This window comes from Aquimarina sp. AD10 (assembly GCF_003443715.1).
Lineage (GTDB): Bacteria > Bacteroidota > Bacteroidia > Flavobacteriales > Flavobacteriaceae > Aquimarina > Aquimarina aggregata.
Window position 1 is genome coordinate 2,766,857 of record NZ_CP031965.1, and the last position, 57,671, is coordinate 2,824,527.

The following is a 57,671-nucleotide window of genomic DNA, read 5'->3' on the forward strand; positions in this document are numbered from 1 at the left end:
ATATTCTATTAAGCGTATTTCTGCTTGTTCATTTCCAAGAATATTAGGATATAGCATTGCTTTTATCATTAAATTGCTTTCATGATCACAATTATTGATTTGGGTATCGTTAATATGGTTTCTAAAAAATGTATTATACGAACCATTTGGACCCCAATGATGATCGGCAAATATTCGATCGATACTATTACCTTCAAAAAGATTAGCATAAGGATAAGTTCCATGCAAGTTCAAATCCCCAAGAGCATGACAATAGAATCGATCTTCTGTATCTGTTTGTTCTCTAGAATAGTTATAACCAAAAACATTATTATTTGAACCGTCCTGTGCTATCATTGCATGGCGTAACTTTCTAAAAACATTGTTTTCAACCTTACAATGTATACTTCTTGAGCTCACAGAAACGCCATAAGCACGACCTCCTCCACCATATCCATATGCCTCATGTAAATAACTATTTCTAACTTCGATAAACTCAGACTCTCCAATCTCAATACCACTAGAATATACTTTTTCTATTTCAACGTTATCCACCCAGCAATTTCGGGCATTGTTAATAGAGATAATTGCAGAAGCTTTAGTTTTTTTGATTGAATTTTCAAAATTATCACTGTATCTAAGAGAAAGGTCGGCTATGCCAATTTCTTCTACAGCAGTGAAATAATAGACTTTTGCAGCATTGGTTTGATCTTTAAACTTTTCCCATGCAAGACTAAAATCTTTTTTAAGCTTATAGGTTGTATTGGATACTGGAATAACAGAAGAAATTAGACCTGTATATTCATTTGGCTGGATTGAGTCCGAATCTACATTTGGTTGTTCATGCCATTTTCCATTGGTGAATAATATTTCCATTAAATGTTTTTCCCCGTCGGGAATACTAGATGGTTTGTCAAGAGTAATTTCATTAGCCTCCCTTTTATAATCTATAACAATTGGTGGTATTTCTCCTGGGCCATTAGGGGATTTTTTTAAACCTCTAATATTTATGAAATGATTTGCATATTTCGAATATTCAGGATCAATATTAAAAACAAGCTCTGTATATTTTCCATTCAGGTGATTTTCAGATTTAATACCTTGACCTTGAATTACAATCCAAGAATGGTTATCATTTTTATAATCCAAAACTATTTGTTGATTAAAAGGTAACTGATATGATCCTGCTTGAAATTGAATGACAATATGTTCGTTCGGAAAGGTTGTTTTTAATGCAACTGCTTCGCTTAACTTTGTTTCAAAATTCGCATAATTTGTTTCTGGGTTATCACTTGGTGGGGGCATTTGAACAAAATGGTTAAAAGAATTTGGAACCGACTCTCCACCTCTATATCCAGCATTGTTCCAATCTACAATTCTGTTTAAAGGGATAGTACCTCTAAAGTTTAAGGGAGAATGTAATTTATATGTGAATACATTACCTTCATTTTGATAACTCCAAATATCTTGAGTGTTATTGGTAGCAATAAGATCATCTTTGTTAGTACCATCGAGATCACCAAACAATAGTTTTCTGTTAGTACCATCAGTTAGAGTTGTGGTAATTTCATAATGAAATCTTTCTCCGTCGGATAAAAACATCCAGATTTTTTTACCTTCAGTTGTATTTCCGCTTAGGGCAAGATCAAGACGATTATCTTCTTCAGAATTTGAATTTACAAAATGAACCTCTTTTCCGGCATCAGAAGCTAGGAGGGTATATTTAAGGTATTCAAATGTTGAGCCCTTTGATTTGAATGTCCAAATACGTTTATCATTTCCATAATCTTGAGATAATATTAAATCATCTTTACCATCCCCAGTAATATCTGCAAAATGTTCTTCTTTGGGATTTCCGGTAGTTGCAAAAGCATCTATTTGAATGAAATCAGAACCATTGTATTTAAAAGTATTAATATGTTTAAAAGAACCTTCATCTTTAACCAGAATGAGTTCATGTAAGGAATCTCCATCGATATCAGCAAAATATTGCTTAGTTCCGGCATAATTGGGTAACAATGTATGTCCCAAATATTTAATTTCATTAGCTTCTATGGTATAATACCATATGTTTTTATCATCATTACTATCTGCAAAAGCTATGAAATTTGATCTACCATTTCCATCAATATCTGCAACTGTATAATTTTCAAAAATGTCACCAGCTGTAAAGTCGAATTCATTTAAATAATCAAATTTGTAAGTTTTGTGTCCAGAATAGAACTGTTTGATTTTAAAATCTTTTCTGTTTTCTGTAAAAACAGATAGAATATCAGCTTTTTTATCTCCATTGATATCTTCAAGAAATAAATCTTGGCATTTTATACTATTAATGGACAATAGACTTATAATAAAATAGATTATTTGCTTCATATTTTTTAATATATATTCTTGTAATTATTAATTTTAAAATGCTTTTACGTTTTCTAAAATTTTGTATAACATAATTATTTAGTTATTTATAACTCGAACATTTAAAAACAATCGAGGCTTTGTTTGAGTTGGTATTGATATTTTAAACTACTTGAATTTTAAAAGATCAATCATAAAATTTCGTTATTTCAGAAATTAAATTAGGCATTTTTTGTTGCCATTATAAAAGTTTATGTTTCAGCGGTTATAAATGTTACCCAAAAAATTAATATTATATTTATATATCCAACAAAAAAGCCAGACAAAATTGTCTAGCTTTGGTAAAAATTGTCTCATTTGTGACCGTGGAGGAATTAACTATCACTGATCCCATTATGCTCACTACTGCAAATACAAAACTAGCAAAGCTATCGCTTTACAGTTTTTATTATTCTTCAAAGATTTGAAGCTTTTGGCTTCAATCTTTTCCAAATAACAAAACCTGCAATTTCATTGCAGGTTTTGTGCTTGATGTGACCGTGGAGGGATTCAAACCCCCAACCCTCAGAGCCGAAATCTGATGCGCTATTCAGTTGCGCCACACGGCCGGTATATCAAATACTTATGATAATTTACTTTTTACTATTGTAGAAATCGTCTTGCCATCTGCTTTACCCGTTAATGCACTATTAGCCATCCCCATTACTTTGCCCATATCCTTCATCCCTTCTGCTCCGGTCTTAGCAATAATATCTACTATCACTTTTTCTATTTCTTCTTCACTTAATTGTTCAGGTAAAAACTGTTCTATCACCTTAGCTTGTGCCAATTCTGGCTCTGCTAAATCATTACGCCCTTGCTCTGTAAAAATAGCTGCACTATATTTACGTTGCTTAACTTGTTTTTGTAATAATTTTAATTCTTGTTCTTCAGAAAGTTCTTCTTTAACTCCACTTTCTGTTTTAGCCAATAAAATAGCCGATTTTACAGCACGTAATGATGTTAATGCATTCGTATCTTTAGCTTTCATAGCTTCTTTCATTGCGGTCATTACCTTTTGCTCTAAACTCATGATGATAAATTTTAATCTTGTGGATTGCGAATATAAAAAATAAACCGATAATCTATAGTGAGATTATCGGTTATCTATAACTTTTTTATTGATTCTAGTCGATATCTAAAAAGACAAAACCGAATCTAAAATAAAACTGAAGTTAATCTACATTATCATGAAGAAAAGAGTTGTTTTTTCTTAATTGAATATCATCATTACTATCGGTTCCTAATGATGTTCTTGACAATCCTGAATCTTCAGGTTTTGCATCTACATCGATACCAGCTCTTTTATATGCCGGTTCTTTTTCTATATCATCAATTTTGTTTGCACTATTCCTGAATTTATAGTTAAATTCTTTCATTTTCTCACGACGTTCTGCCGCTCTTGCTTTTAGTGTTTCAGAAATAGGTTGATTCATTGGATCTATTTCTTCTGATGTTTCCGTTTCGGGAGCAGGAGCAACTGTTTTCTTTTCGAAAGCTACTGTTTCATCTACTACTTCTACCACTTCAGTTGGCTTAGCATCTGTAAGTCTCTTTTCTTCTTCCATATAGTCTTCAAGACTATATTTACGCCCACCATCTGCAATAGCTTCACCTACAGGTACAACCTCTATAGGTTCATTAACTTCCATATCAAGAATATCATCACTTAAATCAAATACTATAGGCTGCTCATCTTCTTCTTTTTGCTCAACAACATTTTCTGAAACATTAGGTTCTTTAAATGTCGTTTCTTCATTTCCAGTTACAGGCATATCAAATGCCAATGCAAATTGATCTTCTTTTTCTTTAGTGCTATCTTCTAACGCTACTTCTTTAGCATCGTTAACTTCTATTTCTTTAATAATATCTTGTGCATTAATAATCACAAAATCATTATCCGAAGAAAAAGCATCAACAACTTCATAACTTACATCAATGTTTTTCAGCAAATCTGTTGTTGGCAACAATAGATTATCCTCATCTTCTTCATCCTCAACCAATTCATGTTTTATTATTTTTGGTTCTTCTACCTCTTCTTTTTTAGGTAATGGAGATAAAATTGGAGTAGCATTTCCGGTAGACTTAGGTGTTAAGTCCTGCACAGCTGCTCTTTGTTCATCTTCTAGAGTATGGATGATCTTCTTTGTTTCGGTATTTACAATCTCATCCTGTTGTTCTACATTAAATCCTGTTGCAATAATAGTTACAGAAATTGCCTCTTCTAATGATTCATCTTCACCAACACCCATGATAATATTAGCACCATGACCTGCTTCTTGTTGTATATGGTCATTAATCTCACCGATTTCGTCGATAGTAATTTCTTCTTTACCCGATACGATAAGTAATAACACATTCTTTGCTCCTGCAATCTTATTATCATTCAATAACGGAGAATCTAATGCTTTTACAATAGCATCATGAGCACGTTTATTACCTGAGGCATTAGCAGACCCCATAATTGCCGTACCACTATTACTAAGTACCGTCTTAGCATCACGTAAATCAATATTTTGTGTATAATGATGTGTAATAACTTCTGCAATACCACGAGACGCAGTAGCTAATACTTCATCGGCTTTAGAGAAACCAGCTTTAAACCCTAAATTACCATAAACTTCTCTAAGTTTATTATTATTTATAACAATTAAAGAATCCACATGCGCACGTAATCGCTCTACTCCTAAATGAGCTTGTTCATTACGCATTTTTCCTTCAAATTGGAATGGAATAGTAACAATTCCAACAGTAAGAATATCCAATTCTCTAGCCATCTTGGCAATAATCGGAGCTGCACCAGTACCGGTTCCTCCTCCCATTCCTGCGGTAATAAAAATCATTTTGGTATTCGTGTCCAGCATTCTTTTTATTTCCTCATAACTCTCTAAAGCAGACTGTTCTCCTACTTCAGGGTTTGCTCCTGCTCCTAATCCTTCTGTTAACGAAACACCTAATTGGATTTTGTTTGGGATAGGACTATTTTCTAACGCCTGGGCATCTGTATTGCATATCACAAAATCCACTCCTTTGATCCCCTGCTGGAACATGTGATTGATGGCATTGCTACCACCTCCACCTACACCAATTACTTTAATGGTATTAGATTGATTTTTAGGTAAATCAAATGAGATGTTTTCAAACTCTTCGTTGTTACTCATAATTGCTAATTTTCTGGTTCTCCTACTATTTTTTTTATATTTTCATTGCTCAAAACATGAACATTCTTATCCGCTTTCACTATGCATTATTCTATTATCGTTCTAGAATAATTTCTTTATTACCAACCCCTCAACGCTGGCCTCTCACTAAAATCATCCTCAGGATGATTTCTTAACCTGCCAACCCCTCAACGCTGGCCTCTCACTAAAATCATCCTCAGGATGATTTCTTAACGTTCGATCCTATTCTGCGTTATCAAGAAATTCTTTAAATTTCTCGGTCCACTTTTCTAGAATATTTTTTCTTGGTTTAAGATCAACTCTAGGTGTCGTATTTTCTTCTACAACTGTTTCCTCTGTCGCTGTTTCGACAGGTTCTTTTATTTGTACATTTTCTACCACCTCATTTTTAGCGGTCTTTTTTTGTTTCTGAATGTACACGAGGCTATCCATTACTAGTCCAACTGCTGTAGCATACATCGGACTTGTAGTTTCTGAATCACTATTACCGGCAAGATGCTCATTAGGGTATCCTATTCTGGTATCCATACCTGTAATATATTCTGCTAATTGCTTAAGATGTTTTAATTGAGATCCACCTCCTGTTAAAACCACACCTGCAATTAATTTTTTCTTAGGTGACTCATGCCCATAGTTCTTGATTTCTAAAAACACTTGTTCTATAATTTCAACTACACGTGCGTGAATTATTTTAGAAAGGTTTTTTAATGTAATCTCTTTTGGCTCTCTTCCTCTTAATCCAGGGATCGAAACAATCTCATTATCTTTATTTTCTCCAGGCCAAGCAGATCCAAATTTAATTTTCAATAACTCTGCCTGTTTCTCTATAATCGAACAACCTTCTTTAATATCTTCGGTAATTACATTTCCTCCAAATGGGATTACTGCTGTATGACGAATAATACCATCTTTAAAAATTGCTAAATCAGTTGTACCACCACCTATATCGATAAGTGCTACACCAGCTTCTTTTTCTTCCTGACTCAATACCGCATTTGCCGAAGCCAAAGGTTCTAATGTAACATCTGATAATTCTAATCCTGAACTCTTCACACATCTACCGATATTACGGATCGAAGTTACTTGCCCAACGACAACATGAAAATTGGCTTCTAGTCGGCCCCCATACATTCCTATAGGTTCCTTTATTTCGGCTTGCCCATCTACTTTATATTCTTGAGGTAGTACATGAAGAATTTCTTCTCCTGGCAACATCACCAATTTGTGTACCTGATTGCATAACTTATCAATATCATTATCATCAATTACCGCATCAGGATTTGATCTGGTGATATAATCGCTATGTTGTAAGCTACGAATATGTTGACCTGCGATACCAACAGTTACATCTTTAATTTTTACTCCTGAAACGCTCTCTGCTTCTTGTACAGCTTGCTGAATGGATTGAATGGTTTGCGTTATATTATTAACCACACCTCGATGTACCCCTAAACTTTTGGATTTACCAACTCCAAGGACCTCCATCTTACCATATTCATTGTACTTTCCGACCATGGCAACTATCTTAGTTGTTCCTATGTCTAATCCTACCGCTATTTCATTTACTTCTCGTTCCATATTGGTATTATTTTATGGTACATACCACTTGATTACTAAATTGCAAACTGACTTGTTTATACTTTTCGAGACTTTTATCTTTTAAAGCTTTTTGGTAAAAAGCTTTAAAATTTTTAATCTTACTATTTAAATCTTCTATTCCCCCAACAATTACTCTAAAAGAGTATACGCGTAATTCTAATTCGTATTGTTTTTTCATGTTTAAATAAACACCAACAACATGCTTTTTTAAAAACTCGTCTTCCCGAATTTTTTTCAATAATGGAAAAACCTCGGTTACTTCTCGTTCCGAAACATTATGCACTAAAGGCACATGTGCCGAATAACTTTCGGACAGTGGCATCGTATTTCCTGTTACATCTACATAAAAAGGAGTGACCGCATTAACTCTTGCAATCGGAGTGCGTTGTTTAATTTTAGCCCTAAGTTCCCCATTTACAGTCAAGTACACGTCAGAATACTCAATCATCTCATGTGCGTCTAACTTTTTCTCTACAGTATTCAAAACTAAAATTTCTTTTCCCACGTTTGTCACCTTCTCCGGATTTTGTATTAACAATTTATTAACCGTGAGTTCATTTACATAAGGATCTTGTTCTTCTACGAATTCGATTAGAACTTCATTAATCTTTCGTTCCTTATTTCTTTTACTTGTAAAAGCAAAAAGAATAATGACCAAAACAATAAGGCTACAATATTTTAAATATGTCAACATCTTATTCATATCATTAATGCTTCTTTTATATCATTAACTTCTTCTCCTATGTCACCGGCTCCGATAGTTAAAACTACCTGAGCATCACTTTTTCTAATTTCATCAATTAATTTTTCTTTTGTTACTAATTTTTTATGATCTATAGTTATCATATCTAATAACCATTTTGATGTAATTCCTGAAATAGGCAGTTCTCTTGCCGGATAAATATCCAAAAGCAACACATGATCAAACTGACTTAGACTTGAAGCAAAGTCTTTAGCAAAGTCTCTTGTTCTACTATATAAATGTGGTTGAAAAACTGCCACAACCTTTTTATTAGGATGCATTTCTCTGACTGCCTGATGTAATGCATTAATCTCTGTTGGATGATGTGCATAATCATCTACATATACCAATTGATCTGTTTTGATCTGATAGGTAAAACGTCTTTTAACTCCTTTAAAAGTAAATAAAGCCTTTGCTAGGGATGTGGTCGGGGAGCCGAATAGCATCGCTATAGCAAAGGCTGTAATAGCATTTAACAAGTTGTGTTTACCTGGCAGGTTTAAATGCAAGTCATTGATATATTGATCTGGTGTTTTTAGATCAAAAATATAGGTGCCATTATCTATTCTTATATTTTGAGCACTATAATCAGAATTATCTTCGATACCATATGTGGTACCGTTAATCGGAAGTCCATTACATATTAAAAGATGATCTTTTGCTCTAGATGCAAATTCTCGAAAAGAGTTTTCAAGTGCATTAGCTTCTTCATAAATATCCAAGTGATCAGCATCCATAGAAGTTACTGCTGCAATATCAGGGTACAATTGTAAAAATGATCTATCAAATTCATCGGCCTCAACTACCACAACATCATTACCTTCTAAAATAAGATTAGAATTATAATTTTCACTTATTCCCCCAAGAAAAGCAGTTACTTTTGCACCACTCTCTTTAAGTAAATGCCCTAAAATTGCTGTTGTTGTTGTTTTTCCATGGGTTCCCGCAACAGCTAAAGTATATACTCCTTTAGTGATTATTCCTAAAACCTCGGCGCGCTTTTTTATCAAAAACCCATTACTTTGAACATAAATGAGTTCTGTATGATCTTTTGGTATTGCAGGAGTATATATAATTAATGTATTTTCTGTATCAAAAAATATTTCTGGTATCTCATCTACACTATCATTAAAATGAATATCAATCCCTAATTCGCTTAAATCAGTGGTTATTTGAGTTGATGTCTTATCATAACCAGCTACATTCTTACCAAGAAATTTAAAATATCGAGCAAGCGCACTCATACCGATACCTCCTATACCAATAAAATAAATATTCTTTATGTTCTCTAACCCTTTACTCATTTATACTTTTTACACCTTAGTGCGTTTACTTTTTTAATATTTCTTCGATTTCATCAACAATATCTGAAGTTGCATTTGGCAATGCCAACGTCTTAATTTTTCCTGAAAGCTCTTCTTGTATCGTTTTAGACACTAAAACTTCTGATAGTACATCCTGAAACTGTTCATCTAGTTCACTTTCTTTTAGCATCCTTGCTCCACCTTGATCAACGATAGCTTTTGCATTTTTAGTTTGATGATCTTCTGCCACATTAGGAGAAGGAATAAACAATACTGGTTTTCCTACAATGCACAATTCTGAAACAGAACTTGCTCCAGCTCTAGAAATAATAACATCTGCAGCAGCATATGCTAAATCCATTGTGTCCAAAAATTGATGTACTTGGATTTGATTTTGACTGTTGTACTTTTTGTATTCTTCGAAATACAGTTTACCACATTGCCACAATACCTGTACATCATTTTTTTGAAAAAAATCTAATTCTTTTTCGATAAGTTGATTTACTCTTCTAGCTCCAAGACTACCACCCAAAACTAAAATTGTTTTCTTTTGAGCATCAAGATTATATTTCAGCAATCCTTCTTCTTTTTTCCCTTCTATTGTTAGCAAATCCTGACGCACGGGATTACCCGTTTTTACAATCTTGCCTTCAGGGAAAAATCTATTCATGTTATCATAAGCAACGCATATTTTATCAGCTCCTTTTGACAACCATTTATTTGTAATTCCTGGAAAAGAGTTTTGCTCTTGGATAAGTGTTGGTATACTTTTAGCATTTGCTACTTTTAATAACGGTCCACTAGCAAACCCACCTGTACCAATAACCACATCTGGTTTAAATTTCTTGATCACTCTTTTTGACTTCCATAAACTGCTTAATAGCTTAATCGGAAACAACAAATTGCTCAGTGTTAGTTTTCTTTGAATACCACTAATCCATAGTCCAATAATTTCATATCCTGCTTGCGGTACTTTTTGCATCTCCATACGATCCTTAGCACCCACAAATAAAATAGAAACCTCAGGATATCTACTACTTAACTCATTTGCAATAGCAATCGCAGGATAGATATGTCCTCCTGTTCCTCCGCCGGATAATATGACTTTTAGTTTACTCATATATTTCTTGCAAAACCTCTAATGGATTTTCTTCTTTCTCTTTTTCTTGTTCTTCTTTTACCGCCGCCACATCTCTTTTACTACTCACACTTAAAACAATCCCAATAGCAAGACATGTCATCCAAATGGATGTACCCCCACTACTTATAAGCGGAAGTGTTTGTCCTGTAACAGGAAATAACTCTACTGCTACAGCCATATTAATTAATGCTTGAAACACTATGGGTAGACCAACTCCCATAACTAATAATTTGCCAAAAATATCTGTACTCTTATGCGCTACAATAACTAGTCTAAACAATAACAACAGATACAGCAACATTAAAAAAACACCTCCCACAAAACCCCATTCTTCGATAATGATTGCATATATAAAATCTGATGATGATTGTGGTAAAAAATTTCTTTGAACACTTTTTCCTGGTCCAGTACCAATAACTCCTCCTCTTGCTATTGCTATTTTTGCTCTTTCTATCTGATAATCTTCTTGAGTATCCTTATTATCAGTGAAATTTTCTATCCTGCTTACCCAAGTATCAACTCTATTTGGGAACATTCCTGGAAATGCTTTTGCAAAAAGAACAAAGAAAACCAACACAATAAAACCTGTACCTAGGATCACTGAAATATACTTTAGTGGATATCCACCAAGAAAAACTAACATTATTACAGTTGAAAATATGATCGCAGCAGTTGAAAAGTTTGCGGGTAAGATCAACATTAAAATTAAAAATACGGGTAACCACAACGGAAGCAATGTCTCTTTAAACGATACTGCTTCATTTTTAATTTTTGAAAGATATCTTGCCACATATGCCATTAATACCACCGCTGCCAGCGTTGATGTTTGAAATGTTACGCCTACAAATGGTACTCGAATCCATCTACTTGCATTTGCTCCACCAATAGTTGTGTTTTGAGCCATCGTGATTAATAATAATATTAAAACGACAGGAATCATAATAATAGAAAGGCCTTTGAAATAATGATGTGGAATTTTATGAACTCCATACATAATCAAAAAACCTAGCACAAGGTGTGCAAAATGCTTTATTAAAAAAATGAAAGTATCTCCGTCGCCATAGAGATATGCCAAATTACTACTAGCACTATACACAGGTAAAAAAGAGAATAATGCCAACAAGGCAGCTACTGCCCAGATCACTCTATCACCTTTTATATTTGCTAATATTTTAGTCATCTCTATAGTTAAGTATTACTTATTACATTCTTTATTTTATAGCTCCCTAACTGCTTCTTTAAACTGTCTTCCTCTTTCCTCATAGTTTTTAAACAAATCAAAACTTGCACAGGCTGGAGACAACAATACACTCTCATTTCTTTCTGCTATTTTGTACGCCATATTTACGGCCTCTTTCATAGATTGCGTTTCTACAATATTGTCTACACAATTACCAAAAGCATTAATAATTTTAGAATTATCAACACCTAAACAAATAATTGCTTTTACTTTTTCATTAACCAGAGGAAACAACTCTGTATAATCATTCCCTTTATCTACACCTCCAACGATCCATACGGTAGCCGATTTCATAGCATCTAAAGCATAAAATGTAGCATTAACATTTGTTGCTTTGGAATCATTAATGTATTGCACATTGTTTATTTTTAGTACACTCTCTAACCTATGCTCTACACCATGAAAGTTTTCTAAACATTCACGGATTGTTGTTTTTCTAATCTTAAGTAATTGTGATACTGTGGCTGCGGCCATAGCATTCTTTACATTGTGATTTCCTTTTAATGATAAATCTGTTGTTGGCATAATGATTTCGTTGTTGTCTATTATTATTTTTATATTATTATCTTCTAAATATGCTCCGTTTTCTATTTTTTTTGTCAGCGAAAAAGGAAGTAATCTTGATCGAATAGGGTTTTTCTGTATATACTGAGTGATCACCTCATCATCTGCATCATAAATAAAATAATCATCCTCATTCTGATTCATTACTATTCTAAATTTTGATGCGATATAATTCTCAAACTTGTAATCATATCGATCCAAATGATCAGGGGTGATATTGGTTAAAATAGCAATATGAGGAACAAAATCTTTTATTCCATCTAGCTGAAAACTACTAAGCTCTAACACATAATATGGCGCATCATTTTCTGCTACTTGTTTAGCAAAACTATCTCCGATATTTCCTGCCATATTCACATTCAATCCTCCTTGTTTAAGTATGTGATGTGTAAGCATTGTTGTTGTAGTCTTACCATTACTACCTGTAATACCAATGAACATAGCAGACGTATGGTTTGCCGCAAACTCAATTTCTGAGATTACTGGGATTTCTCTTTCTCGCAGACGTTTTACTAATGCTACAGTGTCAGGAATACCCGGGCTCTTCATTACTACATCAGCGTCTAAAACTTTAGCTTCTGTATGCTTTTGTTCTTCCCATTCGATTTCAAAATTTCTAAGAACTTCTTTATACTTCTCTGTGATCACTCCCTTATCGGAAACGAACACATCAAATCCTTCTTTTTTACCTAAAATAGCAGTTCCAACACCACTCTCTCCTCCTCCCAGAACTACTAGTTTTTTCATAACTACCTAACTTTAAGAGTAATTACAGCTATTATTGCCATAAAAATCCCTACAATCCAGAATCTTGCAACAATTTTACTTTCGTGTATTCCCTTTTTTTGATAATGATGATGCAAGGGAGACATTAAAAACACTCTTCTTCCCTCTCCATACTTTTTCCTTGTATACTTAAACCAGCTTACCTGAATCATTACTGATAGTGTTTCGATAAAAAAGATTCCACAAAGGATCGGTATCAAAAATTCTTTACGAATAGCTATGGCAATTACGGCTATAATTCCACCAATTGTAAGACTACCGGTATCTCCCATAAATACTTGAGCTGGGTAGGTATTGTACCATAAAAAACCTACCAAAGCACCTGCAAATGCGGCAATAAAAATTGTCATCTCACCCGAGTTTGGTATATACATCACATTTAGATAATCAGAGAAAATTATATTACCCGATACCCAAGCAAACAATGCTAATGTCAATACTATAATCGCAGATGAACCTGCCGCTAATCCATCAATCCCATCTGTAAGATTCGCTCCGTTAGACACTGCAGTTACTATAAAAATGACTATTGGTATAAAAACTAACCATGAATATTTTGCCATCTCTGGGCTAATCCAAGTAATCAAACTAGAGTATTCGAATTCGTTATTTTTAAAGAAAGGTATAGTTGTCTTTGTTGATTTAATTGCTGGGTTAAAGTCAGATACTTTTTCTCCTTCTACGGCACTAAGTTGTTCGACATCTGATTTTACTTTCTCTTCTTTAATTGTTATATCACTATGAAAGTACATTGTACATCCCACAATGAGTCCAAGTCCTACTTGACCAATAATTTTAAACCTTCCTGCTAAACCTTCTTTATCTTTTTTCTTAATTTTTAAATAGTCGTCTGTAAAACCAATAACTCCCATCCATAAGGTTGTAATGATTAATAGGATTACATAAATATTATCAAGCTTAGCTACAAATAAAACAGGCACTAATGTTGCCAAAATAATAATAATCCCACCCATCGTTGGAGTACCCGCTTTTTCGGCCTGACCTTGTAAACCAAGTTCTCTAATACTTTCCCCCATTTGTTTTTGCCTTAAAAAGCCAATAATGCGCTTACCATAAATTGTAGAAATTAACAATGACAGTATGATTGCAATCGCGGCTCTAAAAGTGATAAATTGAAATAGTGTCGCCCCGGGGAACTGGTATTCACTTTCCAAATATTCAAACAGATAGTATAACATAGGTTGCTTTGTTACCTTTAACATGCAATTGGATGCATCTTAAAAGATTTATTTATTTAGTTTTTTTAATTCTTGTTTTACAATTTCGAAATCATTAAAATCAATACGATTCCCGTTAATTTCTTGATACGTTTCATGACCTTTACCTGCTATAAGAATGATATCATCTCTTTCAGCCAATTGGCAAGCAGTTTTAATAGCTTGTTTTCTATCGGTAATAGACAGTGTTTTCTTATAATCTTGAGGTTCTATACCTTTCTCAATATCTTCTATTATTTGAGATGGATCCTCTGTTCTTGGGTTATCACTAGTAAAAATTGCTTTATTACTTAATCGAGCCGCTATATTTCCCATAACAGGACGTTTCATTTTATCTCTATCACCACCACACCCTATAACAGTAATTAAATTTTCATTATTAGTTCTTATATCATTTATTGTTTCCAAAACATTTTTAAGAGCATCTGGGGTATGGGCATAATCTACAATTGCAGTAATCTTTTCTTCTGAGATTAGGTATTGAAATCTTCCACTTACACTTCTTAAGTCACTTAATAACTGGAGTATTTCTAATGTTTCTAGACCCAATAATTCTGCAGTACCAAAAATTGCCAATAGATTATACGCATTAAAACTTCCTATCAACTTAGCCCATACTTCATTATCATTTAATTTCAACAACAAACCTTCTAGGCTATTTTCTAAAATTTGTCCTCTATAATCTGCATATGATTTTAGCGCATAGCTATATTGTTTGGCTTTTGTATTCTGCAGCATAAATGCTCCGTTCTTATCATCTTTATTTACCAAAGCAAATGCACTTGACGACAAACCATCAAAGAACATTTTTTTAACATCTCTATACTCCTTAAATGTATTATGATAGTCTAAGTGATCGTGTGATAAATTGGTAAAAACACCTCCCGCAAAAGTTAGTCCTTCGGTACGTTTTTGATGAATGCCATGAGAACTTACTTCCATAAAACAATACTCTACCCCAGCTTCATTCATCTCTTTTAGATAATAATTAATCATCAATGAATCTGGTGTTGTATGCGTAGCTTTGTATTCTTTGGTATCCACCAGTATATTAACTGTAGAAAGCAATCCTACTTTAAAACCTGCTTTTTTAAACAATTGATACAACAAAGTTGCGATGGTAGTTTTACCATTAGTACCTGTAACGCCCACCAATTTTAAGTTTACAGAAGGTGACCCATAGTAGTTTGATGCCATAATCGCCAAGGCTGTATTAGAATCTTCTACTTCTATATACGTTACTTCTTCTATTCTATTTAAAGGTATTTTTTCACAAACAATAGCTTTTGCTCCAAGATCAATAGCTTTTTCTATAAACTTATGACCATCAGATACAGAACCACGAATAGCAACAAACACATCTTCCTGTTTAACCTTTCTAGAATCAAACTCAACCTTATTAATATTTACAGTAGTATTACCCACCACAACATTAATAGCAACCTTATATAATATGTCTTTTAATTCGATCACGATAATTCTAATCTTACTGTTTGATTGGTTTTTACTTTAACACCTGGTTCTATAGACTGTTTTTCTACTCGCCCTGATCCTTTTAGCTCTACTTTTAACCCCATATTTTCTAAAAGAGAAATCACATCCATTGCTGGCATTCCTTTTACGTTAGGCATAATAGTTTTATACTTTTGAGCATTTTGGTAATATTTATCATAACTATTTACTACCGAGTTACTCTCTACAACCGCATACGACACTTCATCTATCACCGGTATATCGTTATATATTTTTGTAGCGATAGTTTTAAAAACCGGAGCTGCAACTTCACTACCATAGTATCCTTTTTTCTTATTTGGTTTATGGATTACTACAATACACGAATAAATAGGCTTATCCGACGGAAAATACCCAGCAAAAGAAGATATATATTCTCTCTCCTTATCTTTACCATAATTACCCCAGCAGGTACCTGTTTTTCCGGCAATACCAAAACTCTCAGTATAAATATTATCAGCAGTACCTCTTTTGACCACATTTTTCATCATTTCCTGAGCTATTCTTGCTGTTTTCTTTGAACAGATTGTTGGGTTTAAAATCTCTTTATCAAATCGTTCTCTGGTCTTATCCCAGGTTTTTACTTCTTTAATGAATCTTGGCTTTACCATTTCGCCATCATTTGCTATTGCGTTATAAAAAGCTAAGGTTTGTAATGGTGTAATTGCCACACCATATCCATGAGCCATCCAGGGCAAGGTTGTACCATACCAATCATCATCACCTGGATATGGAATTTTAGGTTTACCTTCTCCTTTAATGGATAACTCTAAGGTTTCCCCCAATCCCATATTAATTAATCGGTCTACGAATTTTCTAGGATTATCTTTATAGTGTTCATCGATCATTTTTGCAAAAGCAGTATTCGAAGAAATTTCGAAAGCTTTTGCCGCAGATATCTTTCCGTACCCTCCCCAGCGAGAATCTTTAACTACTCTATCATAAAACTTTACACGGCCATTCTCGGTATCAATAACATAACTAGAATCGATCACCCTATCTTCTAAGGCTGCCACCATTGTCATTAATTTAAAAGTAGATCCAGGCTCATGAGATTCTCCTACCGCATAATTTAACTTTTCATAATATTTACCAGCTTTTGTTCGACCTAGATTAGAAATTGCTTTGATTTCCCCTGTTTTTGTCTCCATAACAACAACAGTCCCATGTTCTGCCTCAAACCTCTCTAGTTGACCCAATAACGCATGATGTGCAATATCCTGAACATTTACATCTATAGTTGAAACAACATCATATCCATCTCTTGGTTCTACTTCATTAGCATCTCCTATTGGTTTCCATTGATTTTTTGCTATTTTTTGTTTTTTACGTTTCCCTTCTTTTCCTCTTAAAAAAGGTCCATAAGCACCTTCTAGACCTACTCTTGTATAGTATCCATTTTCATCTCTTCTCTCATACCCAACCGTTCGCTCGGCAATTTTACCTATCGGATGTTCTCTAACTGTATTTTGCTCGACAATAAAACCTCCTCGATTTGCGCCTAACTCAAATAATGGAAACTCTTTAACTCGCATATATTGCGAATACCCAAGATTTCTTCGAATCAAGAGGTATCGATTTTTATTTGCTCTAGCTGTTCTAATTATTTTATCATAATATGAAATAGGCTTTCCAAATTCTTTGGATAACGCCTCGCAAAGTGGCTTAACATACTCTCTAAAATCCTTATCAGTTACGGTAAGCGCATCAAATCTTATATTATATTTGGGAACAGAGGTAGCTAGCAAATTACCTTTGCTGTCATATAGGTTTCCTCTATTAGCCGGTATATCAAATGTTTTAAAAACTCGTTCCTGAGCTTTTTTACGATACATATCGCCTTCAACAAACTGAATATTCACTAATTTCACCAAAACGGCAATGGCAAAAATGAACATACAGACTGCTATAAAATACAACCGGTTTAATATGTTTTTTTCTTTTGTAGCCAAGAGCTTAGTTTTTTACAATTATTTTTTGCGGTGGTGTAGTAGGACGTTTTAATCCTTCTTGAGTCATCTTTTTTATTATAGAAGACTCCATTTTAAGTCTCATCAATTCTGTTTTACCATCAACAAATTGTGTTCGCAACTCTCTTACTTCATCATTTAAATGCGCTATTTCATGAACTTTACTTTCTGCATTGTGTGAACTGGCAATCATTACTATTGCCAAAAAAGACAAAAACAGTAGCATTCTCCAGTTTTTCATCGCATCATCTGCAATAAGAAACTTACCTTTTAATATGTCATAAACAGTTTGTTTCATCCCAAAAACCCACTCTATTTATTTAATCAATTTATCTTTTCAATTTTTTCAGCTATTCTAAGCTTAGCGCTTCTAGCTCTATTATTCTCTTTAATCTCTTCTTCAGTTGGAACAATTAATTTTCCTACTTTTTTAAAAGGAACAGACATGTTACCATAAAGATCTTTTTCAGGCTCTCCTTCAAACATTCCATTTCTAATAAACCTTTTAACCAATCTATCCTCTAAAGAGTGATATGATATCATACTAATTCTTCCTCCCACATCTAAAAGACTTAATGTTTGCTCTAAAAACTCCTTTAGCACTTCTATCTCTTGATTTACTTCAATACGTATCGCCTGGTATATCTGAGCTAAAATTTTATGCTCTTTGTGTCTAGGCAAGAAAGGTTTCAATACCTCTTTCAACTCTACACTTGTTTTTATACCGTTTTCTTTTCTTGCTCCTACTATTGTTCTTGCTAATTTGGGAGCATTTCTTAGCTCACCATATTCAAAAAACATTTTTCTTAAATCCGCCTCATCATATTCATTAATTACATTGTATGCTGACAGGTTCTTATTTTGATTCATTCTCATATCAAGATCAGCCTCAAACCTTGTAGAAAACCCACGTTCTGCTACATCAAACTGATGTGATGAAACTCCAAAATCACCTAGAATACCATCTACTTTTTTTACACCATGAAATCGAAGAAACCTTTTTACGAATCTGAAATTTTCATTTATAAGTGTAAATCGATCATCATCAATAGTGTTATCCAAAGCATCTTGATCTTGATCAAAGGCAAACAATTTACCTTCTGGACCAAGTCTTTTTAAGATTTCTTTAGAATGCCCACCACCACCAAATGTTACATCTACATAGATTCCATCTGGTTTAATAGCAAGTCCATCTACGGTTTCTTTTAGTAAAACTGGATTATGATATTCGGTTTCTTTCATCTATTACATTCTTATAGCTTAACCAATCAAGTACATCTTATTTTTCAAGAAGCATACTGCTTAGTCAATACTTATGTCATCATCAAATCCCATTACCTCTTCGGCTAAATCAGCGAAATCAACAGCTACATCATCTATTACTTTTTCATATTGATCTTTATCCCAGACTTCAATAATATTAACAGCAGAAGACAACACTAGTTCTTTTGTAATACCTGCAAAACCAACAAGGTCTTTAGGAATTAAAAGACGACCGGCAGCATCAATTTCAACAATTTTAACACCCGCAGTAAACCTTCGGATAAAATCATTATTTTTTTTCTTAAAGCGGTTTAGCTTATTTATTTTTTGCATCATTTGGTTCCACTCAGCCATTGGATATAACTCTAAACAAGGCTGAAAAACCGACCTTTTTAACACAAAACCATCTTGTAGCACAGGCGAAAGCTGCTTTTTGAAAGCAACAGGCATCATAAGACGTCCCTTAGCGTCTGCCTTACATTCGTATGTACCAATTAGATGCACCACTTTGTTTCCCTAAACGTTTAATTAGCCAAATATATTGAAAAATTTACCACTTTTTACCACAATTTACCACATTGTTAATAAGTTATACTTAAAACGAGTCAATATTTAGCTTTTAAAACTTTAATATTTTGTCTGTCAGTACACTTACAGAAGTGCAAGAAAACAATAGGCTGTACTCATTTTGGATAGAAATTGAACATCAAAAAAAGGATTAAAAAAAATCATTCTGTAGTATTCATAAAAAATCTTAAAACTAATTATGAAAATGCTATATTTGCTTTTAGTTCTTGTAAGAGGTATTTAATGAATCACGAATTAAAAAAAGACGGAAAATTTAGTTATCTAGACATAGGAGAAGGGTCGCCGCTAATCATTTTACATGGTTTAATGGGTGGTTTAAGCAACTTTGAGGGCGTTAGTTCCTACTTTCCTGTAGAAGGTTATAAAGTATTAATTCCTGAACTTCCTGTCTATACTTTACCATTGTTAAAAACCAAGGTAAGCACCTATGCTAAATACCTTAAAGATTTTATAGATCATTTAGGATATGGAGACAAGGAAGTGATTCTTTTGGGTAATTCACTTGGGGGACATATTGCATTGCTATGTACAAAAATGTATCCTGAAAAAGTAAAAGGACTTGTAATTACTGGAAGTTCTGGATTATATGAAAGCGCAATGGGCGAAAGTTATCCTAAAAGAGGGGATTATGAATACATTAGAGCTAAAGCTGAAAGTGTATTTTATGACCCTGCAATTGCCACAAAAGAAATTGTAGATGAAGTTTATTCAACCGTTAACGACCGTAATAAATTAATTCGAACTCTTGCTATTGCAAAAAGTGCTATCCGGCATAATATGGCAAAAGACTTACCAAAAATGAATACGCCTACCTGCATTATATGGGGTAAAAATGATACTGTTACGCCACCAGAAGTAGCCGATGATTTTAACAGATTGCTTCCTGATTCTGATTTATATTGGATAGACAAATGTGGTCATGCCGCAATGATGGAACATCCGGACGAATTCAACAAAATACTACACAGTTGGTTAGTGCAACGCAATTTCTAAATCATAATAAATTTTACTATGAAAATTAGTAGCGCTGAATTTGTAATGAGTAACAGCGACGTAGCTAAATGTCCAAAAGACAAGCTGCCAGAATACGCCTTTATTGGCAGGTCAAATGTTGGTAAATCATCATTAATCAACATGTTAACAGATCGCAAAAGCTTAGCAAAAACGTCAGGAAAACCTGGTAAAACTCAGTTAATCAATCACTTTATCATTAACAAAAACTGGTTTTTAGTAGATTTACCTGGATATGGATATGCCAAAGTATCTAAATCTGCAAAAAGAGTATTTCAAAAATTCATAACTGCTTACTTTTCAAAACGCACACAACTGGTTAGTGCATTTGTGCTTGTTGATTGCCGACATGAACCTCAAAAAATAGACCTTGAATTCATGCAATGGCTTGGAGAAAATCAAATTCCTTTTTCTATTATTTTCACTAAAGCCGATAAACTTACTAAAACCAAGTTACCTATCCAGATAGATGTTTATATTAAAGAAATGCTGAATTACTGGGAAGAAATGCCGAATTATTTTATTACCTCTTCCTCTTCTGGTTTAGGTAAAGACGACGTTTTAAATTATATTAACGAAATTAACCAACAACTAAAGAATTCTTAACCCATGTTTAGGCATCGATAATTAACCAAACAACAATAGAAACATCCTTTCTTTGATAAAGAATGTTTCTATTATTTACCCAACTTCTCTGCTAAGCTCTTCAACCAAACTTTCAACAGATTTTAGAGTTGTCAATTTTTCTGAATCAAAAATCAATTCAAGTTTTTTTTTGTTTTCTTCAAAAATAACAGGGAAGCTATACTCGTCGAGATTAGGATATGTTTCAAGAAAATCATTTTTATACATAAAAACGAATTCATGATCGGTATTCTCTCTAAAAATTCTCCACTCTTCTTTTTCAGAAAAGTTTCCATGAGTAAGACTACATAGACCACAAGCATATGTACTTGGGCTTATAATCTTATGAACCAAATCTATATATTTACTGAAAATATCAGACTTTGCATTGTACACAAAAATTATTTTTTTCTTCAATCTTCTAATTTATGTACTTAGTCTAGAATACTATAAAAACCTATCAATTATTGTTGTTTCAGTTCTAGTTTTTCTGCGAAATAATCACAGAAATCTTTCATTGTAGCTGTCATTTTTTCATCCTGAGTAGCTCTATGAAATGTATCACTCATTGCTACCAGTGTTTGATGAAAGAAAATTTTCATTTCGTCTACTGGCATATCTTTAGTCCATAAATCAATACGCAGGCTTTCTTTATTTTTACTATCCCAAACCGACAACAGCATCGCTTTAGTTTCTTCATCTTCTACACCTCCATCCTTAGCTGTCCATTTCAATTTTTCAGGAATGCGGTTTTCATCTAATGCGATATCTATTTTGATTTCAGATTTATGTTCAATTGCCATTATCTTGCTGGTTTATATTTTGAAGTATTAAAAATTGTTTCGGCATCGGCCAATAATAATTGTCGCAAAGATACATTGTTATTTTGCATATATGAAGTCACAATTCTCCAACCGATAAATTGCCCTACTCGATCTGGTGCTTCTTTATCAATTTCTTCTAAATAAAACTTTGAAAATGGCGCAGGATATAAAAATCTAGGCATTAATTCACTATCTGTGCTATACAAAAGTTGCTTATCTATAAAATACCTCCAGATTTGCTCTTCATTAGCCATAACCCACTCATATTGTTCTTCTGTATATCCCATTTTTCTAGCTGCATCAGCTTTTGGCAATAGTAAATTCTTTAAATACAACTCTTTTCCAAAAGATATCAGGTTTCCTAAAAACGATCTATCTCTTATAGGTCCCACAAGGTTTTTAGCATAAGCCGAGGCTACATCGGGTACTATTTGATCTCTTTCAAAATTTTGTTTTAAATATTTTTGTATTGCCTCATAAAAATGATGATCCTTGCCCAAGTATGTATCTAAAGAGATAATCAATAGTCCTTTCGAAACTACTATTTTATTGCGATAATCTACATCTGAAGCTATTGTAATTATTCTTGGATCTTTTATTTCGGGAAAATAATATTTAAGATGCTGAAAAAGTGAATACAGCTCTTCTTTTTCCTTAGAAAGATCCGAAAATTTAGCACTTAATTCTTTATTAACTTCTAATTGAATAGTATCTTTTGTTCTATTAAGCCATATACTATCAGCATACTTTTCTGAAAACAAAAAAGGATATTCTTTCTTTAAATCGGGTAAATTCTCTTGCGTTAACCCGGCAAACAATTCATCAAAACGTTCAATTTCTAATTCGACTGGGATTTTAGCAATTTTCTTTTCAATTTCATTTTCTTTACCACATGAGTAGAAAACACAAAAAAGTATAATAAATTTTAATAATCTAGCACTATTCATTCTTAAAATATAATATGTCTCTAAATAATTTTTACATTTATAAAACGGCATCTTTTTTTATTAATTTTATAATTACAAAGATACTATATCGAGTTACGAATTACGAATTACAAATTGTCAATTACAAAACCACGAAGTAAATAATCTATTACAATATAAATCAATACATTAATAGAGATTCTTAAATTTCAAATCAGATACATTTGTCTTTTACTTTAGATAAAGAAATATTAAAAAATACAATATGCAGGTAGAAAAAACAGTCGATCATATCACCAATTGGTTAAAAGAATACGCAAACAATGCCAATATAGATGGTTTTGTTGTTGGTGTAAGTGGCGGAATTGATAGTGCAGTCACTTCTTCATTATGTGCAAATACAGGTTTAAAAGTACTTTGTGTAGAAATGCCAATACACCAGGCTCAAAGTCAAGTTAACAGAGCACAAGAACATATTGCGCAATTAAAACAGCGCTTTCCTAATGTTTCAGATGTTAGAGTAGATCTTACGTCTGTTTTTGAAGAATTCAAAAGTGTTGTTCCTAAAGTAGATTCGAGTGCACAACTTGATTTATCATTAGCCAATACCAGAGCCAGATTAAGGATGTCTACCCTATATTATTTTGCAGGTTTACATAAATATTTAGTTGCAGGTACTGGTAATAAAGTCGAAGATTTCGGGGTAGGTTTTTATACTAAATATGGAGATGGTGGTGTAGACTTAAGTCCAATTGCAGATTTATTGAAAAGTGAAGTATACGCTTTAGGAAAATCCCTTAACGTTCCCGAATCGATACAAGTTGCTGCACCAACAGATGGTTTGTTTGGTGATAGTCGAAGTGATGAAGATCAAATTGGTGCCAGTTATGATGAATTAGAATGGGCCATGAAAATGAAGGATAAAGGAAAAAATAGCAATGACTTTACAGGAAGAGAACAAGAAGTATTTAAAATTTTTATTCGTTTAAATACCGTAAATCAGCATAAAATGGAACCCATACCTGTCTGTAAAATACCCGTTGATCTATTATAATCAACATTTTATCGAGAAATTAATAAAAAAAAGTTTACAAGGATTAGTTCTTAGTAATTTTGCAGCAAGATTTAAAAATTACCCCTAACCGAGAAATGTTAAAACAAAAAAAGAAAAACTAACATTAACAATCGTAAACAAGAATGACAACCGTATTAATCGCTGATCATCATCCAATTACTAGGAAGGGGATCGTTTCTTTATTTCGCCACTCAGAAGATTATGAGATTACTGGTAAAGTAAGTAACGGTAACGAGATGTATGACATCTTAAAAGATAATACTCCAGATGTACTTATTATGGAGTTAGATCTGCCCCAAATTAATGGGATCATGGCATTAAGAACCATCAAAAAGGAATTTGCAGGAATAAAAGTTATTATTTTTAGTTCTCATCCAGAAGAAATGTACGCATTAAGTGCTATTAAAGCCGGTGCATCTGCATATTTATCTAAAACTGTCCCAACAAAAACGTTAAAAAAAGCAATAGAGCGTGTTGCTCGAGGAGGAATTTATTTAAATGACAATCTTACTCAACAATTAGCAAATGGTAATGCTAATGAAAATAATATGGTTGTTAAATACAAAAAATTATCCTCTAGAGAAATCGAAGTATTAAACCTTTTATCCTCTGGAAAGAGAAATAAGGATATTGCTACCACATTGTCAATTAACGAAAAGACGGTAAGTACATACAAGACAAGATTACTAAAAAAATTAAAAGTGGACAATCTTGCTGATTTAATCCATCAATCTAGATTATTGCATATTAGCTAGATCACTCGATTTAGTTTCCTGTATAGTAACTTTTTAAGAATTTGATAATCACGAATATCTTCTAAGACATTCATGTTATTTTCAATATTTTGAGCTTTCACTTCTTGTGAAAGCTCTTGTATTTTTTGATCGATTAGAAATCCTCTTAGGCTCAATATTGTAGTATTTACATATTCTGCTATAGTTTCTGTCTTTTGCTTTACATGTATTTCCATGTCTGCCCATCTATGCAACTCATAGCGTTCTTCATTCATCATAATTTCAGTAATCTCAGAAGCTATTTCTGGTGGGATTTTATTTATAAAATTCTCAACTTTAAATTCGTCAACTTGATTTAATTCTTCGATCAAAATAGCATAAACATCTTTAAAAACTTGATCTGTAAACTCAACTTCATCATCCTGCAAGTCAAGATAGATTTTTTCAAAAACCTTTATCTTATGGATTTCAGGTTCTAAGACAAGTTCTCCTTCTTCATTTTCTTTCATTATCAGATCTTCAAACTCTTCTTCTTGAACACCGTACATTAATAAAGCCTTAATTAAGTGACGTTCTAAAACGTATTGCCTGTTTACTTTAGGTTGTTTTGGAGTTTCAGTTTTTACAACCTCAAGAGATTTTTGTTCCTTTTTTTGTTGTTTTCGCTGATCTTTTTCGCCTACATTACGTATTTGTGCTAAAGTATCAAATAGCACATCTTCAGAAATATCCATAATACGAGAACATTCTCGTACATAAATTTCTCGTTTAATAACATCTGGAATTTTTGAAATACTAGTCACCATATCCCTAATCAATTCGGCTTTCTTGATTGGGTCATTTTTTGATTCTTTCTGTAACAAGGATGCCTTAAAACTTATAAAATCTTGACTATGTTCTTCTAAATATGATGTTAATTCTTCTAATGTATTTTGTTTTGCAAAACTATCAGGGTCTTCTCCTTCAGGAAAGCTACATACTTTTACATTCATACCCTGTTCTAGAATGAGATCTATCCCACGAATAGATGCTCTCATACCAGCGGCATCACTATCAAAAAGTACTGTAATATTTTTTGTAAGTCTGTTGATTAATCGAATTTGATCACTTGTAAGTGCTGTACCCGAAGATGAAACTACATTGCTTACTCCCGTTTGATTAAACTGAATTACATCTGTATATCCTTCTACCAAAAAGCAATTATCTTCTTTAGCAATTGCTTGCTTGGCATGATAAATACCGTACAAAACTTTACTTTTATGATAGATATCGCTCTCTGGAGAGTTAAGATATTTTGCTGCTTTTTTTTCATTGGTTAAAATCCTACCACCAAAACCGAGCACACGCCCCGACATAGATTGTATTGGAAACATGACTCTACCCTTAAAACGATCGAACTGTTTTTCTTCTTTTACAATAGTCAATCCCGTTTTTTCCAGATATTCTAACTTATATCCTTTTTTAATAGCTTCTGCCGTAAATGCATCCCATACGTCTGGTGAATATCCTAATCCAAACTTTTTAATAGTTTCATCTGTAAAACCACGTTCTTTAAAATAGGTCAGTCCAATAGCTTTACCTTTTTCTGTTTTATGTAAAGAGTTTTGAAAAAACGTATTTGCAAACTCGCTAACCAAATACATACTCTCACGCTCATCGGCTTGTTGTTTCTGTTCATCGGTCTGCTCTGTTTCTTCAATTTCAATATTATATTTCTTAGCTAAATATTTAATTGCTTCTGGATAAGTAAAGTGCTCATGTTCCATCAAAAATGCTACAGCATTACCACCTTTTCCACTAGAAAAATCTTTCCATATTTGTTTTACAGGAGATACCATAAAAGAAGGAGTTCTTTCTTCACTAAATGGACTTAATCCTTTAAAATTACTTCCTGATTTCTTTAACTGAACAAAATCACCTATTACCTCTTCTAATCGAACAGCCTCAAAAACAGCATCTATTGTAGATTTATGAATCATTTTCCAGTTACCTTTTTTATTCTTTTACCACCTTTAAAGGTTTTACTTGTATACTTCCAAATCAATTTTAAGATTAAGATTAAATTTTTATTCCTACTCTAAAACGAGTAAAATTATCATCTCTTAAAAAAGCATTTCATATGCGTTCTCAATACAAAAGTAGCATAATCAATAATAGTAGGCTAAACTACAATTTTCAATCAAAAAACACCTCATTTATGTATTGATAAGATTCACTTTTATCACTTTTTCATAGAAACAACTAATTATCATCAAAATAGAACAAAACCAAACATACTGTGGGATTCTTTACTATTTGATCGAAAAAATCTCACGAATTTGAAGTCGAAATATTCCTCTTTAAAGCCTTTTTTTCCTCTTCACATAGATTTAATTTAAAAACACGGTTTCCTGTCTTTTATTTGCTCAAAAATTAATCATATAAACATTAAACATAAAAAAATTGTTATGAAAAAGTTGAATTATTTATTTGTACTGGCTCTTATATTTATTGGGTGTAGTGAAGATGACTATAACTCTGACACTCCTTCAGAACCAAATCCTATAGCGAATGCTATTCAGTTAAAAAATGACGCTACCTTTGGGAGCATCATTACCGATAAAGATGGTAATTCTTTATATTTCTTCTCTCAAGACACTAAAAGTACTTCGAACTGTAGTGGTGGATGTATTAACGCATGGCCAGTTTTTTATACTGAAACCGTAACTCTAGATAGTGGATTGGACGCTGCTGACTTTGGAGAGATTACTCGTGAAGATGGTGCAAAACAAACAACTTATAAAGGTTGGCCACTATACTTTTTTGCAAATGACAATGCCGCTGGCGATACGAATGGAGATGGAGTCGGAAGCAATTGGTACATTGCAAAACCAGATTATTCTCTTATGATCGCTCAAGCTCAATTAGTGGGGAGAGATGCTGCAGGAAACACAACAAATCTTACAAGTGATTTTACACCTGGAGACGAATTGACCTTTTACATCACAGACTCAAGAGGGAATACATTATATAAATTTGCAAATGACACAAGAGACAATAACAATTTCACCGCTGATGATTTTTCTAACAATGGTGTATGGCCAATATATAATACTGATCTAAATAGATTACCAAGTATTTTAAATGCTAGTGATTTTGGAACTATCGATGTCTTCGGAAGAACACAAATGACATTTAGAGGATCTCCTTTGTATAAATTTGGACAAGATGCTCAAAGAGGTGATAACTTTGGAGTAGGGTTTCCATCTGCTGGTGTATGGCCAACTGTAAATCAAAATACAGAACCTGCTCCAGAACCAGTTGCAAACGCAATCCAATTAGCAGAAGACGCTACTTTTGGAAAAATACTTACTGATAAAGATGGTAATTCTTTATATTTCTTTTCACAAGATGCTAAAGGTACTTCTAACTGTAGTGGTGGATGTATCACAGCGTGGCCAGTTTTTTATACTGAAGATGTAACCCTTGATAGTGGATTAGATGCCGCAGATTTCGCAGTAATTACTCGCGAAGATGGAGCAAAACAAACTACTTACAAAGGTTGGCCACTTTACTTTTTTGCAAATGATGCTACTGCAGGAGACACTAATGGAGATGGTGTTGGAAACAACTGGTACATCGCAAAACCAGATTACTCTCTTATGATTGCTCAAGCTCAATTAGTGGGGAGAGATGCAGCTGGAAATACAACAAATCTTACAAGTGATTTTACTCCTGGAGATGGATTAACATTTTATATCACAGATTCAAGAGGAAATACTTTATATAAGTTTTCAAATGATACAAGAGATACCAATAACTTCACTGCAAATGATTTTTCTAACAATGGTGTATGGCCAATATACAATACTGAATTAGTTAAATTACCAAGTATTTTAAATGCCAGCGATTTTGGAACTATTGATGTATTTGGGAGAACGCAAATGACATTTAAAGGATTCCCTTTATATAAATTTGGCCAAGATGAAAATAGAGGTGATAACTTTGGAGTAGGGTTTCCGTCTGCTGGTGTATGGCCAACAGTTAATCAAGACACAGAACCTGCTCCTGCAGCAGGTCTAAGTACAGATACTTATACAGGATATTAATAAACATCGTCGAGATTATTTTACCTGATTATTTTTTATGTTAAGTTAACATAAAAAGAAGAGGCTGTCTTAAAAAAGACGGCCTCTTCATATACTAATTAATATATACTATTTTAATTATTTACTCTTTACTAAACATTCTAGTTACAAAAGTCTCATCTTTTCCTGTAATTCTTGCAAAATATGTTCCTGTTGGGAAGGAACTAACATTAATTTGTGCTTCAGCTCCCTCATATACACGTTGACCATACATAGAGAAAATTTCTACATTTTGAATAGATTTCTTACCTACAGAAATATTTAATATATTCTTAGCTGGAACAGGATATATCTTAAAGGCATTATTCCCCGCATCAAGATCACTTAATGCATATGTTTCTAATCTCACTGTAGACGCTTCTACACAAAATGATGTAGCTTCGCTAGTAGTAAATTCACCACCAGAAACAATTTCTCCAGCACTGCTTGATAATGTATAAGATCCATTACCAAATGAGCAACAAATACCATCTCCAAAAGAATCAGAAATTGTAAATGTATAAGTTCCTGCTGCTAAACCAGAAATAGTTTCAGACACTGTAGATCCATCAGGATTAGCTGTAGAATAGCTTTCAGATGCTACTGTTGTTCCTCCTGCATCAGTTACTGCCCAAGAAGTTTCTTGAGGGTAATTATCAAAAGTAACACTTAATGTTAAATCTCCTGAAGCACAATCTGATCCACCTGGTCCTCCAGCAGCCGTAAGAGAGATATTATCTATTGCCGCATCAGCTCGCCATGTGTTCCCGGTTACTCGATTAAATCGTAATTGAATTCCTGATCCTACATAAGCAGCTAAATCAACAGTACCTGTTTGCCATGAATTTCCTTGATTTCCATTTCTAGTCCAAAGACTTGTCCAAGTAGCACCTTCATCATTACTAACTTCAACATCTAATGAACCAAAGTTTCCTGCTCCAAACATATGATATCTAAAAGAGAAAACAGCCGTAGTAGCACTATTAAGATCAAAACATGGAGAAGTAAGAATTGCACGTTTATTAGGGAATCCTGTACCATTTCCTGATGCTTCTACATAAACATATGTTGATCCATCATCGGCACTTGACGGTCCGGTATTGTTTGATGGAGTACCATTTGCATCTCTGGTCCAATCAAGATCATCACCTGTATCTTGAGTCCAACCTCCAAAGTCTGCTTCAAAACTTTCACTATATGGAAGTTCTGCCCCATTTAAACAGCCTGGTCCATTATCTAATGTAGTGATACGAATACTATCACTAGCTGCAGATGTATTTCCTGCCGCATCTTTTGCTGCAACGGTAAAAGTATATGTAGTTTGTGGAGACAATCCAGTAATCGTTGCTGTTGTTTCTGTTACGGTTGCTACAACTACACCGTCTTGAGACACATCATACTCTGCAACACCTACATTGTCTGTAGAAGCATCCCAACTTAATATGGTTTGTGTATTTGTAGTACCTGAAGCAGCCAAGTTAGCTGGAATTGATGGTGCTGTTGTATCTGGAGCATCAGTAGTAACGTTAATAGAATTACTTGCTGCCGACTCATTTCCTGCAGCATCTTTTGCTACCACAGAAAATGCATACGTAGTTTCTGCGGTTAACCCTGTTATTGTAGCTGTTGTTGTTGCTACGGTTGCTACCACAACACCATCCTGAGAAACATCGTATGCAGTAACACCTATATTATCTGTAGATGCATCCCATGTTAACGTAGTTTCCATATCTGTAGTACCAGATGCAACTAAGTTTGCTGGTGCAGTTGGCGCTTCAGTATCTGGAGTATCAGGCATTAATTTAAAAGCCACTACATGACTTTTTCTTACGCCAGCTCCACCACTTCTCATATACTCACCTATGTGCCAGAAAGTCATATCATCTAACGGATCTATTGTCATTTGAGCATAATCTCCAAAACGATTACCAGGTACTTGACTATCGCCATTTACAGAAACTTTCTCAGCAAGAGTCATCGTTCCTAATGGATCATTTGCCAATCGCCCAGTATATCTAATTGAAGCAAATACACTAGTACTAACTACATTATACGCAAGTCCAATATTACCTTGAGCATCTTGAGCAATACTACCACAAAAGGCGCTTAACCCATCTGGTTGCGCATAAGTTCCTTCTTGATAGATTGTCCAAGGTTGTCCATCACCAGTTTGTCGTAATTCGTACCAACGAATTCCAGCCAAATCATCATTTCCATCAAGATCTACTACAAAATTCATTACTACAGAGTTATGTGTACCAAAACGTCTGTAATTAGTCATATACATCACTGTAGCCTGTAATGCATCTATGTCTTGTCCACCTCCTGGTTGTGATAAATTAGAAAAACTTCCATTATCAAATACACTATCAAAAGGAGTTGTAGGAATCTCTATAGGTTGTGAAATTGTAGAACTACCTGGGTTTGCCCAATTAATATTGGTATTCCACATTTTTAAATGATCATTAGAAACTCCTGCCCAAGCATCATCCTGTAGGTAAATAATAGAATTCGAAGTTCCCACTGGAGGTAAAGTAGCCCCAGTAGAGTTAAAACTTGCAGGGCTATAGAAACCACTTGATGCAGCTCCAGCAAGTTGAAATCCAACAAATCCCGCATTAGGATCCCCTGTAAGCATCTTATCTCTTTCGGCAACATAAACTGTTTCTAAAGTTCCTAAACCACCACTTGGTGCTTTATTAGTTGTAAGATAATATCCATCACTCCATATAGAAAGTTTTTCATAATCAGGAAATTCATTAGTATTAAATCTATATGTGAACCATCCATCATTTACAGGATCTGGTCCTTGCCCCACAGCAATAAGGATACTGTTAGGAGTATTACTGAACTCCATGATAATAAAACGATCAGCATAATTATCATATACCACTATCGGGTCTCCAAGGTCTTCACCGGGAAATATCGTAGTTAGAGACGCTTCTGGTAATAATACATTACCTGCTCTATCTAAAATTCCGAATCCACGGTTAAATGCATATACATAATGATTCGGTCCTATAGCTCCCGTAGGGTCATTTAAAGGAGACCCCCCGAGGTGTGCATCAAAAGAAGCAACTTCTTCACTAAGTGTTGCTCTTATGGTATTATTTTTTTGTTTCGCCATTAAAGGATCACTCTGACCTGCAGCTGGCAAACCTTTACCTGGTATTACAGTATTACGACCGCTTCTTCTTACTGGTGCTGGTTGGTGTGCCATATTTTTGGCTGATAAAATATTATCCATCTGCGATAATGGAGGAATATTTTTAACATAAGCCGCCTTAGAAACTAAACTAGCTTTTTGAGGTGCTTTTTGAGCAATAAGCCCAAAACTACAAAACGTAAGTAGTGTTAAATAAATGAGTTTTGTTTTCATTTTGTGTGAAATTTTGGTTAATAGATTCTATTGTTTATATATAATTAGTATTAAGTTTAGTCTAGCTATTATTTTGTAGTAAAACACATGAATATTTTTACTTAATCTACAGGAAAGAACTACATTTATACAATAGACTAAATATAGAGCATTTGATCTGAAAATAAAAGTTCAAAATTCCTACAAATCATTAAAAACCAAATGATTACGTCTTAACCATAAAATTATTATGGATTTTTTATTCACCTATATATCTAACGGTAATTGATTTTTTGTAAAGTATTTAACAAGATTACGTTATACCCGTATTAAGTATATCGTATTTATAGGGTACTCATTATAATGCAAGGAAATCGCAATAATCATTAAAAAAAATGAAGTTATTTTCGAACCAAAAAGAGCTGCATATGTATGCAGCTCTCTTGGCTAAAATAAAAAAATAACACCTAATAATTGTATTGAAAACAGTTATATTAATTTTTTGTTAAAATTAACATCTTTGCTAATTCAGAGATCATCATAAGTCAAAACGTAGTCCAAGTGACACATTATTTTGTTCTATTATTGCATTTCTAAAAATTGGAGATAAATCATATTTGGCATATAATGTCATATCACCAAAACCTACATACGAACTTAAACCATAAATTAAGTCACTTGTATTATAATCTCTCTTAATTTTGTCTTTAATACGATTACCGTTTTCTTTAAATTTCAATTTCTGACGAGTACTTATGTTTACTCCTAAATAACCTCCAAATCCAATTCTAAATTTACGTGAAGTATCATATCTGATACTATTCTCTGTCTTTCTAACTTTTGATGCACCTAACTCTAAATGAACAGGGATAACCAAATTATCCATTCTAAACTTTGATTTATCTAACTCTACTCCAAATGTTTCTAAATTCGTTTGGTCTCCGTTTTCGACAAAGTATCGATTCTCGGTAGGTTTTAGTCCGTTTGATGTATATGAAATCCCATATTTAAACCGTAGAAGATTAGAGTTCTTAAACACTCTGGTTTTCCAAGCCCAGCCAAGTTCAAAAAATCTACTACCCCCAATTTTGTAATCCGAATCGTCTAATGACTGCCCCTCTACTATTGCGTTATTAAGTCCTACAGCTAGCACAATATTTGAAGTAGTTCTTTTATCATATTTTATCTTTCTCTCTTTTCCTGTATTTATTTTTAATCCAAGAAGAACATCTGCATTATCTTCTTCTGTAGTAAGCCCAATTACTATTCTTGGATCTTCAGTATTTATATTTTCTACACCATTACGTTCTAATAAAGCGATCTTATTATCTATTATCGCCAACCTATTTTCTATATTTAAAGCATGATTTTGAGCAGAAGCTTCTTTACGTTTTTGAGCCTCTTCTATTGTAATTTGATTTGCAGCTAATTTTTCATTTATTATTTCTACTTCTTTTTTCAATGCTTCTTTTTCGGTTGTAATTATACGTTCTTTTTGCCCTTTTAGTTTTTCAACTGCTCGATTAGTATCTTGTTCCTGAGCATTTAACAATTGGGCAATACATGTCATGGCCACAAATGCAGCAATTTTTGCTAATAACTTCATGTTTTTTTGATTTTTATTTGCAACCTTCCTCCTTTTTTGGAGGAAAATTGCAAGTGATGATTGATTGATGAATATTTTTAATTATCTCTTTCTACTACAGCTGTTCTAACTTTTTGGAAACCTTTTTTAAGTGCATCGAATACTCGTTGTTTAAAGCTTTCATCAAGTTCATTTTCGACATCTTGCAAGAGAGCCGAAGCACTTACTGCGCTAGATTTTATTATTTTACTGGTCGCTATTTCGCGTTGTGCATTCATTAATAGTTGATCAATCTCTGCATCAGTTACTTTTATATTATTTTTTTCCAGATCCTTAATTTGCGCTACTACAGTTGCTATCTTATCCTGAATTATTAAAGAATCAATTGGTAATACATTATCTGCTATACTTATAATGTCTTTATCATCTTGTCGTATTACTTCTTTTAATCGTACCTGATCATCGAGGGCGCTATTAATAGCTGTGTTACTTGAAGCCACATCACTAGAAGGTCTTACACTCTTAGAGTTAGTTATTTCTTTATGTTTTTCTTTTGAAACGGTACTAGTTTTATTATCCTTGACTTGATTTGATAGCGTTGGTTTTTTTTCTTTTAGCAAATTTTCTTGAATACTTTCATTAACAATCCCGTTAATGTTTTCATTTTTAATTAACTCTTCATTATTCTCTACTATTTGCAGTTCGGGCTGCACTAATCCTATGGGTCTTTGATTTATAAATATAGAGGTTAGTAAGATTCCCACAAAAATAGCTGCAGCGCTGTATAGCCAAATCTTTTTACTTTGTTTTTTTTTGTGTTGAACGTTATCTAGCTCATTTGCTAAACGATCCCACGAATCTTTAGAAGGTATTATAGCGCGTTGCTCTAGCTTTTCCTTCATCTTATCTTCAAATTTCAATGGCGCCATTATTTATATTATTTTGTTCGTTTAATTTTTGTTGCAATAATTTTCTAGCTTTAAATAGTTGCGATTTTGATGTGCTTTCCGAAATCCCAAATGTTTTAGCTATCTCGCTATGTTTGTATCCTTCTATTGCATATAACACAAACACCATTCTATATCCTTCTGGTAAACTATCGATTAACATCTGAATTTGATCTACTTCTAATTCTGTGTTAATATTATTCCACGATGCTTCTTGATAACCTGATATATCTTCTGTAAAAAAGATTTGTTTTTCTTTTCTTAAAAAAGAAATCGATTCATTGACCATAATCCTGCGTACCCATCCTTCAAAACTTCCTTCAAACTTAAAATTCTTTAAATTCGTAAAGACTTTTAAAAACCCACTAAGCATCACTTCTTCTGCAAAATGCACATCTTTAATATACCTTCTACATACACCTAGCATTTTTGGTGCATATGTAGTATACAACTGTTGTTGTGCTTCTCGATGTTGCTTTGCCGCCTTTTTAATGAGTTGCGTTTCGCTTTTATAAAATTGAATAACTTTCAATATAAATAATTAAGTGATTAGATCTTCTATTAGCATAGACGATATAAAAAACAAAATAGTTGCCTAGAGGTTAAAAAAAATAAAGTTTTTATCTTTTTATCCAGTGATTACTATTATTTCTTTCTATCAATTACATAGTCGACCATCATTGTTAATGAAGATTTATAGTCTGAATCTGGGTATTCTGACAAAATTGATAGTGCTTCGTTTTTGAATTGATGCATAACGGTAATAGCGTAGTCTAGTCCTCCACTATTTTTTACAAATGCTATTACTTCTTTAACCCTCTTTTTATCTTTATTGTGGTTTTTTACAGAATTAATAAGCCATTTTCTTTTATCTTTAGATGCATGATTTAAGGTATAGATCAAAGGAAGTGTCATTTTTTGTTCTTTAATATCTATTCCTGTCGGTTTGCCTATTGCAGTGTCACCGTAGTCAAAAAGGTCATCTTTGATCTGAAATGCCATTCCGATTAATTCTCCAAATTTTCTCATTTTATGAACATCGTCTGAATCGGGTGAAACAGAACAGGCTCCTAAACTACAACAGGCTGCAATTAAAGTTGCTGTTTTTTGACGAATAATTTCGTAGTAAACATCTTCAGTTATATCAAGGTTTCTAGCCTTTTCTATTTGTAAAAGCTCACCTTCGCTCATCTCTCTTACTGCAACAGAAATGATTTTTAAAAGATCAAAATCACCATGATCAATAGATAGTAATAAGCCTTTGGATAGTAAATAATCTCCAACCAATACTGCAATTTTATTTTTCCACAATGCATTGATTGAGAAAAAACCTCTTCGCCTATTAGAATCATCTACTACATCATCATGAACTAGGGTTGCTGTATGTATTAGTTCTATTACTGAAGCTCCTCTGTAGGTTCTTTCGTTTACCTCACCACCTGAAACCATTTTAGAAACTAAAAACACAAACATAGGTCGCATTTGCTTCCCTTTTCTGTTTACTATATAATGTGTAATTCTATTTAGCAAGGCCACCTTAGAAGACATTGATTGTGAGAACTTTTGTTCAAAAAGTTCCATCTCATCAACAATAGGTAGCTTTATTTGCTCAACGACTTTCAATACGCGATACTAATTCTGATTTCTTACTAGGTGCGAAGATACTATAAATTGTTTTTTTGTAGGCGGTTATCCTAGAATTATAGAAGATGAAAAAACGTTTTGGTGTACTATCATGATTTATTTGCCAATTGGCCACAAGCTGCATCAATATCCTTTCCTCTACTTCGGCGAACATTGACAACGATACCTCTTGCTTCTAATCCATTAATATAACTATTTATAGCTGCATCAGAAGCTTGCTGAAAATCTTTATCTCCAATAGCATTATATTCGATCAAATTTACTTTACATGGCACATAAGAACAAAATCTAATAAGTGCATCAATATCTTCTTGACTATCATTAATTCCTTTCCACACTACATATTCATACGTGATTTTACTTTTTGTTTTCAGGTACCAGTATTCTAATGCTTCTTTAAGGTCTTGTAAGGGAAATGTCTCATTAAAAGGCATGATAGATGTTCTTGTATCTTCTATGGCTGAATGTAACGAGACCGCTAGCTTAAACTTAACTTCATCGTCTGCCATCTTTTTTATCATTTTGGGTACACCCGATGTAGACACCGTGATTCTTTTCGGTGACATTCCTAACCCTTCAGAAGAGGTTATTTTATCAATAGCTTTAAGCACGTTATTATAATTCATCAGCGGTTCTCCCATACCCATAAATACGATATTGGATAAGGGCCTATTATGATACAACCTACTTTCTTTATCAATAGCTACCACCTGATCATAAATTTCATCCGGATTTAGGTTTCTCATTCTTTTTAAACGAGCCGTCGCACAAAACTTACAATCAAGACTACAGCCTACCTGTGACGATACACAAGCAGTTGTTCTTGTTGGAGTTGGAATTAATACAGACTCTACGATTAATCCATCGTGTAATCTTACAGCATTTTTTATAGTGCCATCTTTACTTTTTTGCATTTGATCAACCCGAATATGATTAATCACGAAATGTTCTTCGAGCACTTTTCTGGTAGTTAAAGAGATATTTGTCATATCTTCAAAATTATGAGCTCCTTTACTCCAAAGCCATTCATAAACTTGATTACCTCTAAATGCTTTATCTCCTATTTCTTCAAAAAAGGAACGCAATTGTTCTTTGGTTAATGTCCTTATATCTTTTTTCTTAACTTCCATGCTTTTACAAAAGTATAAAGATAATATGGTTCTTCACTGTCCATATACTCTCTTTATAAAAAATTAAAAACCCTGACATGATTATCAGGGTTTTCTTTATCAAGTTAATGACAATATTTTATTATATAAACTATTGTTTATTTCTTTATTCTTTTCCATTGTTGTGTTCCTCCGCTACCTTTATACTTCACATTAAGTATGTCTCGGTTATCAGGATCAATCCACATTTGACAATCAGAAACTTTACCATCTCTTATATTCGTAAATTTCCCGTTTGTATACCTGTCACCTTTTAGCTCTAATCTTTTAATAATTACAAGGCCTTCAATCTTTTTATTTTTATCATCTCCCTGGCATTCGTAACAAACAGCATCTCTTTCTGATTGACGTAACATTCTTTCTATAGCTCCAAACACTTTATTTTTTATAACATACAATTGTATTGTACTAAGAGCTACACCGGTCTTTTTATCAACCATTTTCCATTTTCCTAAGACAGGATTACCTTCGTAAGATGCTAAAAGACTTTCTTTTAATTCTGTATCGACTGGGTTTTCTCCTAACCAAATTTTAAATAGTGCATTTTTAAATTCGGTACTTGTCATTTTACCTAAAAGCTCTTTATTCTTAAATACAGAAAGATTACCTCCTTTTGTGTGTAAGATTCTAAAAATATCAAACTTATTAACTTGAGTAGGTAAAATGTTGAGGAAATCTCTAATTTGATTTTCTAAAAGATAACTATTACCATCTGTAGCTACTTCTAATCCGTTTCGCACAATATCCTTAAGTTCTTGACTAGAGATTGATGAAGTAACCTTTATAGTGATAGCCATTGTATCATCTTTTTCTGCTACTTTTAGACCATCTTCTACTCCATTAACTTCAAAATCTAAATATAATGCTACTGCATAAAGTTTATCTCTAGTTCCGGCTCCATTAAGCATTAGCTCACTTTTACCAAACATATCCACGTCATTAAAATAAACACTCCCGACTTTGGTTTGAGAAAAGGAGCTGGCAGTAATAAAAAGTGCCATGTAAAAAATAACTTTTTTCATTGTATAATATAGGTTTAGTTCTTAATATCAATTTGGTTATACAAAAAACGATCCAATCTTTCAAAATATATGCTTAGTTGCACAATTTTAGTTGATTTTATCGATAAAAAACATTATTTACCGACATGTAACGTTTTGTATCTTACGGTTTACCCGTAATTTTTTTCGAATGCGAAAATAGCACTTTTTTAGAAAAAAAATAACTTAAATGCCTAATTTTTAGAAAATTATCATAAAAATCCCATTTAACAGCTAGCTAAATAGGATTTTCATATTTATGCGGGTTTCTTTACTTAATTCTTAGATAATTAACATTGCATCACCATAAGAATAAAATTTATACTTTTCTTTAACAGCTTCTTCATATGCTTTTTTCAGAAAATCATGTCCTGCAAAAGCTGAAACCATCATTAATAAAGTAGATTTTGGTGTATGGAAATTTGTAATCATGCAATTTGCAATACTAAAATCATACGGTGGAAAAATAAACTTATTAGTCCATCCTCTAAATTCATTTAGTGTATGTTCTGAAGACACAGAACTCTCTAGGGCTCTCATAACTGTAGTACCTACAGCACATATTTTTCTCTTTTGAGTAATCCCATTGTTAATGATATTAGTTGCATGAGCAGTTATATACGCTTCTTCACTATCCATTTTATGTTTTGATAGATCTTCTACTTCTACTGGGTTGAATGTCCCTAAACCAACATGTAATGTTACTTCTGCAAAATCCACTCCTTTAATTTCCAAACGTTTCATTAAATGCTTAGAAAAATGCAATCCAGCTGTAGGGGCCGCTACTGCTCCTTCATTTTTTGCATATATTGTTTGATACCTTTCTTCATCTTCTGGCTCTGTATCTCTTTTGATATACTTAGGTAAAGGTGTTTCTCCTAAGTCGGTAAGTTTTTGTCTAAACTCATCGTATGATCCATCATACAGAAAACGTAAGGTACGACCTCTAGATGTAGTATTATCAATAACTTCTGCTACCAAGCTCTCATCATCACCGAAATAAAGCTTATTTCCAATACGGATTTTTCTGGCAGGGTCTACAAGAACATCCCATAGACGTGTTTCTGAATTTAATTCACGAAGTAAGAAAACCTCGATTCTAGCACCAGTTTTTTCTTTATTTCCATATAACCTAGCAGGAAAAACCTTCGTATTATTAACCACCATTACATCGTTGGGCTCGAAATAATCAATAAGGTCTTTAAAATATTTATGTTCAATGGTTTGCTCTTTTCTATTAAGAACCATTAAACGAGCTTCGTCTCTGTTTTCTGCAGGGTATTCTGCTAATAACTCTTGCGGAAGATCAAAATGGAAATGTGATAATTTCATTCGTGTCTGTTTTTTTGAAGGTGCAAATATACAATCTCGTGATAGGGGTTGTCAAGTAAATTGATATATAATTTCAATTCACTTCATTAAATTTCATTTGATTTCGAAACAAATTCACACAAACAAACGATTATTAACAACCTACAAAACAATAAAACAATCTTTTAATTATGATGTCGTTTGAATGCCTAATCTATTCAAATCTGCCCAAAAATCAGGATACGATTTAGAGACAACATTAGCATCTTCTACATACAACGAAGTTCTAAGTGCTAATGGCGCAAAAGCCATTGCCATACGATGATCATTATAGGTTGCAATAGAAATATCTTTCTTAATTGAATTTGCAGGCATCAACCTAAGCGTATCTTGAGTAATTACAACTTGTCCGCCCATCTTTTCAATTTCTGTTTTTAACGCTTCTAATCTATCGGTTTCCTTAATTTTCAATGTATGAAGACCTGTTAAATAACAACCTATTCCTAATCCGAAACAAGTAACAACGATTGTCTGTGCAATATCAGGAGAATTAGACAAGTCTAACACTTCTGGCAACTTACAAGTGGTGCTTTTTGTATTTTTAAGAGTAATGGTATGGTTTTTAAAAGTGGTTTGAATACCGAGGTGCTTATAAATCTCAATTAATGATGAATCGCCCTGGTAACTTTCTTCTTTATAGCTTCCTATTGTAATATCTGCATTATCAGATAATGCTGCTATACTATAGAAATAAGAGGCAGAACTCCAATCTGACTCTACGATTACATTTTTTGATAGTGCTTGAAGATTTGGTTGGATTGTAATTACGTTTTCCTCAAAAGTACCTGAGATACCAACATCTTTTAAAAGGTTTAGTGTCATATTAATATATGGTACCGAGGTAACTTTTCCTTCTAAAGTTATGATCAAACCGTCTGGTAAAGAAGCAGCAATCAGCATTAATGCAGAAATATATTGACTACTTACATTAGCTTGTAGTTTGACTTTGTTAGTATTTGGTTTTTTGCCAATAATTCGAATTGGTGGGTACCCTTCTTCTTTTTCATACGTAATTTCGCATCCTAATTGACGTAAAGCTTCTACCAGTATTTTTATAGGTCTTTCTTGCATTCTTTTACTTCCGGTAAGCACAGTTTCTCTTCCTTCTTTGACTGCAAAATAAGCGGTAAGAAATCGCATTGCGGTTCCTGCATGATGAATATCCACAATAGTTTCATTGCTATTTAATGCTTTTTGCATTAATACTGAATCATCACTATTAGAAACATTTTCGATTGTTATATTTGGATATAATGCACGGAGTATTAATAATCTATTGGTTTCACTTTTTGAACCCGTAATCTGTAAGGTAGTATTATCTATTTTAGAAATACTTGGTAATTTCAAATTCATGTTATCGATTTGATTTTCGTTTTCTTAATTCGAGGTAATACCCCATTATCATTCCATACAATAAGCCTCCAACTAGACGAGAAATTAAATATCGCACCCATTTTCCATTCTCGATTCGTTCTTCATAAAAGGTATCCAAAGATATTCCGTATTGCATCATATGTTCTATTATACTATAGACTAATATAAAACCTATACCTATAAATCCAACAGTGAGCCAATATTTTTTTGAAAAAAGTATTTCTTTGAACATCTACTTTAATTTCTCATTATTATGATGTCTATCATGGTCTCTCTTAGTTTTAACATCCAACTTCTTATCAAAAGATTCTTGTAAATCAACTCCTGTTTGATTAGCTAAACACAACACAACAAATAAAACATCTGCTAACTCTTCTCCTAAATCTTTGTCTTTATCACTTTCTTTTTCACTTTGCTCTCCATATCGTCTTGCTATGATTCTAGCGACTTCTCCTACCTCTTCGGTAAGTTGCGCCATATTGGTGAGTTCATTAAAATATCTAACTCCATGATTTTTAATCCAATCATCTACAGCTTTTTGAGCATTTTGAATATTCATCTTATATTTTCTTTAAAACTACTTGTTGATTTTCTTTTTCTACAAGTTGATTATAAAACTGCTTTAATGTTAAATAAAAATCGGGAGTAATCACTGCTTTATTAATCGTTTCATTAGCAATAATCTGAATAACTCCATTTGCAACATTGGATCTAAAAGTAAAAGCCCCCGTATCTTCTGGTAATTTAAATACTCCAGCCTCTGGTAATTCAGCTACTTGATACCCCTCTGGGATTTTAATATTTAACATATATGCATTGGTAAATCCATGTCCAAAATCAATTGGATAATCTCTTTTATCAGACTTAAATAAATTTTCTTTATCTCTTAAGAACAATAAAGGAGAAAAGTACATTTCATTTTCTATTAATTCTACTTGGTCGTATGATGCAAAGTTAAAACTTTCACTAATTCCTTTACCATATTGATCGATTCCTTTTACAGAATATTCTTCTATCTCATCAATTTCGAATTTTTTCTTGAATCTTTTTACTTTACTTTCATCATCCTTTTCAGAATGCATTACCCTAAAACGATGTGCAAGATAATCCATATGCCTTACATTAAATTTACCTTTTACCTCTCCTTCTCCATTAATTTCACATTGCATACTATATCTAATCAAAGAAGGTTTTTTGGGTCTGAGATCAACCCTTTGAGAAGTATTATTTGCTCCAATAACCCTACCTTCTCCTCTAGTGACTCTATCGGGCAGAATATTGGGTAAACCATATTTATCTGTGGCATCTAAGTAAATTAACTTACCATTTGATAACTTTACTCTGGTGATCACATAGTTAAACCCATCTAATGTTGGGAAAAGAGCAGTTACTCTATTACTTGTACTTACAAGTACTGGATTTGCATCAAGACCAGCAGATGTTAACATAGATGTAAGCATTAAATTGATTTCGGCAGCATTTCCTGTTTTTTCTTTATACGCTTTTTTTACACCAACAGTAGTACCAACTCGATACTTATTATTCCATACCATTCTATTTTTTACATAGTCGAATACTTTACTCATTTTTTCCTCTTCGTCACTTATTCCAGACAAGAGAGTTTTTAAATCTTCTTGGTAATAACTCTTTTTCTTTAATTCATCCCCAAAGTTATTACTAGCATAAATTGTCTTTACAACATCTTCCCAAGTTGTAGAATAATATTTGATGGGTTCACCAGGGAAATTAACAAAAGACAATTCATAACTAATCGCCGAAATATAGTTCTCTACATTTCCTGAAAAAGGTTCAACTACAAAAGCTGGAACATTACGTGAAAAGATTTTACTAGTATTCACAGAAAAATCTAATGAACTTTGAGAGCTCCTACTTTGAGAAGCTGTTCGTCGGCCGTAATTATCAACAGAGCCCCCTCCCGCTGAATTGGTAAAAACAATCCTATCACTTCGTTTGGATTCTTTAAGGTTTACCGGAAGATATCCTGTACTAAACTTTTTAAATGTAAAATACTCCGGAGATTCTACTTTTACATCTAAGCGTTTTATTGGGATCTCTTGTTGTAAATAAATCCTATCTATTCTAGAAAAGAATGGCGAGATAATTTTATACTTATACTCTATCACAGAACCTTCTTTCAATGCTGGCATGGTAAACTTCTGTTGTTCATAATTCTCTGAATATTTACTTTTAAAAATACCATCTTTCTTAAGCTTTGTTTCTACAATCTTACCTTCTGACAAAGTATATGTAGTTCCTTTCAAATCGGTAATTCGTTCTTCATCACTACCTCTTTTGTATAAAAAAACCTCATCTGATGCATATTCAAATCCATCTTTATTATAAAGTTTAATTCTTTTTACTACCTCGGTTATTAATTGAAATCCTTGCGATTTGATGTACTTAATATAGATGTTTTTGTTCTCATAAAGGATAGCTGCATTAGCGGTTTTATCCAGAGGGTATGCAGTCTCGGATAGTTCCTCTTTAGAAACTTTCCCAAATTTGTATTCTTGAGCAAAACCAGTTGCGATGAGTAACAAGAACACACCTAACAGTGCATTTTTAAAGTTTTCCATGTTTATTTGTATTATGGTTTTCAATTCTTGGCTTTATGTTGTTAGTTTTTGCAGTTACGACATCAAATGCCGTTTACTCTTTATACTTTTTTAAGCACTACCTGATCACTTTCTTTTTTGATTAATTGTCCATAAAACTCTTTTAATACAGAGTAATATTGTTCTGTTATTAACGGTGAACTTACAGTTTCACTAACAAATAACTGTATCATATCTCCAACAATAGTCATTCGAAACACAAAGCTACCCATCTTTTCTGGTAATTGAAACCCAACATCTTCAGGTTTTTCAGCTACGGTATACCCTTCGGGTATCTTTATATTAACAGAATAACTATTAGAGAATCCATACCTCAAATCTACGGGATATTTTCTTTCGTCAGATTTAAAAACATTCTCTTTATTTCTTAAAAATAGTAAAGGAGAAAAAAACATCTCATCTTCTATAACTTCGATCTCATCAGGAACTTCAAAAGCAAAACTTTCTGAAATTGCCTCACCTATGTTTTCAACATTGTCAACCTTATATTCCGAAATGTTTTGGATCCCATAAATAGACTTTAAACGCTTTATATGTTCTTCTTCTTTTTTGGATGCATTCTGTACTCTAAAATCATGTGCCTCATAAGAGGTATATTTCACTCTTTGTTTTCCCTTTATATTACCATCTTCTTCAATTTGACACAATAGGACATTTTGTTTTAGAGATACTTTAGACGGTCTAAACATTACCATATCAGAATCCCCTCTTTCTGTAATCAACCGTCCTAAACCCTGAACTACTCGATCAGGTAATACATTAGGCTCACCATACTTATCTGTTGCATCTAAGAAATAAACATCTTCATTTACTTTAACTCTGGCTACAACATAATCTAACCCTTGCAGTGTAGGAAATAATGACAATGCTTTATTACTTGAACTCACTAATATTGGTTTTACATTTACCTTTGCATATTTCAACATTGCAATCAGCATTAAGTTAATCTCTGCTGCGCTTCCCACTCTTTCTTCATACACCTTTTTCATGTTTTTTCTGGGCATCACTGCAAATCTATCATTCCAAGTCATTTTCTCTTTTACATAATCATAAATTAAGTTCATTTTCTTCATTGGGTCAGATACTCCAGAAATTAACTGATCAACGTCTTTCTTGAAATATTTTGTAGTATTCATAGCACCACCAAAACGGGAATTTTTAAAAGCCCCTTTGGCAATTCCGCCCCAAGTAGAAGCATAATTCTGTATAGTACTATATGGAAATTGCACAGACTGTAATTCGAAACTTAAGGCCGAAACATAGTTCATATAATTTCCTGAATAAGGTTCTTTTTTAAAGGCTGTAACTTGTTGCGCACTTATATCATATTTTGTTACATTATAATCAACTCTTTGACTATAAATCATATCACTTTGTCTATCTGAAGACTCCCTGATATTAATGGGTAAAAAACCAGCTGTTCTTTTTCTGAACGTATAATACTCAGGAATCGCAAGTGAAACTTTTATTTTTTTAATCGGAATATCATATTGCAACAAAATTCTATCAATACTTCTTGAGAAAGGAGATAATATTTTATACTTATATTCTATAATTGATCCTTTAGTTAAGGCAGGCATTGTAAATGACATTTTTTTTAGAGATCCCGAAACTTCAGTTTTAAAAATACCATCATTTTTAAGTTTTGTTTCTATAACAGATCCATCTTCAGCCAGTGAGTATGTAACACCAGAAAGACCAGAAACCCTCTCAGCTGTCCCATTACTCTGATAAAGGAATAATTCTTCACTAGCATGACCAAAACCATTTTTTGTATACAACTTGATTCTCTTAAAAACTTCTGTCGTTAAGACAAACCCTTGTTTTGGATCATAATCATAGTAAATTTTCTTTTTCTCAAATAACACTGCTGCATTTGCTGATTTATCAAAAGGGTAAGACGTTTCTAGTAATTCTTCTTTGGATACTTCTCCAAATTTATATTCTTGGGCAAAAGATGATATAGCTACCATTAGGATTAACCCTAATAGTAATTTTTTTATTTTTTTCATTTTAATTGTGGTTATTGGTATGCTATGATTGTTTTAGTACTATTCGTGACTTATCTGTTTTTTTTATTGCCGCTCTAAAGCTTCTATATTCTTCATACTTTTCTTTTGGAAAAGTGCCATCAACAATTTTTAGATATCGTTTAAATCTAATCTGATTATCAGTTATTTTTTCGAGCTCATAACTATAGCTACCAAACTCGGTTTTGATTGTTTTTTTCTCTGGTAAATTTCCTAAAATGTATCCTTTAGGTAAATTAATCACATAGTCATCTGTATTAACATAACCTCTAGAAATTACTAGAGCCGTTTGTCTATTTTTATATTTAGGAAAGTTACTCTGATCACAACTAAAAAGGTTTGGAGCTATTAATAGTCGGCTTCCTGCTTTTTTTCCATATGATGTACAAGATACTTTTATATCTTCTGTGAATTTGACGGTATCCTTATCATCATTTAATTTAATAGAAGTGATTTCTAAATTATTGATATAATCCCAGTATTCTTTATAATGTAATTTTTGATCCTTAGGAGTTTTAAACTGAGTGTTATAATTCCAATCATATTCTAATCCTTGAGATGATCTTTTAATTTCAGCAAACATTGATGCGTCCTCATTAATCGTTATCGTAGCACCGCAATGCTGTAAATTCTCTTCGGGCTTATACTTTTTTGTTCTCTTTATTTCACCACCTTCAGGTTTAATAACAAGCACATTTCTATCATCTGTAAAATCACCAATAAAATTAAACGGAAGTGTTTGACTTGTACATTCTAACCATAAGTCTTCATTATCATCAGGGATATTAAGAATAACATGATTTCCTTGCATTGATACAAACTCAGGATCGATATCTCTTCTTTCTTTTGCATAAACAACAGTATAATAAGAAGTTATATCTTGACTATCCAAAAGCGCTTTTGTATAATTTGTAAGTGCTTTACAATCTCCGTACCCCAGTCGATCAACATCACTAGCCAGGAATGGCATCCACCCACCAATCCCTAATTGGACACTTATATATCTGGTTTTATCCTGAACATACTCATAAATCAGCTTTGCCTTTTCTTTTTTGGTTTTTGCATCTGCAACTAGGGCACTTATTTTTGCTATAGTCTCTGAAGACAATTCATCCCTACCTGCTACCAAATTATCATATTGCCATTTACCAAAAGATTTCCAATCTACACCATATCCTTTTACCTCGGCTAATGAGAAGTTATTTAAAGCCACTTTTACCATGGGTACCATAAGATCATATGATGGACTATTAACTTCTGGTAACCTTGCTGCCACATTTGAGATTTCATATCTAATCTCTTGATCTGTTTTATTTATTACAATAGGATACTCGTCAAAATTCACTTCCTTTAATCTCAATTTAATTCCTGTTGAATTTAGAATCTTATATGATGATTTTTCAACACCTAATCGATAAGCAACTATTGGGTTCCAGGGTTGAATAAATGCTGTTGTTGAACTTTCGACTTCACTTTCAAATACCAAGGTGTACGGATAACTTAAAGGGGTATATTGAAAATACATCATACGATTATCATTCATTAACGAAATCCCATCATAAACACTTCTATCATTGAAATCTTTCTTTTTATACTTTTTTATCTCTTCTCCAGATGAATCATAAACAATCGCTTGGAGTTTTTTAATTTTTGTAGTAGGATCATAAGCCTCATATGAATCTGCATATCCTTTTCCATATTTATTAAATACGGTTACTATTCTTTTAGTTTTTACGGTTACAGAGCTAATAGAATTAATTTCTATAACTACTTCTTCCGATCTTACAACCGCATTGGCATCTTTTGTAAGAGAAGTATCGATTTGCGAAACTTGTAAATTAATCTCGTCTTGAGCATAAATGTCTGTATAAGTAAATAAGACAATTGCTACAAGAAATTGTAGTGCTGTTTTTTGCATATAAATCTAATATTTTGGGTGGGGTAGATTACTCTTTATTTTTGGTATCAACAAGTATAGTGACTGGTCCGTCATTGAGCAAAGATACTTTCATATCGGCTCCAAATATACCCGTCCCTACTTGTTTTCCCAAATCCTTTTCTAGTTGTTTAATAAATGCTTCATATAATGGTATAGCTACATCTGGCTTGGCTGCCTTAATATAACTAGGTCTATTTCCTTTCTTTGTACTTGCATGCAGTGTAAATTGACTTACAACAATAGCATCTCCTTTTATATCAAGAATACTTTTGTTCATAATATCATTTTCATCTCCAAAAATTCTCAGATTAGCTACTTTTTTCGACAACCAACCAACATCTTGATGATCATCATCATCTTCTATTCCAAGAAGAATCAACAATCCTTGATTAATTTCAGAAACAATATCTCCCTTTACTGTTACTGAAGCTTCAGACACTCTCTGAATTACTGCTCTCATATATTCATCTAAATTTTTGCAACAAAAACATCGTGCTTAATGTTTTATATTGCAATTTTAAATAGTTTTAGTTTCATTTTTTGAAACTGAGAAATATTTTTTTGTTTTTATTTATCAGAAAGTATACCAAAAATCACATTTTCTAAACCTGAAATCAATCTTCATCATAAGAATTCTTTCTATAATGCTCTTCTTCGCCTTCAAGAATCTGCAAATAGCTTTTATATCTTGACCAAGCTACCTCCTCATTATCTAAAGCTTCTTTGACTGCACATTTAGGTTCATTAATATGCATACAATTATTAAACTTGCATTTCGATTTTAATTCGAAAAACTCAGGAAAATAGTCCCCTAGCTCCTCTTTATCCATATCAACTATACCGAATCCTTTAATTCCTGGAGTATCAATAATTTTAGCATCAAAACTTAGATCAAACATTTCTGCAAAAGTAGTAGTATGTTGTCCTTGTTGGTGTTGATCACTTATCGCTGCTGTTTTTAAAGATAAATTAGGTTCAATTAAATTTACCAAGGTAGATTTTCCTACACCACTATGCCCAGAGAACATAGATACTTTACCATTCATTAGGGCTTTTACTTGATCAATATTTTTACCTGTTTTGGCTGAAATACCAATACACTCATAACCGATCTCTCTATATAAAGCTGCCAAATATTTTATTTCTAACAACTCATCTTCGTTATATGTATCTATTTTATTAAAAAGTAACACAGCTTTAATCTCATAAGCTTCTGCAGTAACTAAAAACCGGTCTATAAATGCCGTAAAAGTAGGAGGGTTATTCAAAGTAACTAATAAAAAAACCGTATCTATATTTGCTGCAATAATATGAGTTTGTTTGGATAGGTTTACTGACTTCCTTATAATATAATTTTGGCGTTCCCAGATATTTTCTATCACCCCAGTCTCTTGATCATTTTTGGTTTCTAATTTAAAATCGACTTTATCGCCGACAGATACAGGGTTTGTGCTTTTTATTCCTTTTATCCGAAATTTCCCTTTAATACGACACTCGTATACCTTACCATCATTAGTCTTAACGGTATACCAACTCCCAGTAGATTTATAAACAGTACCTGTCATAAGCACAAAGATGCAACTATTAATTTTTTTGTACTCCCTATTTTTCACTTTTATAAAAGTAGGGTATTTTTATTCTTGTTTGTTTTAGATATACAAAGTTAAAAAAGCTTTATGGCACAACTATTGATGAAATGCCTGATATTAATCTTAAAAAACAAACCATAATGAAAAAAATTTTATTATTACTTGCACTTACTTTTATTAGTTTCCAATCTTCTTTTGCACAAGACGTGTATGAATTTCAGATCGTAACCGTTATTGAATCTATAGTACCTAGTGGGCTAGGTAGATCAAGAATGATTACCACTAATGAAACTAGAGATTACAAAGAATTTACTTCTACCCGTACTGGTGAAAAAGACAAGAGAAATAAATCTGATCGTGGAGAAATTCGTGTTAAAGGTTTTGACGAAACTAAATTATTAAACTTTTTTAACCTTGGTGGAATTCGTTTCCAGAACATAGCTGCAAATGATGCGATTGTAACTTCAAAAATTAACGAAATGGCTTCACAAGGATGGGATTTAGCCTTTATTACTAGTGGTGTCGAAAGTTTTGGTGGAAAAGGTGACGGTAATGGTATTTATGTCACTCGTTATACTTTTAAAAGAAAAAAATAAAACCACATAATTAAAACCACCCGTTTGATATACTAACGGGTGGTTTTAATTTATTATCCTCTGGCCACTTTCTCTTGGTGGTTTATAGATTCTTGGTGAATTGCCTTATATATTCTAAGAATAAACTCTTCACTTAGTCCTTTTTCTTCGCCTTCAAGAATCATTTTCCCTAAGATCTCATTCCATCTTTTAGATTGCAGAATTGCTACATTTTGCTTTGCTTTAGCTCGTCCAATTTCATCAGAAATTTTCATTCTTCTTGATAATGTCTCTAGTAATTGATTGTCGGCTATATCAATTTTTGCACGTAACTCTCCTAGTGTTTTTTGATAAGCTTCATCAACACCAACTTCTTTACGAATTTTTAAGTCTTTCATATACTGAATTAATGTATCTGGCGTAATTTGTTGTTTCGCATCACTCCAAGCATTGTCAGGATCATAATGAGTTTCTACAATTAATCCATCAAAATTAAGATCTAAAGCTGTTTGAGAAAGATCAAAAATCAGATCTCTTCTTCCTGCAATATGAGATGGATCTAGAATTAATGGTAAATCTGGGAAACGATTTTGTAAATCAATAGGAATTTGCCACTCCGGAATATTACGATATTTAGTTTTCTCATAGGTTGAGAATCCTCTATGAATAACCCCTAGGTTCTTTACATCACATGTATAGAAACGTTCTACCGCTCCTAACCAAAGAGAAAGGTCTGGGTTAATTGGGTTTTTAATAAGTACTGGATTATCTATTCCTTTACAAGCTTCAGCAATATCTTGCACTATAAACGGAGAAACTGTACTTCTGGCACCAATCCAAAGTACATCAACACCATGTTCTAAAGCAAGCTCTACATGATGTGGGTTTGCCACTTCTGTAGCAATTTTTAATCCTGTTTCTTCTTTTGCTCTTTGTAACCATTTTAATCCTAAGGCTCCAACTCCTTCAAAATTACCTGGTCTAGTTCTTGGTTTCCAGATACCTGCTCTTAAGACTGTAGCATCAGAGTCCTTAAGTTGGTGTGCTATTTTGACAACCTGATCTTCTGTCTCGGCACTACAAGGACCTCCGATTACCAAGGGATGATCCAAATTATAATCATCTAACCAGTTTCTAAGTTCTTTCTTATTTTCCATGTCTATATTTAATTCTTTGTTATTGTTATGTCTACTTTATTTTTATTTCTTACTATGAAATTCCTTTTAGAATTGTTTTTATGTGATTTGTGTCTTGCATTTCCTTGTAAATTTCGGTAAAATTATCGTCTTCTATTAACTTCTTAAATTGAGTAAGATTTGCGATATACTCTTCTAATGTTTCTATTACATTTTCTTTATTATGTTTAAAAATTGGCGCCCACATTGCGGGAGAGCTTTTTGCCAAACGAACTGTTGATGCAAACCCACTACCTGCCATGTCAAAAATATCTCTCTCATTTTTTTCTTTCTCAATTACGGTCTTACCCAACATAAAAGAACTTATATGAGATAAATGTGAAACATATGCAATATGTTTATCATGCGAAGCAGAATCCATATATCGTATCCTCATTCCTAAACGTGAGAAAATCTCCATACCTCTTTCTTGCAGCTTAAATGCTGTTTTTTCAACTTCGCAAATAATATTTGTCTTGCCTCTATACAAATTTGCAATTGCAGCTTGAGGTCCCGAAAACTCTGTACCAGCAATAGGATGAGCCGCAAGGTAGTTTCTTCGTTTTTTATGTTCAGAAACAGTTTTGCAAAGTTTTTGTTTTGTAGAACCTACATCAAAGACTAAACAATCATCATTGATTTTATCCAAGATTACTGGCAACATTTGTACTGTAGCATCTACAGGAATAGCCACAATAACTATATCAGCTTTTTCTAACTTATCTAAACTTGATTTATATTGTATCAATCCCAGATCTAAGGCTTTATTCAGATTTTCTTCACTTTCATCAATGCCATAAATTTTTGCATCATCAAAAGCGGCTTTAATATCGATAGCAAAAGACCCTCCTATTAATCCGATTCCTATTATAAATACATTCATGCTTCTACTCGTAATCTTTTAATAGCTTCTTTTATATTTTCTATGGTCACACAAAGTGAAAAACGAATATACCCTTTACCATTACTTCCGAAAATATCCCCTGGAGCAATAAATACGTCATTTTCATATAAGATTGTATCAATAAAAGAAGTAGCTTCTATGCCTTGTGGTAATTTTGCCCAAACAAACATTCCTTTTGCAGTCTTATCAAAAGTACAACCTAAAAGGTTAGCTAGTTCCCATATCATAGTTCTCCTTTCTTCATAAATCTCATTCATTTTCTTGTACCATGTATCAGAAACGTTAAGCGCTGCTATTGCTCCTTTTTGAATTCCTTGAAACATTCCGCTATCCATATTACTTTTTACTTTTAAGACAGCTTCTATTTTTTCTTCACTACCGCTTAGCATACCAACTCGCCATCCCGCCATATTAAATGTTTTACTTAGAGAATTGAGTTCTAATGCTACTTCTTTTGCTCCCGGAACAGACAAAATACTTGTTGGACAATCATTTAAAACAAAACTATAAGGGTTATCATTTACTAATAGGATACTATGTTTTTTTGCAAAATCAATTAGTTTTTTAAATAGCTCTATACTTCCCGAAGCCCCTGTTGGCATATGCGGATAATTCACCCACATAATTTTCACATTATTTAGATCCATTTTTTCAAGACTATGAAAATCAGGTTCCCACGCATTATCTTGAACTAAATCATAAAAAACTGGTTCTGCACCCACCAAATTAGTAACTGAGCTATATGTTGGATACCCTGGATTAGGAATCAACACTTTATCACCTGTATTAAGATAAGCTAAAGAAATATGCATTATACCTTCTTTAGACCCCATAAGTGGCAAAGTTTCTGTATCAGGATTTAATACCACCCCATATTTGGTCTTATAAAAATTCGAAAAAGCTTTTCTTAATTCTGGGATCCCTTGATAACTTTGATACTTATGCGCTCCATCTAGTGTTACTGCCTCTTGCATAGCTAAAATCACTTCTGTAGGCGGATCAAGATCAGGACTACCGATAGCCATATTAAGCACTGGTTTTCCAGAAGCTGCAAGTGCTCTAACTTCTCTTAGTTTTTTTGAGAAATAGTATTCTTCTACAGTATCTAATCTTTTTGCAGTTTGAATGCTCATCTGTTTTGATTTTTATATTCTCCTAATACTTTTAACTCTAAAGCCATTATTTTTAAAATCGACATTGCCTTTTCATAATCTGCATAGTCTTCAAAAGTTACATCTACAAAAAAAGAATATTTCCAAGGCTTATCTATTAGCGGTAAGGATTGAATTTTAGTTAAATTCAAATTGCAATCACTCATCACATTAAGTACAGTAGCCAAGCTTCCTCTTTTGTGGTCTGTAAGAAATTTTAATGAAGCTTTATTTATCTCTTCTTTCTCTACTTCGGCTTCTTCTCTTGTCGTAAGGATAAAAAAACGTGTGCTATTTGATTTTATGGTTTGTATTTCTTTTGCTAGAATATCTAATCCATAAATAGCCGCAGCGGTTGCTCCAGCGACGGCAGCAATACCTTTTAATTGTTTTTCATTAATTCTTCTAGCCACATCTGCAGTATCAGCATCTTCTACTAATTTAATATGAGGATAGGACCTAAAAAACTCTTTACATTGCAATAAGGCCATTGGGTGAGAATATACCTCTTTAATATCTGAAATCTCTTGACCTCGTAATGCCATCAAACAATGATGTATTGGCATATAATATTCACCTTTTATAGTGATATTATGCTCATCAATATAAGCATAGTTAGGAATTATAGAGCCTGCTATAGAATTTTCGATAGCCATCACAGCATCTGTACTTTTATTCCTCTCTAAGCTATGCACCAATTCCTGAAAAGACATACATTCATCAACCACCACGTTTTCTCCAAAATAAGCTTTGGCAACACCATGATGATAAGATCCTTTTATTCCTTGTATAGCTACTTTTAAGCCCGATACATTATCTACAGCAACTGTTTTTGGCTCTATTATATCTTGATTAATGTCTTTCATTTAGTACTATTCACAATTTTATTAGTTAAAAAAACTCTTATTTTAAGTTTTAAAAAAGTGTCAAAAAAAAATCCCGATTTTCATCGGGATTCAAACTATATATTTTAAGTAGTATCTACATAGTAATCCCGCTTCTATCTTTAAAATAAAAGAAGAAGAAATAAAATCGATTCCAAGTAAATACGTTGTTCATTGTCTTAAATTATGATATGGCTAAATTAGGTAAAACTATTCCGCCACAAAATGTTTTTTCATTTTTTTCATTCCTAGAAGGGCATTATCATCAAATTCTAAATAATAACTAGGTATTACTGTAATTATTAAAACAAAACACCTCTTCTTTTGCAAATCTTCTATATTTTTTAGCACTAACAAACGTTCGTGAGACCATCTATATCAACACTTTACAAAAACATCTACTTCATATAGGATGAAATAAGTATCGATAAAATCAAAAACACAGTCAAACGGGATTATTTTTTTTCTTTTATATAACCCCTAACTCTTTACCAACTTTGGTAAAGGCAGCTACAGCTTTTTCTAAATGAGCTTTATCATGTCCCGCAGAAAGTTGTACTCGTATCCTAGCCTTACCTTTAGGCACCACTGGGTAAAAGAATCCAATCACATAAATTCCTTCATCTAACAATTTAGAGGCAAATTCTTGTGCTAGTTTTGCTTCTTGTAACATTACAGGAACTATAGGATGATCTCCCGGAATAATATCAAAACCTGCTTTGGTCATTTCTGATCTAAAGTACTTTGTATTTTCTTCTAGCTTATCTCGTAACGATGTCGAAGAACTTAACAGATCTAATACTTTTATGGAAGCCCCAACTATTGATGGCGCTACAGTATTCGAAAAAAGATATGGTCTAGAGCGTTGTCTTAGCATTTCTACTATTTCTTTTCTCGCAGCAGTAAATCCACCAGAAGCTCCTCCTAAAGCTTTGCCGTAAGTACCAGTAATAATATCTATACGTCCCATTACATCTCTGTACTCATGAGTTCCTCTACCTGTTTTACCAAGGAACCCCGTAGAATGGCATTCGTCTATCATAACCATTGCCTCATAAGCATCTGCTAAATCACAAATTTTATCTAATTGAGCTATGGTTCCATCCATAGAAAATGAACCATCTGTAACAATCAAAATTCTTCTGGATCCTTTTGCTGCTTCTAACTGCTTTTCTAGATCAACCATATTATTATGTTCGTATCTAAAACGTTTAGCTTTACATAAACGAACTCCATCTATAATAGATGCGTGATTCAAAGCATCAGAAATTATAGCATCTTCGGCACTTAAAATTGGCTCAAACACTCCGCCATTAGCATCAAAAGCAGCAGCATACAGAATACAGTCTTCCATACCTAAGAATTCTGCAGTTTTCTGCTCTAATTCTTTATGAATATCTTGAGTACCGCAAATAAAACGTACTGATGATAATCCATACCCATGAGAATCTATTGCATTTTTACCTGCTTCAATAACATCAGGGTGTGAGGAAAGTCCAAGGTAGTTGTTTGCACAGAAATTTAATACATTGGTTGTTTTTGTCGTATTAATTTCTGCTCCTTGAGGTGTTGTAATTATTCTTTCTGATTTATACAATCCTGCTGTGGTAATTTCGTCTAATTCCTTTTGTAATTGATCTTTTATATTTGAAAACATCTTTCGGATTTATTTTTTTATTGCTATTATTGGTCTCTAGCTAAAACTAGATTTTTATATTTTTTTTAATTCCTTAAAACAGTAAAGCTTCAAGATTTTTTGAACCTGTTTTATATTTTTCTTGTAGTTTTTGAATCATCGTCACTGTGATTCTTTCAAGATCAAATTTTGGTTTCCATCCCCAATCTTTAGTAGCTGCTGAATCATCGATTGATTTTGGCCATCTAGCCGCTATTTCTTGTCTAAAATCAGGATTATATTTTACTTTAAAACCAGGATACAATTTACGAATTTCATGAACTATTTCTGCTGGAGAAAAGCTAGTTCCTGCAATATTATATGAAGTGCGTATAGTAATATCATTTTTTGGAGCATCCATTAATGAAATTGTTGCTCGTATTACATCATCCATAAAAATCATAGGCAACGTAGTGTTTTTATCCAAAAAACAATCAAACTCTTCTTCACATACAGCTTTATGATAGATATCGACTGCATAATCTGTTGTACCCCCTCCTGGCAAAGATTGATACCCTATCACACCTGGATAACGCAAGGATCGAACATCTAAACCATATCGAAGAAAATAATATTGAGCCCAATTTTCACCGGCTGCTTTACTAATTCCATACACTGTCGCCGGATCTAAGTATGCATCGTTTGGAGTATTTATTGCTTGTGCTCCTTCTCCAAAAACAGCAATTGAACTAGGAAAAAATACTTTGTCTATATTATTTTTTCTAGAGACCTCTAAAACATTAAACAAGGTTTTCATATTAATATCCCAAGTTTTTAAAGGAGTCTCTTCTCCTTTGGCCGATAATATTGCCGCCAAATGATAAATCTGTGTTACCTTATATCTTGTTACTATTTCTTCTAATTTACTCTCATTAGTAGCATCAATAACTTCAAAAATACCATGAAAAGCATTTATTGACTTTAAATCCGAAGCTATAACTCGTTCCAAACCAAACTTCTTTTGAAGCGCTTTTGTTAAAACGGATCCTAACTGACCGTTTGCACCTATAACCAAAACTACTGTTTCCATATCCTTCCTCTTAAAATTTTAACACAATACAAAGTATTATTCACTTACTAAATTACAAAAAGAAGATATTATAGCCTTATTTATAAAATAATTAAGCTATTTTTACTTTTTATACATGATTAAACAGCTATATTTACTTTTACCCATATTAAAACTGTGGTTTTGTAGTAATTTTTTTTGATACCTTATGGAACAATTAGATCAAACTGATATCACTATTCTCAGAATTCTTCAAGAAGATTCTAAAAAAACAGCAAAAGAGATCGCCGGTATTCTTAATCTTACTTCTTCTCCTGTTTATGAGAGAATCCGCCGCCTAGAAAAACAAGGTTTTATCAAGAAGTATGTTGCTATTTTGGATAAAAAATTAATCGACAGATCGGTGACTACCATTTGTCAGGTATCTATGCGTTATCATAATGAGGCTTTTATAGAAAAGTTTGAAGAGCAAATTCAAAATTTAAAAGAAGTACAAGAATGTTATCACATGGCAGGACAGGTTGATTTTGTTTTAAAAATACATACAAAAGGTTTGGAAGAATATCATGATTTTGTAAAAACCAAACTCTCGAAAATAGAAAATATAGGTGTACTTAACAGTACATTCGTATTAAAGGAAATAAAACACACATCAGAGTTTTACATTTGATAAATAAGTTGTTAACCAAATCGCCGTTTTCTTTAATTTACGTTCTAACGTTTTATGATTAAGGCTTACAATACCAAATTTAGGAACATAACCTTCTGCCCATTCAAAATTATCAACAAGCGTCCAAAGTAAAATTCCTTTTAGATT

The 57,671-nt window shown here is 32.9% G+C and carries 49 protein-coding genes and 1 tRNA gene (2 of these 50 running past the window's edge); 7 read left to right on the forward strand and 43 right to left on the reverse strand.

Annotation, left to right across the window (positions count from 1 at the left end; all coding sequences use genetic code 11):
- From D1816_RS11490 to mraZ, 16 genes are all read right to left on the reverse strand, one after another.
- A protein-coding gene (locus D1816_RS11490; RefSeq protein ID WP_118503009.1) for a T9SS type A sorting domain-containing protein crosses the window boundary here: on the reverse strand, positions 1-2,352 show its 5' portion. 570 nt of this gene lie to the left of the window's left edge; the window shows 2,352 of its 2,922 coding nt (coding positions 1-2,352); the start codon lies at positions 2,350-2,352; the stop codon falls past the left edge of the window.
- A 513-nt stretch (positions 2,353-2,865) separates the two neighbouring features.
- Positions 2,866-2,939, reverse strand: a tRNA-Arg gene (locus D1816_RS11495).
- Positions 2,940-2,953: 14 nt separating this feature from the next.
- Positions 2,954-3,403: a GatB/YqeY domain-containing protein gene (locus tag D1816_RS11500; RefSeq protein ID WP_118503011.1), complete on the reverse strand. Its 450-nt coding sequence runs from the start codon at positions 3,401-3,403 to the stop codon at positions 2,954-2,956.
- A 142-nt stretch (positions 3,404-3,545) separates the two neighbouring features.
- On the reverse strand, positions 3,546-5,531 hold the full coding sequence (ftsZ, locus tag D1816_RS11505) for a cell division protein FtsZ (RefSeq protein ID WP_118503013.1): 1,986 nt from the start codon (positions 5,529-5,531) through the stop codon (positions 3,546-3,548).
- A gap of 243 nt (positions 5,532-5,774) precedes the next feature.
- Positions 5,775-7,130, reverse strand: a complete 1,356-nt coding sequence (gene ftsA, locus D1816_RS11510; protein WP_118503015.1) for a cell division protein FtsA — start codon at positions 7,128-7,130, stop codon at positions 5,775-5,777.
- Between the two features lie 7 nt (positions 7,131-7,137).
- Positions 7,138-7,854, reverse strand: coding sequence for a cell division protein FtsQ/DivIB (locus D1816_RS11515; RefSeq protein WP_066316680.1), 717 nt, complete (start codon positions 7,852-7,854; stop codon positions 7,138-7,140).
- On the reverse strand, positions 7,851-9,197 hold the full coding sequence (gene murC / locus D1816_RS11520; protein WP_118503017.1) for a UDP-N-acetylmuramate--L-alanine ligase: 1,347 nt from the start codon (positions 9,195-9,197) through the stop codon (positions 7,851-7,853). The genes D1816_RS11515 and murC overlap by 4 nt, the downstream gene beginning before the upstream one ends.
- Positions 9,198-9,222: 25 nt before the next feature.
- Positions 9,223-10,317 carry an undecaprenyldiphospho-muramoylpentapeptide beta-N-acetylglucosaminyltransferase gene (murG, locus tag D1816_RS11525; protein WP_118503020.1) on the reverse strand — a complete coding sequence of 365 codons (1,095 nt, stop codon included), beginning with the start codon at positions 10,315-10,317 and terminating at the stop codon, positions 9,223-9,225.
- Positions 10,310-11,518, reverse strand: a complete 1,209-nt coding sequence (locus D1816_RS11530; RefSeq protein ID WP_066316690.1) for an FtsW/RodA/SpoVE family cell cycle protein — start codon at positions 11,516-11,518, stop codon at positions 10,310-10,312. The genes murG and D1816_RS11530 overlap by 8 nt, the downstream gene beginning before the upstream one ends.
- A 36-nt stretch (positions 11,519-11,554) precedes the next feature.
- Entirely contained in the window at positions 11,555-12,889 is a 1,335-nt protein-coding gene (gene murD, locus D1816_RS11535; RefSeq protein ID WP_118503022.1) for a UDP-N-acetylmuramoyl-L-alanine--D-glutamate ligase, read from the reverse strand.
- Between the two features lie 2 nt (positions 12,890-12,891).
- Complete coding sequence (mraY, locus tag D1816_RS11540) at positions 12,892-14,127, reverse strand: phospho-N-acetylmuramoyl-pentapeptide-transferase (RefSeq protein ID WP_118506249.1); 1,236 nt, start codon at positions 14,125-14,127, stop codon at positions 12,892-12,894.
- A 48-nt stretch (positions 14,128-14,175) separates the two neighbouring features.
- Positions 14,176-15,639, reverse strand: a complete 1,464-nt coding sequence (locus D1816_RS11545; protein ID WP_118503024.1) for a UDP-N-acetylmuramoyl-L-alanyl-D-glutamate--2,6-diaminopimelate ligase — start codon at positions 15,637-15,639, stop codon at positions 14,176-14,178.
- Positions 15,636-17,576: a penicillin-binding protein gene (locus D1816_RS11550; RefSeq protein WP_232517414.1), complete on the reverse strand. Its 1,941-nt coding sequence runs from the start codon at positions 17,574-17,576 to the stop codon at positions 15,636-15,638. Before D1816_RS11550 ends, D1816_RS11545 begins: the two co-directional genes overlap by 4 nt.
- Before the next feature lie 58 nt (positions 17,577-17,634).
- The gene (locus D1816_RS11555) at positions 17,635-17,946 is read right to left on the reverse strand and encodes an FtsL-like putative cell division protein (RefSeq protein WP_066316709.1); all 312 of its coding nucleotides are present in this window, start codon (positions 17,944-17,946) and stop codon (positions 17,635-17,637) included.
- A 26-nt stretch (positions 17,947-17,972) separates the two neighbouring features.
- Positions 17,973-18,890 carry a 16S rRNA (cytosine(1402)-N(4))-methyltransferase RsmH gene (rsmH, locus tag D1816_RS11560; protein WP_066316712.1) on the reverse strand — a complete coding sequence of 306 codons (918 nt, stop codon included), beginning with the start codon at positions 18,888-18,890 and terminating at the stop codon, positions 17,973-17,975.
- Positions 18,891-18,950: 60 nt separating this feature from the next.
- Positions 18,951-19,418 (reverse strand): division/cell wall cluster transcriptional repressor MraZ, encoded by a 468-nt coding sequence (gene mraZ / locus D1816_RS11565; protein ID WP_066316715.1) that lies wholly within the window; start codon positions 19,416-19,418, stop codon positions 18,951-18,953.
- A gap of 303 nt (positions 19,419-19,721) precedes the next feature.
- On the opposite strand from mraZ, the gene D1816_RS11570 reads away from it, so the two are divergent.
- On the forward strand, positions 19,722-20,492 hold the full coding sequence (locus D1816_RS11570) for an alpha/beta fold hydrolase (RefSeq protein ID WP_066317787.1): 771 nt from the start codon (positions 19,722-19,724) through the stop codon (positions 20,490-20,492).
- An 18-nt stretch (positions 20,493-20,510) separates the two neighbouring features.
- Entirely contained in the window at positions 20,511-21,116 is a 606-nt protein-coding gene (yihA, locus tag D1816_RS11575; protein ID WP_066316716.1) for a ribosome biogenesis GTP-binding protein YihA/YsxC, read from the forward strand.
- Between the two features lie 75 nt (positions 21,117-21,191).
- On the opposite strand, the gene D1816_RS11580 is transcribed toward yihA, so the two are convergent.
- From D1816_RS11580 to gldB, 3 genes are read right to left on the reverse strand one after another with little or no spacing between them, the layout of a single operon-like run.
- A complete protein-coding gene (locus tag D1816_RS11580; RefSeq protein ID WP_066316718.1) occupies positions 21,192-21,551 on the reverse strand; it encodes a hypothetical protein in 360 nt (119 codons plus the stop codon).
- Positions 21,552-21,598: 47 nt separating this feature from the next.
- The gene (gene gldC, locus D1816_RS11585) at positions 21,599-21,937 is read right to left on the reverse strand and encodes a gliding motility protein GldC (protein ID WP_066316723.1); all 339 of its coding nucleotides are present in this window, start codon (positions 21,935-21,937) and stop codon (positions 21,599-21,601) included.
- Positions 21,937-22,905 (reverse strand): gliding motility lipoprotein GldB, encoded by a 969-nt coding sequence (gene gldB / locus D1816_RS11590; RefSeq protein WP_118506250.1) that lies wholly within the window; start codon positions 22,903-22,905, stop codon positions 21,937-21,939. The genes gldC and gldB overlap by 1 nt, the downstream gene beginning before the upstream one ends.
- Positions 22,906-23,149: 244 nt before the next feature.
- On the opposite strand from gldB, the gene nadE reads away from it, so the two are divergent.
- Positions 23,150-23,938, forward strand: coding sequence for an NAD(+) synthase (nadE, locus tag D1816_RS11595; protein WP_118503026.1), 789 nt, complete (start codon positions 23,150-23,152; stop codon positions 23,936-23,938).
- A 143-nt stretch (positions 23,939-24,081) separates the two neighbouring features.
- The gene (locus D1816_RS11600; RefSeq protein WP_066316736.1) at positions 24,082-24,714 is read left to right on the forward strand and encodes a response regulator transcription factor; all 633 of its coding nucleotides are present in this window, start codon (positions 24,082-24,084) and stop codon (positions 24,712-24,714) included.
- On the opposite strand, the gene dnaG is transcribed toward D1816_RS11600, so the two are convergent.
- A complete protein-coding gene (dnaG, locus tag D1816_RS11605) occupies positions 24,711-26,672 on the reverse strand; it encodes a DNA primase (protein ID WP_066316738.1) in 1,962 nt (653 codons plus the stop codon). The two genes, D1816_RS11600 and dnaG, sit on opposite strands and share 4 nt — an antisense overlap.
- Before the next feature lie 468 nt (positions 26,673-27,140).
- On the opposite strand from dnaG, the gene D1816_RS11610 reads away from it, so the two are divergent.
- The gene (locus D1816_RS11610) at positions 27,141-28,781 is read left to right on the forward strand and encodes a hypothetical protein (RefSeq protein ID WP_066316741.1); all 1,641 of its coding nucleotides are present in this window, start codon (positions 27,141-27,143) and stop codon (positions 28,779-28,781) included.
- Between the two features lie 121 nt (positions 28,782-28,902).
- On the opposite strand, the gene D1816_RS11615 is transcribed toward D1816_RS11610, so the two are convergent.
- The 16 genes from D1816_RS11615 to rsgA form a co-directional block, all read right to left on the reverse strand.
- On the reverse strand, positions 28,903-32,178 hold the full coding sequence (locus tag D1816_RS11615) for a fibronectin type III domain-containing protein (RefSeq protein ID WP_118503028.1): 3,276 nt from the start codon (positions 32,176-32,178) through the stop codon (positions 28,903-28,905).
- Positions 32,179-32,695: 517 nt separating this feature from the next.
- Positions 32,696-33,763 carry a hypothetical protein gene (locus tag D1816_RS11620; protein WP_066316746.1) on the reverse strand — a complete coding sequence of 356 codons (1,068 nt, stop codon included), beginning with the start codon at positions 33,761-33,763 and terminating at the stop codon, positions 32,696-32,698.
- 77 nt (positions 33,764-33,840) lie between these two features.
- Positions 33,841-34,671: a hypothetical protein gene (locus D1816_RS11625; RefSeq protein ID WP_118503030.1), complete on the reverse strand. Its 831-nt coding sequence runs from the start codon at positions 34,669-34,671 to the stop codon at positions 33,841-33,843.
- Positions 34,652-35,221, reverse strand: coding sequence for an RNA polymerase sigma factor (locus D1816_RS11630; protein WP_066316748.1), 570 nt, complete (start codon positions 35,219-35,221; stop codon positions 34,652-34,654). The genes D1816_RS11625 and D1816_RS11630 overlap by 20 nt, the downstream gene beginning before the upstream one ends.
- Before the next feature lie 113 nt (positions 35,222-35,334).
- A complete protein-coding gene (locus tag D1816_RS11635; RefSeq protein WP_066316754.1) occupies positions 35,335-36,312 on the reverse strand; it encodes a polyprenyl synthetase family protein in 978 nt (325 codons plus the stop codon).
- 110 nt (positions 36,313-36,422) lie between these two features.
- Positions 36,423-37,463 carry a 23S rRNA (adenine(2503)-C(2))-methyltransferase RlmN gene (gene rlmN / locus D1816_RS11640; protein WP_118503032.1) on the reverse strand — a complete coding sequence of 347 codons (1,041 nt, stop codon included), beginning with the start codon at positions 37,461-37,463 and terminating at the stop codon, positions 36,423-36,425.
- Between the two features lie 137 nt (positions 37,464-37,600).
- Positions 37,601-38,524 carry a chalcone isomerase family protein gene (locus D1816_RS11645; RefSeq protein ID WP_066316756.1) on the reverse strand — a complete coding sequence of 308 codons (924 nt, stop codon included), beginning with the start codon at positions 38,522-38,524 and terminating at the stop codon, positions 37,601-37,603.
- A 300-nt stretch (positions 38,525-38,824) separates the two neighbouring features.
- Entirely contained in the window at positions 38,825-39,874 is a 1,050-nt protein-coding gene (gene queA / locus D1816_RS11650) for a tRNA preQ1(34) S-adenosylmethionine ribosyltransferase-isomerase QueA (RefSeq protein WP_066316759.1), read from the reverse strand.
- A 168-nt stretch (positions 39,875-40,042) separates the two neighbouring features.
- The gene (locus tag D1816_RS11655) at positions 40,043-41,266 is read right to left on the reverse strand and encodes a 3-phosphoshikimate 1-carboxyvinyltransferase (protein WP_118503034.1); all 1,224 of its coding nucleotides are present in this window, start codon (positions 41,264-41,266) and stop codon (positions 40,043-40,045) included.
- A gap of 1 nt (position 41,267) precedes the next feature.
- The gene (locus D1816_RS11660; protein ID WP_118503036.1) at positions 41,268-41,519 is read right to left on the reverse strand and encodes a hypothetical protein; all 252 of its coding nucleotides are present in this window, start codon (positions 41,517-41,519) and stop codon (positions 41,268-41,270) included.
- Positions 41,520-41,846 carry a nucleotide pyrophosphohydrolase gene (locus D1816_RS11665; protein WP_118503038.1) on the reverse strand — a complete coding sequence of 109 codons (327 nt, stop codon included), beginning with the start codon at positions 41,844-41,846 and terminating at the stop codon, positions 41,520-41,522.
- Position 41,847: 1 nt separating this feature from the next.
- Positions 41,848-43,884, reverse strand: coding sequence for a DUF3857 domain-containing protein (locus D1816_RS11670; protein WP_118503040.1), 2,037 nt, complete (start codon positions 43,882-43,884; stop codon positions 41,848-41,850).
- 80 nt (positions 43,885-43,964) lie between these two features.
- Entirely contained in the window at positions 43,965-45,935 is a 1,971-nt protein-coding gene (locus D1816_RS11675) for a DUF3857 domain-containing protein (RefSeq protein ID WP_118503042.1), read from the reverse strand.
- 22 nt (positions 45,936-45,957) lie between these two features.
- Positions 45,958-47,871: a DUF3857 domain-containing protein gene (locus tag D1816_RS11680; protein WP_118503044.1), complete on the reverse strand. Its 1,914-nt coding sequence runs from the start codon at positions 47,869-47,871 to the stop codon at positions 45,958-45,960.
- A gap of 28 nt (positions 47,872-47,899) precedes the next feature.
- Positions 47,900-48,352 carry a D-aminoacyl-tRNA deacylase gene (gene dtd, locus D1816_RS11685; RefSeq protein ID WP_066316773.1) on the reverse strand — a complete coding sequence of 151 codons (453 nt, stop codon included), beginning with the start codon at positions 48,350-48,352 and terminating at the stop codon, positions 47,900-47,902.
- Positions 48,353-48,506: 154 nt separating this feature from the next.
- Positions 48,507-49,457, reverse strand: a complete 951-nt coding sequence (gene rsgA / locus D1816_RS11690) for a ribosome small subunit-dependent GTPase A (protein ID WP_066316775.1) — start codon at positions 49,455-49,457, stop codon at positions 48,507-48,509.
- A 164-nt stretch (positions 49,458-49,621) separates the two neighbouring features.
- Between rsgA and D1816_RS11695 the strand changes: the two genes are divergently transcribed.
- Positions 49,622-50,077, forward strand: a complete 456-nt coding sequence (locus D1816_RS11695; RefSeq protein WP_066317789.1) for a hypothetical protein — start codon at positions 49,622-49,624, stop codon at positions 50,075-50,077.
- A 53-nt stretch (positions 50,078-50,130) separates the two neighbouring features.
- Here D1816_RS11695 and D1816_RS11700 read toward each other — a convergent pair whose 3' ends face one another.
- The 6 genes from D1816_RS11700 to D1816_RS11725 form a co-directional block, all read right to left on the reverse strand.
- Positions 50,131-51,213, reverse strand: a complete 1,083-nt coding sequence (locus D1816_RS11700; protein ID WP_118503046.1) for a bifunctional 3-deoxy-7-phosphoheptulonate synthase/chorismate mutase type II — start codon at positions 51,211-51,213, stop codon at positions 50,131-50,133.
- Between the two features lie 52 nt (positions 51,214-51,265).
- Positions 51,266-52,114, reverse strand: a complete 849-nt coding sequence (locus tag D1816_RS11705; RefSeq protein ID WP_066316787.1) for a prephenate dehydrogenase — start codon at positions 52,112-52,114, stop codon at positions 51,266-51,268.
- Positions 52,111-53,268, reverse strand: a complete 1,158-nt coding sequence (locus D1816_RS11710; RefSeq protein ID WP_118503048.1) for a pyridoxal phosphate-dependent aminotransferase — start codon at positions 53,266-53,268, stop codon at positions 52,111-52,113. The genes D1816_RS11705 and D1816_RS11710 overlap by 4 nt, the downstream gene beginning before the upstream one ends.
- Positions 53,265-54,152, reverse strand: a complete 888-nt coding sequence (locus tag D1816_RS11715; protein WP_118503050.1) for a prephenate dehydratase — start codon at positions 54,150-54,152, stop codon at positions 53,265-53,267. The genes D1816_RS11710 and D1816_RS11715 overlap by 4 nt, the downstream gene beginning before the upstream one ends.
- A 487-nt stretch (positions 54,153-54,639) precedes the next feature.
- Positions 54,640-55,827: a glycine C-acetyltransferase gene (kbl, locus tag D1816_RS11720; RefSeq protein WP_066316793.1), complete on the reverse strand. Its 1,188-nt coding sequence runs from the start codon at positions 55,825-55,827 to the stop codon at positions 54,640-54,642.
- A 73-nt stretch (positions 55,828-55,900) separates the two neighbouring features.
- On the reverse strand, positions 55,901-56,875 hold the full coding sequence (locus tag D1816_RS11725; protein ID WP_118503052.1) for an NAD-dependent epimerase/dehydratase family protein: 975 nt from the start codon (positions 56,873-56,875) through the stop codon (positions 55,901-55,903).
- Positions 56,876-57,062: 187 nt separating this feature from the next.
- On the opposite strand from D1816_RS11725, the gene D1816_RS11730 reads away from it, so the two are divergent.
- Positions 57,063-57,524 carry an Lrp/AsnC family transcriptional regulator gene (locus tag D1816_RS11730; RefSeq protein WP_066316803.1) on the forward strand — a complete coding sequence of 154 codons (462 nt, stop codon included), beginning with the start codon at positions 57,063-57,065 and terminating at the stop codon, positions 57,522-57,524.
- On the opposite strand, the gene D1816_RS11735 is transcribed toward D1816_RS11730, so the two are convergent.
- Positions 57,507-57,671, reverse strand: partial view of a glycoside hydrolase family 1 protein gene (locus D1816_RS11735; protein ID WP_118503054.1) — the 3' end only. The gene runs 1,149 nt beyond the window's last position; 165 of the gene's 1,314 nt are visible here — the last part of the coding sequence; its start codon lies off the right edge, out of view; it ends in the stop codon at positions 57,507-57,509. The two genes, D1816_RS11730 and D1816_RS11735, sit on opposite strands and share 18 nt — an antisense overlap.

Coding starts and splice junctions, on each gene's coding strand:
- D1816_RS11500 (WP_118503011.1), bottom strand. CDS start 3,403: ATGAGTTTAGAGCAAAAGGTAATGACCGCAATGAAAGAAGCTATGAAA.
- ftsZ (WP_118503013.1), bottom strand. CDS start 5,531: ATGAGTAACAACGAAGAGTTTGAAAACATCTCATTTGATTTACCTAAA.
- ftsA (WP_118503015.1), bottom strand. CDS start 7,130: ATGGAACGAGAAGTAAATGAAATAGCGGTAGGATTAGACATAGGAACA.
- D1816_RS11515 (WP_066316680.1), bottom strand. CDS start 7,854: ATGAATAAGATGTTGACATATTTAAAATATTGTAGCCTTATTGTTTTG.
- murC (WP_118503017.1), bottom strand. CDS start 9,197: ATGAGTAAAGGGTTAGAGAACATAAAGAATATTTATTTTATTGGTATA.
- murG (WP_118503020.1), bottom strand. CDS start 10,317: ATGAGTAAACTAAAAGTCATATTATCCGGCGGAGGAACAGGAGGACAT.
- D1816_RS11530 (WP_066316690.1), bottom strand. CDS start 11,518: ATGACTAAAATATTAGCAAATATAAAAGGTGATAGAGTGATCTGGGCA.
- murD (WP_118503022.1), bottom strand. CDS start 12,889: ATGAAAAAACTAGTAGTTCTGGGAGGAGGAGAGAGTGGTGTTGGAACT.
- mraY (WP_118506249.1), bottom strand. CDS start 14,127: ATGTTATACTATCTGTTTGAATATTTGGAAAGTGAATACCAGTTCCCC.
- D1816_RS11550 (WP_232517414.1), bottom strand. CDS start 17,576: ATGTTCATTTTTGCCATTGCCGTTTTGGTGAAATTAGTGAATATTCAG.
- D1816_RS11555 (WP_066316709.1), bottom strand. CDS start 17,946: ATGAAACAAACTGTTTATGACATATTAAAAGGTAAGTTTCTTATTGCA.
- rsmH (WP_066316712.1), bottom strand. CDS start 18,890: ATGAAAGAAACCGAATATCATAATCCAGTTTTACTAAAAGAAACCGTA.
- D1816_RS11570 (WP_066317787.1), top strand. CDS start 19,722: ATGAATCACGAATTAAAAAAAGACGGAAAATTTAGTTATCTAGACATA.
- yihA (WP_066316716.1), top strand. CDS start 20,511: ATGAAAATTAGTAGCGCTGAATTTGTAATGAGTAACAGCGACGTAGCT.
- gldC (WP_066316723.1), bottom strand. CDS start 21,937: ATGGCAATTGAACATAAATCTGAAATCAAAATAGATATCGCATTAGAT.
- gldB (WP_118506250.1), bottom strand. CDS start 22,905: ATGAATAGTGCTAGATTATTAAAATTTATTATACTTTTTTGTGTTTTC.
- nadE (WP_118503026.1), top strand. CDS start 23,150: ATGCAGGTAGAAAAAACAGTCGATCATATCACCAATTGGTTAAAAGAA.
- D1816_RS11600 (WP_066316736.1), top strand. CDS start 24,082: ATGACAACCGTATTAATCGCTGATCATCATCCAATTACTAGGAAGGGG.
- dnaG (WP_066316738.1), bottom strand. CDS start 26,672: ATGATTCATAAATCTACAATAGATGCTGTTTTTGAGGCTGTTCGATTA.
- D1816_RS11610 (WP_066316741.1), top strand. CDS start 27,141: ATGAAAAAGTTGAATTATTTATTTGTACTGGCTCTTATATTTATTGGG.
- D1816_RS11615 (WP_118503028.1), bottom strand. CDS start 32,178: ATGAAAACAAAACTCATTTATTTAACACTACTTACGTTTTGTAGTTTT.
- D1816_RS11620 (WP_066316746.1), bottom strand. CDS start 33,763: ATGAAGTTATTAGCAAAAATTGCTGCATTTGTGGCCATGACATGTATT.
- D1816_RS11625 (WP_118503030.1), bottom strand. CDS start 34,671: ATGGCGCCATTGAAATTTGAAGATAAGATGAAGGAAAAGCTAGAGCAA.
- rlmN (WP_118503032.1), bottom strand. CDS start 37,463: ATGGAAGTTAAGAAAAAAGATATAAGGACATTAACCAAAGAACAATTG.
- D1816_RS11645 (WP_066316756.1), bottom strand. CDS start 38,524: ATGAAAAAAGTTATTTTTTACATGGCACTTTTTATTACTGCCAGCTCC.
- queA (WP_066316759.1), bottom strand. CDS start 39,874: ATGAAATTATCACATTTCCATTTTGATCTTCCGCAAGAGTTATTAGCA.
- D1816_RS11655 (WP_118503034.1), bottom strand. CDS start 41,266: ATGAATTTGAAATTACCAAGTATTTCTAAAATAGATAATACTACCTTA.
- D1816_RS11660 (WP_118503036.1), bottom strand. CDS start 41,519: ATGTTCAAAGAAATACTTTTTTCAAAAAAATATTGGCTCACTGTTGGA.
- D1816_RS11665 (WP_118503038.1), bottom strand. CDS start 41,846: ATGAATATTCAAAATGCTCAAAAAGCTGTAGATGATTGGATTAAAAAT.
- D1816_RS11670 (WP_118503040.1), bottom strand. CDS start 43,884: ATGGAAAACTTTAAAAATGCACTGTTAGGTGTGTTCTTGTTACTCATC.
- D1816_RS11675 (WP_118503042.1), bottom strand. CDS start 45,935: ATGAAAAAAATAAAAAAATTACTATTAGGGTTAATCCTAATGGTAGCT.
- D1816_RS11680 (WP_118503044.1), bottom strand. CDS start 47,871: ATGCAAAAAACAGCACTACAATTTCTTGTAGCAATTGTCTTATTTACT.
- dtd (WP_066316773.1), bottom strand. CDS start 48,352: ATGAGAGCAGTAATTCAGAGAGTGTCTGAAGCTTCAGTAACAGTAAAG.
- rsgA (WP_066316775.1), bottom strand. CDS start 49,457: ATGACAGGTACTGTTTATAAATCTACTGGGAGTTGGTATACCGTTAAG.
- D1816_RS11695 (WP_066317789.1), top strand. CDS start 49,622: ATGAAAAAAATTTTATTATTACTTGCACTTACTTTTATTAGTTTCCAA.
- D1816_RS11700 (WP_118503046.1), bottom strand. CDS start 51,213: ATGGAAAATAAGAAAGAACTTAGAAACTGGTTAGATGATTATAATTTG.
- D1816_RS11705 (WP_066316787.1), bottom strand. CDS start 52,114: ATGAATGTATTTATAATAGGAATCGGATTAATAGGAGGGTCTTTTGCT.
- D1816_RS11710 (WP_118503048.1), bottom strand. CDS start 53,268: ATGAGCATTCAAACTGCAAAAAGATTAGATACTGTAGAAGAATACTAT.
- D1816_RS11715 (WP_118503050.1), bottom strand. CDS start 54,152: ATGAAAGACATTAATCAAGATATAATAGAGCCAAAAACAGTTGCTGTA.
- kbl (WP_066316793.1), bottom strand. CDS start 55,827: ATGTTTTCAAATATAAAAGATCAATTACAAAAGGAATTAGACGAAATT.
- D1816_RS11725 (WP_118503052.1), bottom strand. CDS start 56,875: ATGGAAACAGTAGTTTTGGTTATAGGTGCAAACGGTCAGTTAGGATCC.
- D1816_RS11730 (WP_066316803.1), top strand. CDS start 57,063: ATGGAACAATTAGATCAAACTGATATCACTATTCTCAGAATTCTTCAA.